The sequence below is a fragment of the Bacteroides sp. AM10-21B genome, assembly GCF_003472565.1.
GTDB lineage: Bacteria > Bacteroidota > Bacteroidia > Bacteroidales > Bacteroidaceae > Bacteroides > Bacteroides propionicigenes.
Window position 1 is genome coordinate 432,074 of the sequence record NZ_QRME01000001.1, and the last position, 57,671, is coordinate 489,744.

A 57,671-nucleotide genomic window follows, 5' to 3' on the forward strand; every position below is an offset into this window, starting at 1 on the left:
CTCCTTGTCGCTGATTCCGCAAATATCAATGTACTTGTTCCACATTGAAAGGTCATTCAGATTGTTCAGGTCACTGAACACGCTGACCTTGCCAAACTTGGTGACACCCGTCAGCAAGGCAAACTTGATACAACCGTCCATGGTCTTCAGTACTCCGTAGAAAGGTTTCAGCGCATTGCGGTATTCCTTCTGCAACTCCTGATTGCCGATGGCCTGCAACATAGGTTTGTCGTATTCATCCACAAGGATTACAACACGCTGCCCCGTCTGTTCGCAAGCACGCTTAATGATTCCGGCAAAACGCAAGGAAAACGTACGTTCAGAAATTTCAGCCCCATAAAGTTTCTCCCATTCGGCAAGGTTCTTCTCCAGTATATTACCTAAACTTTCAGGTGTATCATACCTTTCGATATTCAAATCCAGATGCAATATGGGATATTGTATCCAGTCTTTCTCCAGCTTCTCAATAGCCAAACCGGTAAACAGTTCCTTCTTCCCTTGGAAATAAGCCTCGAGGGTAGATATGAGCAAACTCTTGCCGAAGCGGCGCGGACGGCTGAGGAAGTAGTAACGTCCCGTCTTCACCAACTGATAAACCAATGCGGTTTTATCAATGTAGAAATATCCGTCTTTGCGAAGACTCTCAAAGTTCTGAATACCGATAGGATAGATTTTGTTGCCCATATTCTTATGATTTACTATAACCTTTACGCACATTATAAAGCAAAGGTACAAAAAAACTGCATCAACCACCCTAAACAGCTATTAAAATTTCAGCCGCACAGAACAACCCGCAAAGCTGCCGGCGCATTGAAATAAATCTTAATCTTACGCAAGTGAGACAAAAAAACAGCTTCATTTCAAGATAAATACGTATATTTGCCCGCTAACATGGAGAAAGAGTACTTTAGCGTACTTTCGCAGGAAGAGCTGAAATAAACGCCCCGGAGTTATTAACAAAACAGGCGACTTTTCAACCGTTTTTGCAATCTTTCTCTTTTTTAGTAGGTGCTATTCGGAATTATCACTTATTTCGCTGCCAATAAACATTGAAATTATGGGAAAAATAATTGCTTTGGCAAATCAAAAAGGTGGTGTAGGAAAAACAACAACGACCATTAATCTTGCAGCTTCTCTCGCCACACTTGAAAAGAAAGTTCTTGTTGTAGACGCAGACCCTCAGGCAAACGCCTCATCCGGGTTGGGCGTAGACATCAAGCAGGCAGAATGTACTATCTATGAATGCATTATAGACCGTGCCAATGTGCGCGACGCTATCCACGACACAGAGATTGATACATTGAAGGTTATTTCCTCCCACATCAATCTGGTAGGTGCCGAAATAGAAATGCTCAACCTCAAAAACCGGGAAAAGATACTGAAAGAAGTGCTTGCCCCGCTAAAAGAAGAGTTTGATTATATCTTGATAGATTGCTCTCCGTCATTAGGGCTGATTACAATCAATGCGCTTACGGCCGCCGACTCGGTCATCATCCCCGTGCAGGCCGAATACTTTGCACTGGAAGGCATCAGCAAGCTGCTGAACACCATCAAAATCATCAAGTCCAAGCTGAACCCCGCACTCGAAATCGAAGGATTCCTGCTGACCATGTACGATTCGCGCCTGCGACAAGCCAACCAGATATACGATGAAGTAAAACGCCACTTCCAAGAACTGGTGTTCAGCACCGTTATCCAACGCAATGTAAAACTGAGCGAAGCGCCCAGCTACGGATTGCCCACCATCCTGTACGATGCAGACTCCACCGGAGCCAAAAACCACATCGCACTGGCAAAAGAATTAATCAGCCACAACGAGAAGTAAAACGCCCGTATGGCAAGAAAGCAAATAGTAAATCGTAAAACAGTAATAAATAGATGGCACAGAAAAGAAATGCATTAGGACGTGGGCTGGACGCCTTGCTCTCTATGGATGAGGTGCAGACCGAAGGTTCTTCCTCTATCAATGAAATAGAATTGTCGAAGATTGCCGTCAACCCCAATCAGCCCCGCCGCGAGTTCGACCAAACAGCGCTGCAGGAGCTTGCCGATTCTATTGCAGAGATTGGCATCATCCAGCCTATCACCCTGCGCAAGCTATCCGATGACGAATATCAGATTATTGCCGGCGAACGCCGCTTCCGCGCTTCACAAATAGCCGGACTGACGAGCATCCCCGCCTACATCCGTACTGCCGATGACGAGAATGTCATGGAAATGGCGCTCATCGAGAACATACAGCGAGAAGACCTGAACTCTGTGGAAATTGCGCTTGCCTACCAACACCTGTTGGAGCAATACGGACTGACCCAAGAACGCCTGAGCGAACGCATAGGCAAGAAACGTACCACCATCGCCAACTACCTGCGCCTGCTCAAATTGCCGGCTCCCATCCAGATGGGACTGCAAAACAAGCAGATAGATATGGGACACGCCCGCGCACTGATAACACTGGGCGACCCCAAACTGCAAGTGAAGATTTTTGAGGAAATACTCGAACAGGGCTATTCCGTCCGCAAAGTAGAGGAAATCGTAAAATCATTGAACGAGGGCGAAGCCGTGAAAAGCGGCGGCCGGAAGATTGCCCCCAAACGCGCCAAACTGCCTGAGGAATTCAATATGCTGAAGAAACAGCTTTCCGGTTTCTTCAGTACCAAAGTACAGCTGACCTGCTCTGAAAAAGGAAAAGGCAAAATCAGTATCCCGTTCAGTAACGAAGAAGAATTGGAACGTATCATCGGCATTCTTGATACGCTGAAAAATAAATGACGAAAAGAAGAAGAATATATCAAATCAGTATCGCCCTGCTGCTCTGCTTCATACAGACGGCAGGGATTGCTATGTATGGCCAGAACCGTCCGCGTGCTGCCTCAAAAAGAATACACAGGCAGCAGACGGACTCCCTCAACTCCGTACGACAAACCGTTACTTCGGCAGACAGCATCGCCACCGTCGACAGCATTGCAGCCGAGAATAAAAAGAAACTGTTGGAAATGACCTCTTCCCCTACTTTGAAAGAGCAGGAAGTACCGACCGACAGCCTCAAAAGAGAAATAAACCGGAAAGTATGGGTTCCCAACCCAACAAAAGCAACTTGGCTGGCGCTTGTGATTCCCGGCGGCGGACAAATCTATAACCGGAAATACTGGAAACTGCCTATATTTTACGGTGGTTTTGCCGGATGCGCTTATGCCCTGACGTGGAATGGCAAGATGTACAAAGACTACTCCAACGCATACAAGGACGCAATGAACGGCAATATGCAATCCAGCAGTATCACCGACTTGCTGCCACCCGGATATAGCATCTCCGAGACCCAGCTGAAGGAATTGTTGCGCAAACGAAAAGACACTTACCGCAGATACCGCGACTTAAGCATCTTTGCATTTATCGGGGTGTACCTGCTGTCCGTCATAGATGCTTACGTAGACGCCGAGTTGTCCAACTTCGACATCAGCCCCGACCTCAGCATGAAGGTAGAGCCGACCGTCATCAACAACCAAATGAGCAACTCGTCCAACCGCTCCGTTGGATTGCAGTGCAGCTTCCGCTTTTAAAAACAAATAAAACAGATTTATCCATGACAAATAAACCCACATACATGAAAAGAATAATCATAGGTTCCTCACTTCTGTTCAGCGTATTGCTTGCTGCTCCGCAGGCGTATGCCCAAGAGAGCGTAGACGTAATTATTCATGAAAACGGAACGGAACGCCGGGAAGTCATAGACCTGCCCAAGAGCATGACTTACCCCGTAGACAGCCTGCTAAATGACTGGAAGGCAAAAAACTACATCGATTTAGGAAAAGATTGCAGCACCTCTACCGTAAATCCGGAATTCAGCGACTCGATATACATCGATCGGCTCTCACGTATGCCGACCATCATGGAGATGCCGTACAATGAAATCGTACGCAAATTCATCGATATGTACACAGGACGCCTCCGCAACCAAGTAGCCTTCATGCTAAGCGCCTGTAATTTCTATATGCCTATCTTCGAAGAAGCGCTCGACACATACGGCCTGCCGCTGGAACTGAAATACCTGCCGATTATTGAATCGGCCCTCAATCCCTCAGCTATCTCCCGTGCAGGAGCTTCCGGTTTATGGCAGTTCATGCTGAACACAGGCAAGATATACGGTTTGGAGAGCAACAGCCTTGTAGACGAGCGCCGCGACCCGATAAAAGCAACGTGGGCCGCCGCACGCTACCTAAAAGATATGTACGCCATTTACCAAGACTGGAATTTGGTAATCGCCGCTTACAACTGCGGTCCCGGCACAATCAACAAAGCCATTCGTCGCGCAGGCGGCAAGACAGATTATTGGGAAATATACAATTATCTGCCCAAAGAAACACGGGGATATGTGCCCGCCTTTATAGCCGCCAACTACGTAATGACTTATTATTGCAAACACAACATCTGCCCGATGGAAACCAATATTCCGGATGCTACGGACACCATACAGGTGAACCGCAATTTGCACTTCGAGCAAATCACGGATATTTGCGGCATCAACATAGATGAAGTCAAGAGCCTGAATCCCCAATATAAAAAAAGTATTATTCCGGGAGACAGCAAACCTCAAACGCTCCGCCTGCCGATAAACTACATCAGTACTTTTATTGACAGCCAAGATACTATTTACGCCCACCGCAGCGCAGAACTGTTTAAGAACCGCAGAACGGTTTCCGTTGCAGACAATCGCAGCAAGGTACGCAGCAGCAAAGGAAAAAGCTCTTCACAAGGCAACGCAACCTACCACAAGATACGTAGCGGCGAAACTTTGTCGACCATCGCCCGCAAATATGGCGTCACCGTCAATCAGATAAAAAGCTGGAATGGATTGAGCAGCACAAAAATCAATGCAGGAAAGAGACTGAAGATTTACAAATAAATACATAAATGCTTGCCCGGTGTTGAAAATTGCTTATTTTTGCAAAAAGTGAAGAAGAAAGGAGAAACAGTATATGGAAGAGAGCGTAAGCCAGAAGGAGAAAGAGAAAGCCGAAGAAGAAATGATTGAACAGGCATTCCAAGAACTGTTGAACGACTATTTGGCAACCAAACACCGCAAGCGTATAGAAATTATAACCAAGGCATTCAATTTTGCCAACCAAGCGCATAAGGGAATCAAGCGTCGTTCGGGTGAACCTTACATCATGCACCCCATCGCCGTTGCAAAGATTGTCTGCAACGAGATAGGGCTTGGTTCCACTTCCATCTGTTCCGCCCTGCTGCATGACGTAGTGGAAGATACCGACTATACCGTTGAGGATATAGAAAACATCTTCGGCCCCAAGATTGCCCAGATTGTTGACGGGCTTACCAAAATATCAGGAGGTATCTTCGGCGACCGCGCCTCGGCACAGGCAGAAAACTTCAAGAAGTTGCTGCTTACCATGTCCGATGATATTCGCGTTATTCTTATCAAGATAGCCGACCGACTGCACAATATGCGTACCCTCGGATCCATGCTGCCCAACAAGCAGTTCAAAATAGCCGGCGAAACACTGTATATCTATGCGCCGCTTGCCAACCGGTTGGGCTTATACAAGATAAAGACAGAGTTGGAAAACCTGAGTTTCCGATACGAACATCCGGAAGAATACCACGAAATAGAGGAAAAACTTGCGGCAACAGCAGTAGAACGTGACAAGGTTTTCAAAGAATTTACCGCCCCGATACGTGCCCAACTGGACAAAATGGGGCTGAAATACCGTATTCTTGCCCGCATCAAATCCATTTACTCCATCTGGAACAAGATGCAGACAAAGCACGTGCCGTTTGAGGAAATCTACGACCTGCTTGCCGTACGCATCATCTTCGAGCCCCGCAACATGGAGGAAGAACTGAATGACTGCTTTGACATCTATGTATCCATATCCAAAATATACAAACCGCATCCCGACCGCCTGCGCGACTGGGTGAGCCATCCGAAAGCAAATGGTTACCAAGCCTTGCACGTCACCCTTATGGGCAACAACGGACAATGGATTGAAGTCCAGATTCGCAGTGAACGCATGAACGACGTTGCCGAGCAAGGCTTTGCCGCCCATTGGAAATACAAAGAAGGTGGCGGCAGCGAAGACGAAGGTGAATTGGACAAATGGCTGCGTACCATCAAAGAGATACTCGATGACCCCCAACCGGATGCCATTGATTTTTTGGACACCATCAAACTAAACCTTTTTGCTTCGGAAATATTTGTGTTCACCCCAAAAGGCGAAATCAAGACAATGCCGCAAAACTCTACGGCGCTGGATTTTGCGTTCTCCCTGCACACAGACATCGGCAGCCACTGCATCGGCGCCAAGGTGAATCACAAGCTCGTCCCCCTCAGCCATAAACTGCAGAGCGGCGACCAGGTGGAAATCCTGACATCCAAGTCGCAACGTGTGCAACCGGAATGGGAAGTGTATGCCACTACCGCCCGCGCCCGCGCCAAGATTGCCTCTATCCTGCGCAAGGAAGCAAAGGCTCACCAGAAAGAAGGCGAGGTTATCCTTGCCGACTTCTTCAAGAATGAGGATATCCGCATGAATGATGAAGCATTGGACAAACTCACCCGCCTGCATAATTTCCACACCCGCGACGAATTGTTCGTTGCCGTAGGCAGCCGGAAACTCGTATTGGGAGATGCGGACAGGAATGCGTTCAAAGAGAAACAAAGTACCAACTGGAAGAAATTCCTGACTTTCTCTTTCGGCAACAAAGACAACAAAGAAGCCAAGGAACAACCCGAAGAGAAAGCTCCGCAAGAAAAAATCAATACGAAGCAGATATTAAAGCTGACGGAAGAAACTATCCAGAAAAACTATATCATGGCGGACTGCTGCCATCCCATTCCCGGTGACGACGTACTGGGATACATAGACGAACAGAACCGGATAATTATCCACAAACGCCAGTGTCCCGTGGCGGCACGCCTCAAGAGCAGCTACGGCAATCGTATCATCGCCACCGAATGGGACACGCACAAGGAGCTTTCATTCCTCGTCACCATCTACCTGAAAGGCATTGACTGCATGGGATTACTGAACGAAGTGACGCAAGTTATCTCTCGCCAGCTGAACGTCAATATCCGCAAGCTGACCATTGAAACAACCGACGGTATTTTCGAAGGCAAGATTCAACTTTATGTACATGACGTGGATGATGTACGCAGCATCTGTAACAACTTAAAACTGATACAGAACATCAAGCAAGTGACAAGAATAGAAGGATGATTCTCACAGGCGCTCTTTTGCAAGGTTCTCCTTCAACGCCTCTACATCTTCGTAGGTAAAGGCGTCGAGTGATTCTTTCATTCCGATAAGTTCTTCACGAATACCCTTCAGCCGCTCTACGATTTCAAAATTCCGGAGAGTGGCTTCTTTATTGTCTTTCATGCGCTGGCGCGCGCCGGGCAATGTCATTCCGCGCTCCTTCACTAAGTGATAAATCAGCTTCACTGTTTCAATATCCTCCTTACGGTATTGGCGTATCCCCCGCCCCCCTTTCTTGGGGTTGAGTTGCGGAAATTCTTTCTCCCAGAAACGAAGCAAGGATTCGTTGACATCAAACATCTTCGCAACCTCGCTAATGGAGTAATACAGTTTCAGTTCTTTATCGGTATTCAGCATGGCGGCACTATCAATTAGTCGTTATACAATCCATTAATCGAGCACTTTACCATGATTGGCCGCAATCTGTATCATACGGTCGTAATCTTCGGCGCTCAAATCCATAAAATAATAGTTTACAGGATTCACCACCTGTCCCTTTACATGTACCTCATAATGCAAATGAGGACCCGTACTTTTGCCGGTGCTGCCTACTTCGCCGATAACCTCACCCCGCACTACCCGCTTGCCAAGCTGCGTACGGAAACCCTGCAGATGGGCATACCAAGTCTGATAACCGAAACCGTGGTCTATGATAATGGTATTGCCGTAACCGGTTTCCCATCCCATCTTCACCACCTTACCATCGCCTGTGGCATATACTTCCGTTCCCGGATGGGCCGAGAAGTCCATTCCTGCATGAAACTTGGTAGTTCCGTAAATAGGGTCGATGCGTGTTCCGTAACCGGAAGCAGTCTTACGTAAATCCTTATTTGATATAGGCTGGATGGCAGGGATGCAACGCAACATTTCATCATGGTTCTTACACATCTCCACCACATCATCGAACGAACGGGATTGAATATAGAGCTGTTTCGTAAGCATATCCATCTTCTGCGTAGTGTTTACCACCAAGTCAGAATTAGCCATATCCATCAGATGTTCATAACGGTTTGTACCGCCATATCCCGCTTTACGGATAGCCGACGGAATCGGGTCGGCCTGAAATATTACGCGATACAGATTGTCGTCACGTTGCTGTACATCCTGCAATACCCCCATAGCCTCGTCCATTCTTCGCGAAAGGACATTATACTGCGCTTTAAGTTGGCTGTTTTCTTTCCGCAGTTCCTTCTCGGACGGTGAACCGAAAATCAGCAATAGCAGGATAAAACTGCCGGCTCCCAAGCCCATGCCGAAAAACAACCGACGCAAGATGCTCAACGCCCGTTGCCGAACGGTAGGATAAATCCGGTCATAAGTCTGTGTCCGTGGATTATAAATGTAGTAAACTTTGCGCATTGAGAGTAAATAATTCATTATCAATGCCACAAAAATACGAAAAACAAGCTATCTTTGCACAGTTTTTTCAAGAATTATAAGATTTACTATAAAATAAGAAGTATGTTGACTGCAAATGAAATCAGAGACTCATTCAAGAGTTTCTTCGAAAGTAAAGGTCACCAAATTGTGCCTTCGGCTCCGATGGTGATTAAAGATGACCCCACGTTGATGTTTACCAACGCAGGGATGAACCAGTTTAAAGATATCATTTTGGGTAACCACCCGGCGAAATATAAGAGAGTAGCGGACTCACAGAAGTGCCTTCGCGTCAGCGGAAAGCACAATGACTTGGAAGAAGTGGGTCACGATACCTATCATCACACTATGTTCGAGATGTTGGGCAACTGGTCGTTTGGCGACTACTTCAAGAAAGAAGCCATCTCTTGGGCATGGGAATACTTGGTAGACGTGCTGAAGCTTGACCCGAAAGACCTCTACGCAACCGTATTCGAAGGCAGCCCCGAAGAAGGTTTGGAACGTGATAATGAAGCCGCTTCCTACTGGGAACAATTCTTGCCGAAAGACCATATCCTCAACGGAAACAAGCATGATAACTTTTGGGAAATGGGCGATACAGGCCCTTGCGGCCCGTGTTCGGAAATCCACGTGGATTCACGCTCGGAAGAAGAAAAAGCCAAAGTGCCCGGTTCGCAATTGGTAAACAAAGACCACCCGCAAGTTATCGAAATCTGGAACCTCGTATTCATGCAGTTCAACCGCAAGGCGGACGGCAGCCTTGAAGGACTTCCCGCCAAGGTAATTGATACCGGCATGGGCTTTGAACGTCTGGTACGTACACTGCAAGGAAAGACTTCCAACTATGACACCGACGTTTTCCAACCGATATTGAAAGCTATCGGCAATATGGCAGGAACCACATACGGCAAAAACGAACAACAGGACATCGCCATGCGCGTAATTGCCGACCACATCCGTACGATTGCCTTCTCCATCACCGACGGCCAGCTGCCGAGTAATGCCAAGGCAGGTTACGTAATCCGCCGCATTCTTCGCCGCGCAGTGCGCTACGGTTATACATTCCTCGGACAGAAACAGGCTTTCATGTACAAGCTACTGCCTGTATTGATTGAGAATATGGGCGGTGCATATCCCGAACTGAATGCACAGAAAGAACTGATTGCCAAAGTGATTAAAGAAGAAGAGGATTCCTTCCTTCGCACATTGGAGACAGGCATACGTTTGCTGGATAAGACTATGGCAGATACCAAAGCCGCCGGTAAGACCGAAATCAGCGGTAAAGACGCCTTTACGCTTTATGATACTTTCGGTTTCCCCCTCGACCTTACGGAACTTATTCTCCGCGAGAACGGCATGACAGCCGACATCAAAGAATTCGATGCCGAAATGCAGCAGCAAAAACAGCGTGCACGTAATGCCGCCGCTGTAGAAACCGGAGACTGGATTACTCTGCAAGAAGGCGCTACCGAGTTCGTAGGTTACGACTATACAGAGTACGAAACATCCATTCTGCGCTACCGGCAGATAAAGCAGAAGAACCAGACCCTATACCAGATTGTTCTGGATAAGACTCCGTTCTACGCCGAAAGCGGTGGTCAGGTAGGTGATACCGGTGTGTTGGTTAACGAATTCGAGACAATTGAAGTTATTGATACAAAGAAAGAAAACAACCTTCCTATCCATATCACCAAAAAGTTGCCCGAACATCCGGAAGCTCCGCTTATGGCTTGTGTAGACACAGACAAACGCGCCGCCTGTGCCGCCAACCACTCTGCCACCCACTTGCTGGATGCCGCATTGCGCGAAGTATTGGGCGACCACGTTGAACAGAAAGGCTCTTTGGTTAGTCCGGAATCCTTACGTTTCGACTTCTCTCACTTCCAAAAAGTAACAGATGAAGAAATCCGTCAGGTAGAGCACATCGTAAATGCCAAGATACGCGCCAATATTCCTCTGAAGGAATACCGCAACATTCCTATCGAAGAAGCCAAAGAATTGGGCGCTATCGCCTTATTCGGCGAGAAGTACGGCGACCACGTACGTGTTATCCAGTTCGGTTCTTCCATTGAATTCTGCGGTGGTACACACGTAGCCGCCACCGGAAATATCGGAATGATAAAGATCGTATCCGAAAGTTCCGTTGCTGCCGGTGTCCGTCGCATCGAAGCCTATACCGGAGCCCGCGTAGAAGAAATGCTCGATACATTCCAAGATACAATGCGCGATTTGAAAGCGCTCTTCAACAATGCTCCCGACTTGTCCGGTGCAATCCGCAAATACATCGAAGAAAATGCAGGTTTGAAGAAACAGGTGGAAGACTTCATGAAAGAAAAAGAAGCACAGCTGAAAGAGAAACTTTTGCAGAACATCCAAGAAATAAACGGTGTGAAAGTTATCAAGTTCTGTGCAGCCATGATACCCGCCGACACGGTTAAGAACATCGCTTTCCAACTACGCGGAGAAATCACGGAAAATCTCTTCTTCGTTGCGGGAACCGTATTTGAAGGCAAACCGATGCTGACAGTAATGCTAAGCGACAATCTTGTAGCCGGCGGTCTGAAAGCCGGTAATCTCGTGAAAGAGGCCGCCAAACTGATACAAGGCGGTGGCGGTGGTCAACCTCACTTCGCAACTGCCGGCGGCAAGAACCCAGACGGGCTGAATGCTGCGGTGGATAAAGTGTTGGAACTGGCAAATATCTAAACAACCACTTCAACCACTATAATAAGAACTCCGTTTCGGCTTTGCTTGCTGAAACGGAGTTTCTTTATTCATTCAATCTGTTCTTTTGGATAATTCACCAAATACAACGTTCCCGTAGCACGGGTAAAGGCCGTATACAGCCATCGGAAATAATCGGGTGTCAGATACTCGTCCGTCATATATCCCTGGTCAAGGAAAACATTCTTCCACTGCCCGCCCTGCGCTTTATGGCAAGTCACGGCATAGGCATATTTCACTTGCAAGGCATTGTAGTACGGGTCTGCCTTCATCTTCTTCATCCGGTCACGCTTCACTGTTACATCCGCATAATCTTCAAGGACTGTATAAAACAACCGGTCATTATCCGCTTTCGGCAATGCGGGGGCATCGCTATGCAAAGTATCGAGCAAGAGATTCACTTCCAACTCAAAATCATTATAATCCGGAAATGACAAGGTTACATCAGCAAAACGGAAGCCATACAACTCGCGAGTACGGCGCACCCGACGCACTACGGCCGTTTCACCATTGGCAATAAAGTCCGGAACTTGCGCCACCGCTTCCTTCTTCTCCCCGTTTCGCAGCATATCCGCCTGAAGTTGTTCCGTCCAGAAATAATTATTTTTCGCAACCATCAGCAAGTCTCCCGTGTTCAGTTCATCCTCCCTCCAAAGAATTTGGGCACGGATGCCGTTATTGTAAATATTTGCCCGTTTGTTGGAACGGCATATCACAATTGTTTCGTCCTCCCCGTCATGGTCGTAGCACGTTTCAAGCATATCAATCAACTCATTGCCCGGCAGCACTTTAATATCCGCAAAGCCCGTCACCTTTATTTTCGGTAATGTCTCATACACAGCTTCGGCTATCAGTTGCCGCAAACGAGTAGCATTCCACAATATTCCCGACTGTTGCTCCTGACGGACAACTTGTGTCAGATCCACTTCCTGCACCTCCAGTCCGTACCCTTTCAACGCATCGGCAAAAAGAGCCGGACTTTGTTCTTCCCCCACCGGCGGAAGCTGTGCCGTATCACCCATCAGCAAAAGACGGCATCCCATACCGGAATAGACAAACTGCACCAAATCGTCCAACAAACGTCCCGTGCCGAATGATGCTCCCGATAATCCCTCATTGGAAATCATCGATGCTTCATCCACGATATACAAAGTATGAGTTGTCAAATTATCGTTCACAGAGAAGTTACTTGTCTCGTTAGAAAAAGATTGCTGTCTATAGATTTTTTTATGAATTGTAAACGCCGGATGTCCTGCGTAAGCGAAAAAAACTTTTGCCGCCCGCCCCGTTGGAGCCAACAATATCACCCTTTGTTGCAACTTGTCCAGTGTTTTAACCAAAGCGCCAACCAACGACGTCTTACCCGTTCCGGCATAACCACGAAGCAGAAAAGCCTCCTCGTTACGGGGCGACAGAAGGAACTCAGACAAAGATTTTATTGCAATTTCCTGCTCCGAAGTTGGTTGGTAAGGAAAATTTTCCTTAATTTGCCTTTCTAAATAGTTATTTATCATTTTTGTAATAGAAAAAAGTAACGGGAACTGTCGTTTTTAAATTTATTTCTTTTATTTTTGCGGTGCGAATATAACAACTAAAAAACATATTTATCATGAAAACAGTATTTAATATCGTTTTAGGCTTATGTGCTCTGGTCTTAGTTTATATCTGCTATGCCAGTATCATGGGTCCTATAAACTTTGAAAAAGCCAAGAAGCACAGAGACGCAGCAGTCATTGCACGTCTGATTGACATTCGTAAAGCACAGTTGGAATATCGCGGTTTGCACGACCAGCAATACACAGCCAGCTTCGATACGTTGATTGAGTTCGTAAAGAACCAAAAGCTTCCGTTCATCTTCAAACAAGGCGAATTGGATGACAAGCAGTTGGAAGACGGTTTGACAGAAAAGAAAGCTATCAACATCATCAATAAAGCCAAGAAAACCGGTAACTACTCAGAAGTTAAAAAATGGGGCTTGGAAAACTTCAAACGTGATACTATGTGGGTAGCTGTATTGGATACTATCTTCCCGAAAGGTTTCAATGCAGATTCTATGAGATACGTTCCTTTCGGAAATGGTGCACAATTTGAAATGGCAATCCGCAACGATACCGCTAAATCCGGCGCTCCTTTCTGTCTGCTCGAAGTTAAGACTCCGTACGATGTATATTTGAATGGTCTGGACAAGCAGGAAATTGCTAACTTGAAAGACCTTCAGACTAAGTTGGGCAAATACTCCGGCTTGATGATTGGTAGCTTGGAAACAGCTAACAACAACGCCGGTAACTGGGAATAATCCACCGACACACGTATGATAGAAACGACTGATTTTAGTAAATCGGAACAATATACCTTATCCATCCGTCTTAGTACGGATGGATTTTCTTTTTCTATATTCAATCCCCTCGGTGACGGTGAACTTGCTTTCTACGAACGCGAGGTAGACGCTTCCTTGTCTCTTACCGCCAACCTAAAACAGGCTTTCCGGGAAGTGGAGTGGCTGAACCGCTCATTCCGCCGTGTCAACATACTCATGGCAAACAAACGGTTTACGTTCATTCCTCTGGAGTTTTTCGAAGACGAGCAGATAGAAACTGTATTCTATCATAACCACCCCCAACAAGACAATGAACTGGTACAATACAATATATTGCATAAAAACAATATAGTTGTACTGTTCGGTATGGACAAAAGCGCCTGCTCCCTTTTACGCGAGCAATATCCAGACATCCGTTTCTACTCACAGGCAAGTCCGTTTATAGAGTTCTTTGCTACCAAAAGCCGTTTGGGCAACTGCCGAAAAATGTATGTACACCTGCGGAAAGAAGCTATAGACATCTATGCTTACGAACGAGGCCGGCTAACTTTTGCCAATGTCTTTGCCTGCAAGGAAACCGGCGACCGTATCTACTACATTCTCTATATCTGGAAACAACTTGGTATGGAGCAGGAACGCGACGAACTTCATCTCACCGGTGAATTGTCCGACAAGGAACAACTGCTGCCCGAACTGAGAAAATTCATCCGACAGGTATTCATCATGAACCCTGCCGCTAATCTTGACCTACAAGCCATTAACTTATGCGAGTAATCAGCGGAATATACAAAAGAAGACGCTTTGACGTGCCTCATACATTCAAGGCACGCCCCACTACAGATTTTGCCAAAGAAAACCTGTTTAATGTATTATCCAATTATATAGACTTTGAAGAAGGTGTACGTGCCCTCGACCTATTTGCCGGTACAGGCAGTATCAGTATTGAACTTGTATCCAGAGGTTGTGAACAGGTTGTCAGCATAGAGAAAGACCGCGACCATTACGCTTTTATCTGCAAAGTGATGCAAGAGCTGAAAACCGATAAATGTCTGCCTGTCCGCGGTGATGTATTCAAATATATACGGGGAGGCCGCGAACAGTTCGACTTCATCTTTGCCGATCCACCTTACGAACTAAAAGGACTTGAAACCCTGCCCGACCTGATTTTTGAGAATAACCTTTTAAAAGAAGACGGCCTGTTTGTTTTGGAACACGGAAAAACAAACAATTTTGAAGACCACCCTCATTTTGTAGAAAGAAGAGTATACGGCAGCGTAAACTTCTCACTGTTTAGTTGAAACTTTCAACTACAAAAGCGGTGCCAACAAGCGTACCACGCTTTCCGCAGCTTTACGATACCAAGGACGTTTCGCCCAATTCTTTGAGAATACTTGCACGCATTCCCTTTGATCCTGCAAGAATATTTCACGCATTTGAAGGGCTGTTTCCGTATCATATATAAATGCGTTCACCTCAAAATTATGCTCAAAACTGCGGAAATCCACATTGGTAGAGCCCACTGTAGACAACTCATCATCCGACACCATTAATTTGGAGTGCAGGAAACCTTTCTTATAAAAATAAACTTTCACTCCCGCCCTCAACGCTTCTGCCAAATATGAACAAGAACCTAAATGCGTCAATCTGTTATCTGCACGATAAGGGAGCATCAAGCGCACATCCACTCCTGCCAAAGCCGCCGTCTGCATAGCGACGGCAACGGCTTCCGTCGGCAGGAAATAAGGTGTCTGAATATAGAAATACTTCCGTGCTCCGGTTATTGCCATGACGAGCCCCTGCATAATTTCTTTCCAAGGCCCTATAGGTTCACTTGTTACAATCTGCGCCAATGAAGTGCCGCAGTTATCCACCTTCGGGAAGTAGCGGGCAGAAGTAATCAGCGTGCGGTCTACAAAATACCAATCGAGCAGAAAGGCTGTCTGCAAACCATGTACAGCCTTGCCTTCCAATAAAAGATGCGTATCACGCCAGATTCCCCAAGAAAAACCGCGCATATAACGCTCTGCCAAATTCATCCCGCCGACAAACCCGATACGACCGTCAATAATCACAATCTTGCGATGGTTACGATAGTTTACCTTGCTGGTAAACAAAGGAAAACGTACCTTCAAGAAGCTTCGCACGTCCACTCCTGCCTCACGCATCTGTTCATAAAACCGGTTGGGAACGTGCCAACACCCCACGTCATCATAAATAACGCGCACCTCCACCCCCTGCTTTGCCTTATCTATCAGCACATCACGCACCATACGCCCGATAGCATCATCCTCAAAGATATAGAATTCCATGTGGATGTGCTTCTCAGCCCTCTGCAACTCGCGCAGCAAAGCCTGAAGCATGGAAAGCCCACGCGTATAGACCTCCACACGATTCCCATCAAACGGAAAAGCCTGATTGGTATTTTGGAACAAGGAGATAAGACGGCTGTAATTCATCGGAAGCATACACGAATCCTGAGCGAGATATTCAGCCATCGGTTTTTTCAACAGACGGTTGTAACTCTTCTTCCCTATGACACGTACACGCCGCTGACTACGACCGAAAAAGAAGTAAAGCACAAGGCCCACTAACGGTAAAAACATCAGTATCAGTATCCACGCCATCGTCTTTACCGGGTTACGGTTATCAAGAATAATAACCGTAATTGTTCCGATAATCGCACCAAAATAGATTATATCGAATGCTACTGTGGCTATGAGGCCGGCTATAAAGTTCCAATCAAGCATACATTTGTCATAAAGGGTAAAACAAATGTATAAAAAACAAAAGAACTTTTACGACCTATTACATTGATTAACATTAGAATGGACGGTGTCCTCCACTAAAGCCGCCCCGATGCCCACCGGGGCCGGGACCGCCAAAGCCCCTTCTGCCTTGCATACTTTCGCGCGCAGACTTATTTCCGAATATATTCAGACGGTAAATAAAGTGTAGCATACAATAGCTGTTGACACCATTGTAAGAAGATACCGAACGGGCATCCGCCGTCAGCGAACGACTGATATTGCTCTGTTGTTTTAGAATATCATACATCTCAAAACTTACGGTAGCTGCACCTTTCAGAAAAGATTGCGAAAGTTGGGCATTCCAAATCAATTCGTTACGGTTCATGCTGCTATCCGTATAGCCGCGACGGCTTTGATTGGTGATATTGGTAGAAAGCGTCATCTTCCAAGGCATCGTTATATTAGTCAAAGCGCCGTAAGAAAAAGTATAAGGTTCCTGATTATTCTCCGGACGCAGTTTGCTACGTTCGGCAGTATAAGAGATAGAGCCGTTCAACCCGAATTCAAACCATTCATTACGATAAGCACCGTTCAACCGCTCACTCAGCGTAAGTCCGGTAGTAGTATTCTTGTCATCCACCTTGGTATCGTTATTATACAAGAAAGCTACATTATTATTATAACTGATATTGGAAAAGGAATTAATTGTAAACTTCTTATTCTTCAATGCCGTATTGAATCCGAACATACCGAAAGCATTCCAGTTACCGTTGATATTCTTTGGAATAGTAGTTCGTCCACCCGTCTGCTCATTATATATGGTGCTGTTGCTGATACTGTTCTGTGTAGTCGAGAAATTGACATGTGCCATCATGCCGCGCTGCAGCTCCGCATTATACGTATTATAGAAAAAACGCATATTATGTGTGAATGAAGGCTTCAAGCCCGGGTTCCCCACCCGGATATTCAATGGGTTTGAATTATCAACAATAGGTAGCAAATTCTCCATACTTGGCTGGCTGCTACGTCCGCGATACATAAAACGCAATTGGCTCACTTTGGAGAAGCGGTAGCGGAAGTCAATATTCGGAGCAAAGTTGAACACATTGCGCGTTGTATCAATCATGTAATCACCACGTTTATAAGACAGTATAGAATGCTGGGGTTGGAAAGACATTCCCGCACTCAACTGATACTTCTCACGAATGAAGCGTAACGATACAGAAGCATCGTGATTATAATACCGATACTCCGCATACTTACCTAAACTATCCACCGGATGTGCCTCATATCCGGAAGGCAAAGGCCCGTTGATGTCCCAGTCCGGAAAACTCAGCATATCGAAAGTAGTCTTGTCACTCTCGCTATATTTATGTTGGAATTGATAACTGAATTGCAAGAAAGTAGCTCTGGCAATCGGCTCACTGTAAGTCAGCTGAACACTGTAATTGTAATTATAAGTGGGAGTCGTAACATATTGATTGCGATACAAAACAGAATCTCCTCCCAATGCATTCAGAATCTGGTAATAACGGGTTTCCGACTGTGTATATTGGTCATTATCATTATCACCGTAACCAAAGCGCCCGCGGAAAGTGATGTTACGCCCTCTGTCGTTCAGCTTTCTGTTCAATTGCAAAGTGGCCGCCGTAGAAATGCTCTTGCTCTTACTCAAAGAAGCGCTGTTTGTAGCATTGACACGAATATCTTTCAAAGGATCATCCTCCAACTGGTCAAAATTAAGAAAGTCGTTCGGGTTGGCAACCAAGTTGTACGGGTCGGTATTGAATGTGCCCGACTCTGAAGCAGATGCATTATCAGTCTTACCATAAGAGAAATTCGGACGGAAAATAATATTCGTCATAGAATCCGGCTTCCACTCCAGACGGAAGTCCGCATTAAAGTTAACATTCTTGTTCTTATTGACAGAATTGGAGTTGGAATATGAATTCCCGTTTTGCAGGAAACGCTCAGACGAATTGGTACTGATAATGTCCGAACCTCTGTAATTATATCGTGCACTACCGCCAATCTCCAATTTGGATGACTCTGTGGCAAAGTTTGCACCTAATGTTTTTGTAGCCACCAAACCGTTGTTCCTGCGCCAGCGCGGACCGCCGCCACCACCGGAGAATCCTTGGTCGTTCACATTATTTGCCGAACCGATTAAAGAGAACTGTGTTTTATCCACAAAATGATTCACCATCATACGTGCCATGTAGCGGTCTTCCGTACCATAAGCCACGTCCGCATTGCCAAACCAACCCCTGTTCATACCTTTCTTCACTGTGAGGTCGAGTACTGTTTCTTCTTCACCATCGTCTATACCGGTGATACGGGCCAGGTCCGACTTTTTGTCGTAGGTTTTCAGTTTATCAATCATATCGACAGGCAGATTCTTCAAGCCGGTTTTCACATCACCGCCGAAAAACTCCTTTCCATCCACCATGATTTTCTTCAACTCCTTGCCGTTAATCTTCACATTACCGTCATCATCAATCTCCGCACCGGGAAGTTTTTTCACCAGTTCTTCCAGCATCGCACCTTCCGGCGTACGGTAAGCGGTGGAGTTGTACATTAATGTATCTTCCACCACCTGCACTTGCGGCGCTTCAGCGGTCACTACAGCCTCAGCGAGCATAATGGCATCCGTTTCGAGTGTCAGTGTACCGACATTCTTATTGAGCACGTTAGCATAAAGATGCAGAGGGATAAACTTATTCTTAAAACCAATGTAGGAAACTTTCAATACATACTTTCCGGCACTCACTTTCGGTAAGGTGAAATAGCCTTTGCCGGTAGTGGCAACACCGGCAGCATAGGCGCTGTCCGGCAATGACAACAATTGGATAGTAGCTTGTACCGCGGGTTCATTCGTATCCTCAACCACGCGGCCGGATACAGTAATATTTTTTGTTTGTGAGAAAGCGGACAATGCAGTTGCCAGCAACAACATCGTTCCGGTGATAAATCTTTTCATGCCCTGTCTTCTAAATGATCAACAATGTTTATTTGTAACTGCTTCATTTGACAAACTTACGGGCAAAAGGTTTAATGCCTTACAGATTGATTTTGTTTAATTATCGATTATTCCGCTTAAACAACCGATCAACGGTCGCTTTTTTTATACCAAATTCCAAACAAAGAACATTCATAATCAAGAATATCAGGAAAGAAGAGGAGTCTACAGATAAAATATCCCCTTGTGCCACGCGATAAAGCATACCTCCAAAAATGAAAAGCACCGTCAGGAATATAGCGTTACGTGTAGCTTTGTTGCGTATATCCTCCACCTCCTTGCATTCGCCTTTCGTCAAAGCAAATAGAATCATCAATGCTCCCAGCATCATCAAAAGTTTGGAACACTCTTTATAAAACAACAAGTTGGCATCCGTAACCCTGCCCATCATCATCATCAGGAACGGAAGAAACAGGGCGAGTGCTATTACAAAATATCCAAGCGGACGACAATATACGGGAAGTAAAGCTTTCATTTGAATTTCAGATTTATGATTTCAGATTTATTTTCATAAGACAAAGGTAGCATTTATTGCCGAAAGAATTATCTTTGTCCCGCAATAAATCACAAATCCGCAATTTTCTCATGAGTAAACAAGAAGTAATCCTTTGCGAAGAACTTGAAAGCTGCTTGACGCATGCCATTGAGAAGTGTCCGCACGATAAGCTTTTCATCCTGACCGACGAACATACCCACCGCCTTTGCCTGCCGCAACTGCAAAGTATTCCTGCACTGCAAGATGCCGCCGAAATCATTATCGGCGCAGAAGATATACATAAGAATCTGGAAACACTGGCCTCCGTATGGCAAACGTTGAGCGAACGGGGGGCTACCCGCCATTCATTATTGATAAATCTGGGCGGCGGCATGGTTACCGACCTCGGCGGTTTTGCGGCTTCCACCTTTAAGCGGGGAATAGCTTATATCAACATCCCCACCACTTTGCTTGCTATGGTAGACGCATCAGTAGGCGGAAAAACCGGAATCAACTTCAACGGGCTGAAGAACGAAATCGGAGTCTTTGCTCCTGCCGCCAGCGTATTGCTGGAAACAGAATTCCTCCGCAGTCTGGATGCCCATAATTTTTTTTCCGGGTATGCCGAAATGCTGAAACATGGCCTTATCAGCACTCCCGAACATTTGGCGGAGCTGCTCTCTTTCGATACGGAGAAAATAGACTATACCGCTCTCAAAGCCATGGTAGGTCGTTCTGTCCAAGTAAAAGAGGATATTGTGGAACAAGATCCTAAAGAGCATGGCATACGCAAAGCGCTCAACCTCGGACATACCGTAGGACACGCTTTCGAAAGCCTTGCTTTGGCAGAGAACCGTCCGGTGCTGCATGGTTATGCCGTAGCTTGGGGAATCGTATGCGAGCTCTATCTGTCGCACATAAAAACAGGCTTTCCAAAAGAAAAAATGCGCCAAACCATTCAGTTTATCAAGGAGAATTACGGAGCATTTACCTTCAACTGCAAGCAATACGACCGTCTTTACGAACTGATGCTGCATGACAAGAAAAATACCGCCGGCATCATTAACTTTACACTACTGAAAGAAGTGGGCGATATTTGCCTGAACCAAACGGCAGATAAGGAAACCATATTCGAAGTTTTCGACTTCTATCGGGAATGTATGGGGATATAAATCTATCCCCATACTACTTTATTTTATCCTCTGCAGTTCCTTTTTGCTATTCTCTTTCATCTGATATGAACTTTTCGATTTTCCAAATTTAAACATAATGGAGAGACTTATAAAAGAAGAGTCGAAATCAAGTTCTTGCGAAAATCCAATATCATGCATTTGTGTCCATACCTTTTGCTTCCGACTATTAAGCATATCATCATATTTCAGTGACAGAACCATCTGTCCTTTCATTAACGACTTACTTAGCGCGCAATTCATAACATGATTGCCGGAGTGATAAAAAATGCCGTTTACCCCCGCTGAATTGTACTGATACGTCAGAAACAAATTAAAATCAGCAGGAAACCTGAATCCTTGAGAAGTATAAAGATAAACCATTGTCCGCTTCCTCTTCATCGGTATGTTTTCACTCCGAAACGTTACACTATTGAAGGTTACTCCAACAGAATTCTGCATTGTCCAATTCTTATACTGAAAAGGAACAGAAGCCGATGCAGTCCAGATATGTTGCGAATCCAGGTTTTCCGCCATAGCCAAGCATACAGGTGAATCCGGTTCAAGCCGTTTGACAAAGAATGATGTAAGCGGGTTTTGAATCTTATTGTAAGCCAGTGAAACATTGACGAACTTATTATATACGAAATCCAATCCTATATTATAAGAATATTCGGGTCGCAGGTTCATATTTCCCACGTAGTATGTAAACGGGTCAACATAGTGCATAGACGGGTCAAGATCCTGAAACGCAGGATACAAGACTTTTCTCGAAAAAGAAAGATTGGTTTGCAACCGCTCATTTACTTTATAGCCAACTTCCAACGAAGGAAAGAAATCATTGTAAGTTTTGGTATAGTTTTCCCCTTGCTTATTCCTATTCTCATAATTTACATATTCATATCGCACTCCGGCTGTAATATGTATGTCGCTCCATTGTCTACGCAAAGAAACATATCCGGAAAATTTATCCTCATTAATATCAACCCCATTATATGATTCTATTGCTGCTTTTCCGGAATCATAGCTTTCTGTTCCATCCTGCATATTATAGTAACTATTATTCTTATTACGTGAAAAACAGACACCCGCTTTTCCGGTAATCCCCTGTTTCGTCTTATGTGTATAGTCGGCATTCACTGTATATAGTGTAATATCAGCTTCCGAACAAGAACTCTTATCCGTATTCCGGCTATCGTGCAACACTGTTATGGTGTTATTTTCATAAGACGAATAATCAACATATCCCATATTGACAGACAGTTTTTTACCGATAGAGTCAACCTGAAAAGTATAACTCAGATCATAAATATTTCTGAAGTTTTTAAAATCACCGTCTATATTTGTTCCAACGGTTTCCGTTATGGAGTTTGTCCGGAGATTATTTACATTCGTAGTTCTCCTTGTAGGATGCGTATTAAAATTCTGATATTGTACTCCGATAATATGCCGAAAATGTGGAATATAGTCAAAGCCCAGCACCGCATTATGGTTTTTAGCGGTATTCCTTTTCTGAATTATGGTATTATACATCTGACTGCCGTCTGGAAAATCACGACCATATTTTTCAATAAAGTTCCGTTTATTGGGATTATAGTTCGCACTTCCATAAATATTGAACTTATCGGTGGCATATCCTAATTGCAGCGAATTCTCCAAGCGCCAAAAATCTCCCTTTGATACAGTTGAAGTTATCTGTCCGTTAAAGCCTCTGATAAATGCCTGCCGCGTAATGATGTTGACTACCGCCATTCCGCTTGCATTATATTCTGCCGAAGGATTGGTTATTACTTCTATTTCCTTGATATTGTCAGAAGAAAGCAACTCCCAGTTTGTATTCTTGGGCGGAAGTCCATTAACAAGTATTATCGTATTCTTTCTGCCAAACACATCAATCTTGTTTTCAGAAATAGAAAGAAACGGGATTCTCCGGAGCACATCATCCAGTGACGTGAGATGTTTAAAATCCGTATTATTCTGGATATTATAAACCATCTTACCTTCAGTGAACTTCAATTTAGGCGGTGTTGCAACGATTGTAACTTCATCCAGACTCATCACATCCGGTTCCAACTGAATCAGCCCCACATCAACGGTAGCTACACTATCGCAACTTACCGTTTGTGAGTAGGGTTTATAAAGAAGCGGAGACGATATCCGAAGAATAAAGTTCTTCTGTTTGATACCCTCCATGATAAAGTCAGGCGCATCAAAATATCTATAATCAATGATTACAGAATCTTTTTTTGCTTGGACAGAGACATAGTAAAAATCACCTGCATTGATAGATACTCTACCTTTCACAGTAACGTTTTGAGAGCACAGTTCGTACAAAGGATACATCACCATCGTAAATACCAGAACCAATTTTGTAAAATTTTCTTTTGTCATAGCAGCACTATTTTCAGTTTTATTGGCTGCAAACATAAAATGAAAAAAATCAGTATCACAAAAGCTGGGACAGACAGAAAAAATTGGTGGCAAAATGCAGAAAAAGTAGCCTCTCCCCTGCTTTTTGTGGCAAATGACACAGAAAAAAGGTTACATGATTCTTTCTTTTAATACTTGTATATAGGTTCTTGACACAGGTATCTCCTTAGACACATTTAGAAGTTGCAGCTTATATCCTTTTGCATTACCTTCAATGCTGTCAATATGGTTCATGTTTATGATATAAGCTCTGTGACAACGTACAAAAAAGCCATAATTTTTCAGTTGTTCTTCAATTTGCTTTATAGTCGAACGCAACAACTTATGCTTAACTTCCCCTTCTTCCAAATAGTAAATATCCATATAATTATCAGCCGCTTCAATATAAAGGATGTTATCCGGATTTGTTTTTAATTGTTCTTTGGTACTTCCGGTCAATGTGACAGTCTGCTCATCCTCCCTTATCTCTGATTTTATTCTGTCCGATAAAACATTGTTTAATACTAAAGCATCCTGAAGATTCTGATTTAGCACAGCTATCCGCGTTAGTACAAATGTGAAGCCAATCGGTGCAACAGCAATGGCAAACGCAACCAATAAGTCCGTAAGTATAATACGCGTATATCCTTCACCTAAGAATGAAATACTTGTGTGCTCTATATTTAATCCGGGTAATAGAATCTGCTCATACACAATAATCTCTATACTCAACAACAGTACAAACAATAGATTATTCGCTATATGCTTACCTATCGTCCATTTATCAGGTGCATAGAATCCTTTAAACACTTTTGGAAACAGTATAAGAGGAACAGCTGTTCCAAACACCGTTATAAGTACAAAATGAATTAAAATCCAAAACTGGAATATGGAATCCAAACGATAATGAAACGGTTCAAAAACTATTAACACCAAAACAACAAATACAACGGAAGATGCTATTATCTGCCACGGTTTTCCATATTGTGGATAGGGATGACTCAAGTATTTATATATCATACTCATTGACTGGTAATTTTCATGTATTTTGAACACAAAATAAATATAAATCTCCAATGAAACCAAATTAAAAGGATAGTTTTCGTACCTATTCGGATTCAGATTTTAATCCAAAACAGTTCCATTTGTATCATCATAATACACTAATAAACAATAGCATACAACAAATATACAACAAAAAGTTAAGGAATTATTTGCTATTTCAAAATAAAGCCGTACTTTTGCATCCGCAATTCGGGGTGTAGCTCAGCCCGGTTAGAGTACGCGTCTGGGGGAACCAAAGAGCTAATTTTCAAGAACTTAATATTACTTTCAGATATACAAGGAGTTAGAACAATCAGTTCAACTCCTTTTTCTTTTTTCAGTACAACTCTCCTAAAACAATCTCTACAATTTAACTCAAACTGATACAAATCAACATCTAAAACATCCATAACTTTATAGCATTTAATTTCACTATAAAGGTCCGACATACTTTAACCACGGACAACAAAACAGACCATTATTTACAACACAGTTCTTTAATGTCAATCCCCATATATTCAGAACACACAATATTATCTTCCTTATAGTGGCAAAACATATATAAAAAGAATGCCATTCAACAAAATAGTCAAACGGCATTCTATTTTTCGTAATTAAATCCAATATCTACTGAGAAGCTATTTTCTTTTCCAATATAAACAGCCCCCTCTTCGTCTCAATTAGAGATTTAATATCTTCAATATCATTGGCAATCATTTCTGTGATTTCTTCTAAAATAGATTTTCTCATCTTTATATCTATCAAAGTAGGCAGAATTCTCTTTATATATTCAACTCTGTCTGCCACCTCATAATTTTCAAGCAAGTCAATCCCATAATCTCTAAACATATAGAACATATACTGTTCTACCATATCAAAATTACCTTCTTCTATATATTTATCCAAGACACTAATTATATGTTGCTCTGCCAAAGACAACTCTATTTCATGCCCAATTTCCATATATTCTTTTGACAATTTCTCTCTGTACTTTTTCATCCCAAGAGAAATTTTCCGTTGAAGGTCCTTTTCTTCTTGCAAATAATCTTTCTGACAACTCTTCAAGTCTTTTATATTTTGCTTATTCTTGTCAGCATGAAATTTTTCTACATTATTAATTATAGTTTCAACCATCTTTTCTGTTAATTTCTTTCTCTCCTCTTCAGTAGCATGATGAATTATGCTTACACCTCTCGTATCATTCCAACGAGGGTGAACTGAATATTTTCCTTCTTTTTCCATTTTATTATTCTGAAATATAGTTTCTATTAGGGTTAACAAGTCGCAAACTTAGATAGGTTGTTCTTATTTTCTATATTTATGAAATGCCTTTTTATTAAATTATTTTATTCATTAGACCAAATTTATCAAAAAAGTATCAATCATAAAAATGCCAAAAACATTACTATCATTAACAAAACAATAAAAGCCACAAAAATCATTACTATTTTAGAGGTATCCACTTCCCCATTATCCTTCTCTTCTGAATTTACATCTTTTGTGTCAGCAAAAACTTCTTTTTCTTGAGGCAGACTGGATATAACATGTTGCAGTTCTTTCATATCATTACTTACAGACATTATCCATTTTCTTTCTTGAACAAGCCTTTCTTTACGATGTTCATCAGTTTCACCCTTAAGCCACAACGCAAGAGCACCTAACAAAGGAGAAAAAAGAAGAGAGAAAAACACCCATACACCACCATCTCGCCCTAATCTATTAGCATAAGTGTATATACACGATAACAAAATTAGATAAGCAACAACAAATCCAAAAATTAGAAATGTGTTCAAGGCAGACAATAGTCCTAAATACTCATTCGAATTGTACATAATCAATTTATCACTAAAGTTAAAATCATATTTATAGAAAATTCCGTATCAGCCTACTTTTATAATTTAGTTGTTAATTATTAGATCAACCACCCTATTTATAATTGATAACTATCACCCTTTTTTCAATAAATCCCAACGATTAATATAGTCCTTTATATCCTTTTTAAAGATATTATAAGTTTTCCCACCATCTTTTAAGTCATATTTTGTTCTATTCTCTACCACATATTTACTTGGAACAATATAAAATTCAGGTAGAGTAAGAACATCTTCGAACTTATTATTATATATCACAAAGACAACATAATGATTATCCTTAGCCACCACATTACCAACGGGAACAGAATCAAAGGCACGAACTGATTTTACATCTATAGAGATGTCTGATCCATCATCATTCTTTATCCAAATATCTACACTTTTCTTATTTCCCAATGTCATATAAGCATCAATACCAAGACGATACAACATAGAAAGTACCAAATACTCACTCGCAATCCCAGTATCAAAACCCTTATTCTTAGTCTCCATAATCATAATATTTGTCTGTTACAATAATCATACACCATATATAACTATCTATTATAGTGCTATTTACTTAATCACAAAACAAATATATTTAATTAATTTTGACTATCAAAATATTTATTACATAATTTTTTATAAAACAAGAAAAAGGACTTACTATACAGGAAATCAGTAATATAGGAATTATTATCCCACTAATTTAGTACTAATATAAACCTCGTTTTTCCATACTAATAGGGAAAATTTCACGGAATTTCTACGAGAAAATCAGTAATTTCGTCACTATTTTATTGCACAACATTCATATAATTTATATCTTTAGGCAGTGAAAAGGAAGGTGAAGAGTAAGCAACTAAAGGTGCATCCTTCTTCCTTTGGATAGACAAGGAATGACTGTCTATTACTTCCTTTTCATTTAAAGAGTTTTCAGAGCTAAAAACAGTTAACGGCTGATCCTTGTCTGTCTCAGAATTACCAGGAAGTGTGTAATCGAAACTCTTTTTAAATTTTTAGGCTACAGAGATAGTCTTGAATATCATTGTACTGCAAGGAATCGGGCCGTGCTGAGGACAATAATTCAAGACTATCTTTTTTATTTACCCACACTAAAGTATCATTTTCTACAATAGGAGAACCTTTCTTGGCTTTCTCTATAATTTCGTCCACAATCTGATTTAAAAGTTGTTCATCTTCTATTTTTCCCTTAATTATATTTAACTCGTTATCCTTTTCGTTGGTATTCTCAAATTTTCTTATGATATTTACAGCATCAAACAAAGCGCTGGTATTTTCTCTAACGTCTGCGGAATTGGACTGCAGTTTAGATGAAAATTTCAGCGCTTTCTTTTTATCTCTCCAAACTAACAAACCTTCGTTTACCCAATTTAATATAGGCATATATTTCTTAATCAGATACTACTCATCCTAATAGATGAAACATTATTTAAAACAAACAACCTCTTACTAAAATCAAGACAAAACAACCCTATTCTAATACAGATATAATACTTAGTTCAAATAAGTATTTTTTCGTGTTATATTTCATTTTTTAGAGCTTTCTTGATTAATTACACATCTACCATATCAAAAAACGAATAAAAACGATATTTACACGATATATTCACTATCAATAATTTTATTATAAATCTCCATACGAGCAGGAGCAACACTATATCGCCTTTTCAACATAACATAGGCACTCTCTATCTTACCCGTCAGCTCATCCACTAAAGACATTTTATCATAATCACAATAAGCAGCCTCTATTCTTCGTAACTCTTGTAAGACAGCAAACTTAATAGCACTGTTTATCTCTTTTTTTACAAAAGCCTCTTCAACTTTCTCGAACATATTTATTTCAGACATACATAAGGCAACACAAGATTCTTTCATACTCTTTATACCAGTAAACTTTATACCAACTTCCTCCACCTGCTTATCAATATCCATATAACACCTATACCATTTATTCAATAACAACAAACAAAAATCAGGATGATACAAATAGCTACCCCTTACTTCACCCAGCACTTTCGTCACCCTCTTAAACCTGAACTCATATCTCAGCACATTCAAATGTGCCAATTCTTCCAATTCTTCTACACCACAACTTTTTAATTCACTCATCTTGTCATAGAACACCAGTTGAACATCATACTTATCCAAATAGAGGGTCTCTTTTTCTATATTTGAACGATGATAACCATCAGAATAAAGCAACCTCTTCATGTACAACCAAGGCATATATGCCACACTAAAATTAAAAGCTATATCAAGCCTTACCACTTTAGCCATTTCCAATGGAACACCAAGAGCAGAACTTAAACTCTTTATCGCAACCCTAATATCCCATAAGGATAAACTTTTTTCATAATTATTACCTAAAAGCCATTTAGTAAGACTACCCTCAACAACTAAAGTGGTATCACGAACTTCCACCCTCATATTTCTAATATGACCTACCACCTTATTATTATAGTACTTCACATCAGTCAGTCTACAAGAGATTTCTTCCATAAAACTAATTTCATTATTTAGTTCTTCTTCTTTTAATATTAATTTTAAGGTATCATACATAATACTATATTCTTAAATTACTAATATTATATTACTTATTATTATACACACCATCTTGTTGCTCCAAGAATTCATCAACCGTCCCTATCCGATGTCTCAACATCCAAGTTCTAATCTCAGGACGGAGAAAACGCAAGGCACTACGTTTACTCAAAGTTGACTTATAAAAAGGTATTTCCTTGTTAGATGTCTTCTTATAAACAGTATACTTCGACAGACCAGTCATTTCACAGACTTCATCTATACCGATTATATCAGAAGGTGGTGTCTCACTTACGTGCATGTGCCCTTTTAACAAATCACATATATTTTTCAAAACTTCTTCTTTGTTATCCATTGTCCCCAACTCCTTTTTCTTCTTAGGAGTATCAGGGCATTTCTCTGACCACAACCTTAATTCACCAAGATAAATATTCAAATTATAGTTCTCTATTTCGTTCAAATCTCCTAACAGACAAGGCAGATTATTCCAATCTTTCTCTACCTCAGACCAAAAGGTTAAATCGTCAGCAAAGTTCTGTCTATATTTGTTAATCTCTTCACGAATATAAGCAAGAGACTGTTTGCCCCCCTCTATCAGCTCAAATCCGTTACCAGTTCTTAAACATTGAATATTATCTTCCATTGTTAGTATTCCATGCCTTTCATAGCGTGCTTCTATCACTTGTTCAACATCAGCAATTTCTTGTTCTGTCATTTCTTTCGAAACAAATATTTCACGTATATACCTACGAATCATATTATTATCAACTCTATAATTAGGATTGACAAGTTTTTGTTTAAAATCTATTTTTCTCATAATTTATAAGTTTCATTATATTATATATTATTATAAATTAACACTGTTTTTATACAAAGCACCTATTGTAACTCTCTCTATTTCAGCATCACCAAAGCTGTCCAAATAAGTATTAGTCGTTTCCAAATCCTTATGTCCCATTACTTGACTTATCATTTCACGGGAAACACCGTCAGCTTGTAAGGTCATAGCCATGGAATGCCTACTTACATAACTCGTCAACTTTTCTGTAAACCCAAGTTCTTCACCTATTTCTTTCAAACGGTCATTATAGCGTGCCAATCTTCTACGTAAGTGATCATATAACTGTTCACCTTTATAATCTTTCGATACCAAAGGAAGAAGATAATCACCAATAAGGGCAGTGTTCATCTCGAACCATAATAGCAGATTTCTTAATTCATCAGTCATGGGTATTCTAATAAATTTGGCATTCTTACTATGTTCTGTTTTGTGCCTCTTATATATAATATGTTCTTTTCCTCCCTCCACCTTGATATTTTCTTTTTTTAGGTTTGCCATATCAATGAAACTCATCCCGTAACAAAAATAGGAGAACAGAAACAAGCGCCTTGCCACTTCACGAGGCTTGTTTTCAAACTTACAATTCATCAAAGCTGACAAATACTGCTGTGGCAAATATCTTTTACGGGTTTCTTCTTCCAAAGCGGAAATACAGAAACCACCTTTTCCAAAAGGATAAGTTGTAGGTGAACATTCTTTCAGAGAAATAGCCTTGTTCAACATAGCCCGTAACGTCTTCAATTCATGCTTGCGAGTATTACCACACCAACCTCTTTTTTCCATAAACTGATTGTAGCCGTTTACATACTTCAAGTCTATTTCTTGAAAATAACGTGCAGGCAGTTTCTTATCAAATAAGCGCAGGTTATAGACCACTCGTTCCCATACCTTGGCATTCCCAATATGTCCCGTCTCTTTCATTTCATTAATACGCAGACATACAAAATCAAGAAATTTCCCTTGTTTACTTTTATAGAGGAAAGCGCTTTCAAACTGATTTAAAGTCCAGTCTATTTTATCATATTCAAAATCACGCTCGACAGTTTGTGCACGAGCCAATAGTTGCAATATTCGTGCATTATATTCCTTATAATTAGAACAGACACGTTTGTCACATCTGAAACGTCCACATTCACTATCCCACTCTTCCTTCCTTGCATAAAGTCCAAGTGAGATATACTTAGATTTCATATTCTTTATTATTCTCAAAGATACGGGATAAGTCCCGTCTTTTCTTCTATTAGAAGCGTGAAGGAGCACTTTAAAAGTTGCCATATAATATTTATTTTTAGGTTTGACTATTTTATCGTGCCACAAAAATATACGATTATTTTCCAAAAAAAGAACGAGTGATATATAAAAAAATCAACGATTTAACACCCGTTAAGAAAATATATATACCTCTTTTTGCGCACATCTTTTCCCTAAAACATTCCTAAAATATTAGAGATAACTCTGTACAAACAGATACAAATAAAATTAGCTCCAATAAACAGAAGAAATATTTAATAATCAACATATTACAACAACAAAGAGAAGAAATATCACCACTAAAGCAAAAAAAGAGGGGAGAAAATTTGCACAATCCCCGTAAATACGTACCTTTGCACACGCAAAACAAAAGTGCGGGGTGTAGCTCAGCCCGGTTAGAGTACGCGTCTGGGGGGCGTGTGGTCGCTGGTTCGAATCCAGTCACCCCGACTGGTGATTATCAAGGAGTTAAGTCAATGACTTGACTCCTTTTCATTTGTAGCGATTACTTTTTGATTACACTTTTCGGATAACTTAGTCCAACCCAATACAAATTGTGATACCAATAGGATTTGTATTTAGTTGACCGTTAATGTTTCCTAACTCCTAAAAGTTTTTCTCATACGCAACCACACTCCCTATTTGTGCATAGGCTCTTTTACTCTTCTAATAGAAGCAAACCCATTATAACAAACAGGGTAGGACAACTATTGCCCTACCCCTATCTTATACGCTCCGTTAGAAAGTTTATTCCAGCCCCTAATCAACTTCTATACATATCACCAATTAAGAGGATTAGCCTCTTCTTCTTTGATTCGTTTTTTCTCAGCTTCCTTTTTAATTTTCTCAACTTCTGTTTCACAGTTCCGTTTCCAAAGTTCTTCCTCAATGATTCTTTCTTTTCGGTGCTCTTTTGATTCACCATACAAGAATAACAAAAAAGTAGCAATAATAGGACTGAATACTATACCTATAAAGACCCAAAAAGTCTTTTCCCGTCCTTTTCTGTCTGCATAATTCATGACAGCATTAAGCATAAAGCAATAAACAACAATAAAAAGTAATACTATCCACCCCATAGGAATACCTCCAATCTCACTCATAAAGACTCCTCCTAAATTTATTTATTCTTAATAGGAACTACTGAAAACACTGTATAAGTAGCAGGAACGGTGACAACTATTCCCTTTGGACTTTCAACCTCAGTATGAGAGCTGACACCATTGTTATTCAGATACCAACTCAGTTTTTGTTTTGTTACGACAACGACCTTTCGTCCTGTTACCCTGTCCGTTCCTTCGTATGTATAAGATTCCGTTCCACTACTTTTGTATTTGACACCTAAATTGATAATATCCCCTCGGACATTGATGTAAATACCGTATGTCTTATCTGAACCGTCATAGGAGATTTCAAGTTTTTGCGTCCAATGCTTCATGTCGTTGTCTGTTATTAAACAGCCTCTTTCATAGTTGCATAAACGGACGTTTCCATGAACTAACACTCCTTTATCGGGAGTTACAGAATTTTGACCTTGAACATTTGTAAATGCTCCAATCAGCATAATAAATACTGATAAAACGAAATACTTTTTCATTGCTTCTGTGATTTGCTTTCCACAGCCTCAACAGGAAAGGTTTATATAAAAAGATAGCGTGAGGCTGTTAGAATTATCTGTCTTTAGAGGTTCTGGACAAACCCACCACACGAGATAAAACGACACCCCACGCCAAGCCATATATATCACTGATATATACAAGATTAGCATGAGCGTTCGTATCGTCTATCCCCGTGTGGTTCGAAATTTTCCAGATTTCTAAGTAACCCTATTTGATTTTATAACTCTTTCATAACTAACAGCTTGTTCAATTGAGAATTTAAGAACCGATATAAAAAATGCTTGGTAATTATTCTCGAATAGGATACGAATTTAAGAACCGATTAAATATCTTTGCAGTTATGAAAGTGAAATTCAATTTGAGACAGACATCAGACGAAAACAAAGACACGCTGATTTATCTTGTTTGTACAATCAATCACAAGCAAGAAAAAATCAGCACTGGGCAGAAAGTGCGTCCGAAGTACTGGGACAAGGAAAAGCAAGTCGCTATTGTGGCGAATACATTGCCAAAAGTAATTCAACAGCAAAACGCCAAAGTAAACAAGGAATTGAATATACTAAACATGCGTTTTGCCGAATGGCAGGACTATATGTTAGACCACCCCGAAGAAACCGAATTGGGAGCTGAAAAACTCCGAGTGTTTATAGCAGGGGAAAGGGAAAAATTAAAAGTCAATCCGCTTGACTGGTTTGAAAGTGCAATTCAAAGTAATTCCAACAATAGTACGGGAACAAAAGGTAAATACATGACAGACCTTAAAATGCTTAGAAAATTTGTCGAAGAATGTAAGGTTAGAGCAACGGATTTTAGTTGTTTGAACTATACTTTTATAAAGAAATTCGAGAAATATATGCTTGATAAAGGAATGTCAATGCACACCATTATAAACAGAATTACATCTTTTAAATCATGGCTAAATGATGCAGAAAAACAAGGTCTGATAAATCAGATAGAAACTGGAATTTCTAAATATGAGAAACCGAGAAACAAGGATGAGGGGAAACAGATTTACTTGACAGAAAATGAATTGAAGAAAATACAAAACATTGAATTGTCAGGTAATGAAGAAAAGGCGAGAGATATATTTGTTTTGCAATGTCAGTTAGGACAAAGATATGCCGATATTATGAACCTTGAAGAAGCTATAATATCAAATGATAATATAGAATTAGTTCAAATTAAAACTCACAAGAAAGTAATTATTCCGCTTAATAATACAGCAAAGAATATACTTGCTAAATACAATAATAAATTGCCAGTTATAAGAAATGAATACATGAACCAACTTATAAAAGAGGTTTGCAGAAAAGCAGGGATAGATAAAGAGGAATTAATCACTTATAGAAAAGGCGATAAACAATATGAAAAAAAAGTACAACGCTGGCAACTTGTAGGGACACATACTGCAAGAAGAACTTTTGTTACTGAGTGCAGAAAACAAGGTTTGGACGATGCTTCAATAATGCGCATAACTGGTCATACATCCACTAAAACAATGAGCGGATATGATAAGAGAACGGGTGCAGATGTAGCCAAAAGATATGCTGAAATTATGAGTACCGAAAGCGAGAAGAAAGAACGCAAAAAAAACGATAAAAAACAGCAGGCAATTAAAACAATAGAAAATCTTGCTTTATCAGGAGTTAGAGATGTTGAGGTCGCTGCATATTCTGTTCAAAAAGCACTGGATTTAAGCGATGATGATATTTCTCTCTCAATCGACAACGGTGTAGGAACTGGTCTAATTTATCAAAGAACAGCTGTAAAAAAGGAAATCTCATTAGATAATGAGGAAGAATAACTATATTTGCAATAAATTTAAAACATCTAATTTATGGGACGAGGAAGAATATCAAATGAAGAAAAACAAAAACGAGTGCAGCAAGAGTCAATCAATAAATTTGGCTGCGTTCTTCAATCAGAAACAGCAGCAGAAAAAGTTGAGGAATTGAATGAGCAAATCAAGCACTTAGAAAGTCTGATTGAAAATTGTAAAAATGAAATTCAAGAAATAGAAAAAGAAGCTTTGGAAGAAAGAAAAAGCAAAGCAATCACTTTATTGCAAGGCTTACCCAATGAAACACTCTGTGAAATAGTAAATCATTTTGAGGAGCGTTTAAAGACCGTGGGAAGCGAAAACGAAGAACAGTAAAACCGTTTATATCAGAACTAAAATAAGGCACTCTCAATCTTTGGGAGTGCCTATTTTTTTTCAAAATCGACTTCTCTTATGAGTTAAATGGAAGTGCGAAGGGCGCATTATTCGATTTTATCGGGTTAAAAATTTACATTGGAATGAAGTTTTTAATTTGTGGCATGTTCATTTTTTCACTACCTAAAAAGTCAGTAAATTTGCATATCAAAGAAAGAAAAACATAAGATATTAAATATATAAATGAAAAACGAAATTAAATGCTTTATAAAGGTGTTCGATATTCGACTTATGAAGAATTGCGTACTATCGCAGAGAAAAGATTGTCTAAAGGAGAAAAAAAGAATTTTAATAAGGCACAGATTGGTAAATATATAGCAGATATGGGTTATTTAAAAAGACGGATACAGATTAATGGATTGAGGAAGCTATATTATTTCAATGTGGTAAACAAACTGAATGTGTAAGAAAAATAATACATCAGATACGCTTTAATTCCAAATACACATTATTCCCAATTTTGGAACTTAAATAAGAAGTCCCGTTTTTGGAACTTGGAAAACTCCCGACAATGGAACTTATATAAGATACCTATTATAAAAAGATACCTATATAATAGAAAATTCAAGTCCTAAACGGACTTGGAATTTTACATCTAATAAAAGTAATATGATTTTGATATTATCAAAAAATATTCGATTTAAAGACAGAAAGCAAGCTAAAAAATATTTAGGATGTGCATACTATAATAGATTGTTAAAGCAAAAAGATATTCTCTTTATAAATACAGAAAATCACATTGCTAACAATGGAGCGACAAACAAAAATAACAAAGGAAATATCCATGCTTGAAAACAAAGATGCACTATTATATTCAGTTATAAAAATGAATAGCAATTATTATAATGGTTATTCGGAAATAGCCGAAACAAAATTATCGAAACTTTCAGGGATACCGATAAGCACGATAAAGAAGCACCGCCCCCAATTATTAAAGACTGGAATATTTTCATCATGGAATTATTTTAAAGATGAATTAGGGCATAATCGCATACGCTATCAAATGGAAATCAATCCCGAAAATTATTTCATACTTAAAAATACATTTTTTAGCGATAGTAAACTGAGCGAGGAAGAAAAAGGATTTATTCTGAAATTGAAAACAATAACTGTCAATAACACAAATATTATTCCGTACAATAAAACAAAAATAAAGTCTTTATTGAAAATCGGAAAAAATAATGAGCTTATAAAAACGTTAATTGAAAAGGGATATATCTTGAAATTTGAAATAGACAAATACTATTTGAATTGCAATGATATTTTATTCTCGTCTAATGAGGAAAGAGAAAAAGTTTATAGAATGATTGAAAAGATGTGCTTAAATAGAGAAATTATTCCACCACCATTTGAGAAAAACAAACTGGATAAAATCAAAAATAAATCTCCTTTATTAAAGTTGGAAGAACAGCTAAATAAAAGATGTTCCGAATTCAAAAATGGGGGCTTATACGAATATATTTTCAAATGCTTTAATATTACTCAAAAACAACCAGTTAAAAATACTTATGATGAAGCATATATCATTTTGTAAAAGCATGATAAATAAGCCGCCAAATAAAACGGAAAAAGCATGTTAATACCAGTTCTAAACCATTCTTGTGGCACACTTTTTTAGTCGGTGTAAGAGGTCTGCGAGGTACTTGTACCCATGTAAATGCCCCCTCGTTCTTTGGTTTGAAAATCTCTTTTACAAATTGGCGAGTACATAGGAAATCTCCTGATTATTTTGTAAATGGCTCGTTGAAATGTAGCCTGATTTATAACATCTATAATAATATGCACAAATGTTACCTGATTGCAATAAACAATTTTGAGGGGCATTTTTGCATTATTTCTTTTGTTCTTTTGAGATATAAACACTTTTGTCTATCTTTGTCGCAATCTCAGCAATGGGAGGACATATTTAACGAAAGGTGTTATTGAAATTATCTTCCGTGGTAAATTCTCGCAAAATTTAACGGTACGAAGATGATAGCAGTAGCACCACATCATGACTATATTTTACCCGTCTTGGGTTAAGATATATTGTCTTATGGTGTGGGCTATTGCTTTATCTGTACCGAGGCAATGCGAGAAGCCCACCACGAGATAAGGCAGTATGTTTCCACACCATTCTTTTTATCTTTATAAGTGGAATTTCATTCTTAAAATAACATTTATCGGGAGGAAAATATGTTTTGTTTGAGGAATTAATTAACAGATTAAATAACTTAAAAACAAGATTTATGAGAACGAAATTCAACTTACTTGCAACCTTATTAATGGTTGTTTTGTGTGTCAGTTTTACATCATGTAGCGATGATGAAAAGGACGAAATTCAGGACGATAAAACATTAGCTTTGTTAATAGGAAGTTGGGAATACGAACTTTCAAGTTTTACAGATGAAGAGGGCAATGTCGTTTCACGTCAAATGGAAATTGTAACTTTCAATTCTGATATGAGTTGGACGGGAGTAGATTATTATATCGAAGTTGGTTACCCCGATAAAGAAACTGAAAAATGGGGAGAGGGAACATATAGTTATAATAAAACAACAAAAGAACTGACTTTAAATAACAACATATTTGAGTCGGGGATTATGAAGATTTTGAAAATCACAGAAAATGAATTGTCGTGGTTTGACGGAGAAGATATAATGAATTATACACGAAAGAAATAACACTTTTTTATTACTAAAAAGGCATCATTAGAAATTTATTTTTTCTTTTGGTGTCTTTTTTTTATTTCATAAAATAACCGAGTAAAAAAAGAGCTATTAGACGGATAAAAAAATCTTCGGAGCATAGAAAGCTACTTAGAATTTTGTCTATATTTGTGAGCAGTTACGAGAGAGTTAAAAAAGTAACAAATAAGGTCTATTTTTAAGAACGAATGATATTTCGCATATCTAAATGTACAAATATCAGCAGTTTACAAAATAACTTATAAATTGTCCAGATTTCTAAATACGGGATAAAGCTAAACGCTTCCTTTAATTAATATGTCACCAACAAGTCTTTAACCTGTTAGCGGGACAAATATAACTAAAATCCAGCGTTCTACAAACGTTTTTAGGGATGTCGTGGAACAAATTTACTCATTTATTGATAGTTCACAAGATTTTAGGGAGGGAACTCTGATGAGGCTTTTATACGTCAGAACATCTAATCTTTTGCAAATACCTCTAAACAGCCTCATCATCATACATGTAAATCCAAGCATACCTAACATTCGATTTTATTCCACTCTTTTTAGGTGATGCACGATTATTTCCACTCCTATATCATAAGACCTCTATAGCATTGTACCCTGTCATCACAAGACTCATCACTATATAACGAAGATTTCTTAACCCTTACTCTTCTTTGATGGCAACTTGCATTGTTTCTATCGACTGTACACTAACAGTCTTATCACTTTTTATACTCCTCTTACAACTCTCTATTGATATTTTACTACCTAATTGGGCACAAGGTTCCGCGTCTGTATTTAGAATCTCGTATTGCTTCCTACAGACGCTCTATTTTAGTGACGACCTTTGGGCTATTATTTTAGTTCTTGTCATAAGCATCGGGAGATTCCGTAAATTTCCACGTCAAATAATCTTCTATCTTTTTATTTAACTCTATCACCAAATCAGACTGCCCCATTTGTCCCTCAAAATGTTGGAGAGCTTTCTTCATTCTGTCCTGTATCCTTTTATGATACTGAGCGTCTGTATCCTGCGGATTCTCCCTATTCTTAAATAGCTGTTCCTTTATGAAATTAGGAAGATTCATAACAGTATTAGCCACACATATACACCAATCTTCCATGTCTTTTGTAGACTTTATCTGTTCAAAGGATATGTCAAAGAGTTTGTCTGAAATTTTACCTATATCCTCATAAGACCCAAACCACTCTGCAATGAATTGCCAAAAGACCTGTTTGTCATATAGGTCACATGCTTTTAACTTTCGACCAAACACTTGCCTAATCATTGCCCCTTTAAACAACATCTCATATCTCAATAAATTTTTCTCTTTCCCCTCTGGCAGAGGGCAGCTTTCTCGCTTATGGCGATGCTTGCCCCTCTGCCGAAATTCCCTGCCCTTATCATAAAACCGAAGTAAGCTACCCTTTTTCATAGGAAAATAAGTTGTACCACTTCCCCACTTATTAGGATGGGAAGTACCTAATGATTTCATTTTCGATATATAGAGTTCCGGAGGATTATCCATCTCAAAATTTTCAGCAATCTCCACTTTCATGACATCAGCCTTATCTATCGGCAGATTGAGCTCCTTACCCAACCGCTTTATAGCCTCTTTTGTATGTGCTAAAGTTAAGGTCATAATGTTATTTCCATAAAGATATTTAGAAAGACTTCCTCTTATATTGACTGTATTTTTCGTAACAGAAACACGGAGTCCGTCAACATAACCAAACCCACCTGCAAATCTTTTGAAATCACAAACTTGGTAAATCCTTTGGAATACAGCCTCCCATTTATACTTATCTCCTATATCCTCTTTTTTCAACCGTAATTCAACTGTGTCATACATAGCCTAACAATTTTGATATATACAAAATACCCAATAATTCGGGTGTTATTATTTCTTGTTACGAGCTAACAGACGTCTGTCCATGAACTCAATATACTCTTGAGTGGATTCTTGTTTTCGTTTTGTCATCCACTGATATATTTCCTCACGTCGAAACATAACTTTTCTACCATTATCACCTGGACGGAAACACGGTATTTGATTTTCATGTATCAACTTATAGACGGTATTCTTTTTATAGCCCGTTATTTCACAACACACATCAATCCCAAATACTTCAGGAGGGTCTATCGGTTGTTTTTCGGGTCTATTGGTCTTCTGTCTTTCTGCTTTAGGCTCTATCGAAACTGTACTCAGCATTTGTTTTACAATTCCCTCTAACGACTTTATTTGGGCTAAAGCCAAATCTTCCCATTGAGCTTTTAAGAAGTCTATATCATTATTCAGACGCGCCATATCCATTGCATCACGACAATGTTCATTTATAAAGCCAATCTTCTCAATTTCATTATAGAGGACATCAGCAGTCAAAGCTATTTTTCCCTCTTTACGCAAGTTCTCTTCCTCCACAAACAAATCATCCAAATCTTGTGGAGTCCATTGGGTAATACCCGTCCGATAAGCACTCACTCTTTCATCATATACTGAAATGAAGTAGGAACGCTTCCAATTGTCTATAGCATCCTCTATTTCGTTTAAAGCCTGTTGAAGTACCTCATGGTTATTTCCCAACTTACTATTCACATAGGTACGAAAATCCTCGTCATGGATTTCTGCTGCTTCCCCTCTAAGCAACTTTTCTATTAAGCTGCTTAGAGGCATATCCGTTTCTATTCTCATTATTTTTTAAAGGAGTTTTGCAGCCTCGTCTACTACACTTGTTTCGAAGCTGTCAAGATATACATTTGTTGTTTCAAGGTTACTGTGTCCCATTACTTGACTGATTACTTCACGGGGAACTTTGTTGCTCTGTAATGTCATAGCCATTGTATGTCTACTCACATAGGTGGTCAATTTCTGACGTTCAATCCCCAATGCTACTCCTAATTTCTTTAAGTTCTTGTTATAGCGTCCATAGCGAGAACGAATGTGATTGTACAGTTGTTCTCCACTGTAATCCCTTGTTATGATAGGTGTTAAATAATCTCCAACAAGAGGTGTTTTTTGCTTAAACCATTCTATCAGTTCTTTTATCGTATCAGTCAGAGGTATTTTAATCGATTTTACTCCCCGTTGATTCTTTATCTTCTGCCTCTTGTAAACGATATGTTCACCTGTTTCAAGTTTTTCTATATGGTGCGTTGTCAAGGTAGCCATATCCACATAACTGATACCAAAACAGTAGTAGGAAAATAAAAACAACCTCCGTGTATATTCCATTGTAAAATTCTCTTGTGGAGAGTTTTTAATCAAGTCCAAATCCTCAGCCAGCAGATACCTTTTACGTGTTTCCTCTTCTAATTTGCTAATTTCAAAGCCGCCATTTCCAAACGGATAGGTACTGACAGAAGCCTCTTTCTCTTTTATAGCCTTATTCAACACAGCACGCAAGGTCTTCATATAATACTTTCGTGTATTACCACAACAACCGTCTTTCTCCAAGGCTACATTAAACGCATTCACATATTTGATATCTATTTCGGGAAACAAACGTTCCTCAATCTTGTCGTCATATTTACCCATTACATGGAGGGTACGTTCATAGGCTTTAGCATTCCCATGATGATTCGTTGCCTTTAAATTTTCAATTTGGGTAAGGAAGAAGTCATAAACCTTCCCCTGTTTTGACATACCTAAGAATTGTTCTTTGAATAGGTTTAAGGTCCAATCCACCCTTTCCTCCGCAAACTTTCTTAAGATACTACTTATACGTTCCTCGTAGTGGGTTAACAGGTTGTTATCTTTTATATAATTAGGATTCAATCTCTTATCTCTTTTGAAGCGTTCCGAACTTTTATCCCATTGATTTAGTTGAGTAGTTACCCCTAAATCTATATATATCCTTTTACCGTCTTTTGTGACTCTTAGATATATAGGATAGCTCCCGTCTTTCTTTTGGTTACTCTTGTAAGCGACAATATTGAATTTTGCCATAACTAAATTATTTAATTGTTTTTCCTATTGCTTTAAGTACCTTAGGATGATACAAATATACTCATTTAGTTGCACAAATCATAGACTGAAAACCAAGTAGTTCGACTACTTTTCCATTTGTATATGCAAGACGTTTTTTACCTCTCGATTACATTTTTATTACACTTTTCATCTCACTTAATCTCAATAGATATAACACATCATCCCATTCACAGGGTATTGTATCACTGATTTCTAACCCAATACCAATGAATACAAATATTCTTTCAACAGCTGGGGGGCGTGTGGTCGCTGGTTCGAATCCAGTCACCCCGACTGAAAAAAAGCATTGATAATCTGATGATTATTGATGCTTTTTGCTTTTATACAGTTCTTATGGTTGTACCGGTTGACGCTGTGGTTGACTTTTTGGTGGAACACGCATGAACTCGATTAATGTCCATTCCGCCTAAATCTATTCGTCCGACAGCTGTCGGACGATAATTCAACAGCTGTCGGACGATTAAATTTTAGTATCCTAAAAATTTCACCTTTTCTTTTTATTTAGGTAAGAATAGTTACTTTTGCAAAATAAAGGACATAATTATGGGAGCAGGAAAATGGATTGGCGGTATCATCGGCTTTATGGCAGGCGGACCGCTCGGAGCATTGGCAGGATATGCACTCGGTTCATTAATTGAATTCGGCGGCAGCTCTGCAAGCTACACAACAACCTATGGTAATGGGCAAGCAGAAGAAGATATGTTTCGCGGACAGCGGAACAGTTTTCTATTCTCAATGCTGGTAATGGCATCGTACATTGTACGGGCAGACGGACGCATTATGCACAGCGAAATGGAGTACGTCCGCAATTTCTTACGGGCAAACTTCGGTACCGCGGCAGTCAGTGAAGGCGAACGGATATTGCTCAACCTCTTTGAACAACGCAAACGCATGGATATGCAGAATCCTCTTGCATTCAAGAATACAATCCGCGACTGCGGTATGCAGATTGCAGCCAACCTGACATACGAAGAACGCCTGCAGCTACTGGGATTTCTCGCAAATATAGCCCGAAGCGACAATAACGTCTGTCGTGAGGAAATAGAGGCGTTGAAAGAGGTGGCGGCTTATATGGGATTATCCGAAAAAGAAGTGGAATCCATGCTCAATCTGGGAGGAAACTCACTGGATGCAGCCTATAAAGTGCTGGAAATAGCCCCCACAGCCACTGACGAAGAAGTACGTGCCGCATATCGCAAACTGGTGCTGAAGCACCACCCTGACCGGGTGGCTACATTGGGAGAAGACATCAAGCGCGCTGCTGAAGAAAAATTGCAAAGCATCAACAATGCCAAAGAGATTATCTATAAAGCAAGAGGAATCAAATAATAATCCAATATTTTTTTGAGACAAGACTTTAATATAAAATTCCTAATTCAATAGAAATACATCTGTTATGAAGAAAATATTTGCCTACCTCGCACTCGGTTTCACCACTCTTACCGGTTATGCGGCAACTCCGCTCTGGATGCGCGACATACAAATCTCACCCGATGGAACAGAGATTGTTTTCTGTTATAAAGGAGACATCTACAAAGTTCCGGCAAAAGGCGGTGCAGCTACGCAACTCACCACACAGGACTCCTATGAATCCACCCCGATTTGGTCGCCCGACAGCAAGCAAATAGCATTTGCCAGCGACAGATACGGCAACTTCGACGTATTCGTGATGTCCGCCAACGGCGGAACAGCCCGGCGGTTGACTACCAATTCGGCAGGAGAAATCCCGTCGGCATTTACCCCCGACGGCAAATACGTTCTCTTCTCAGCAGCCATTCAAGACCCTGCCGAGAGCGCGCTCTTCCCCCGCTCTGCCATGACCGAACTCTACAAGGTTCCCACAAGCGGCGGACGCACCGAGCAAGTACTGGGTACACCTGCCGAAGCTGTCTGTTTCGACAAATCGGGTGAACATTTCTTTTATCAAGACCGGAAAGGCTTTGAAGACCAATGGCGAAAGCACCACACTTCATCCATAACTCGCGATATTTGGATGTACGACATCCGCACAGGCAAACATACCAACCTCACCGAGCATGCCGGTGAAGACCGCAATCCCATCCTTACACCGGACGGGCAAACCTTGTATTTCCTGAGCGAACGTAACGGCAGCTCATTCAATGTATACGCCTTTCCACTCACCCGTCCGGAATCCGTAAAAGCGGTGACTACTTTTAAAACCCACCCCGTCCGATTCCTTTCCATGAGCAGTAACGGCACATTGTGTTACGGCTACGATGGTGAAATATACACGCAGCAAGACGGTTCGACCCCGCAAAAAGTTCAAATAAAAATCACCCGTGATGACCGACCTCAGACAGTCCACCTGAATTATACCAACGGAGCAACTTCGGCTACTGTATCACCGGACGGCAAACAGATAGCCTTCATTGCACGTGGCGAAGTCTTTGTAACCTCGGCAGACTATGCCACAACCAAACAAATCACCCACACCCCCGCCAATGAAAGCAACCTGTCCTTTGCCCCCGACAACCGTACACTGGCCTATGCCAGCGAACGCAACGGCAACTGGCAGATTTATCTTGCCAAGATAGCCCGTAAGGAAGACCCCAACTTCCCCAACGCTACCATTATAAACGAAGAAGTATTACTGCCTTCCGCTACCATTGAACGTTCTTGCCCGCAATTCTCACCAAACGGTAAAGAATTGGCATTCATAGAAGACCGTATCCGTCTAATGGTACTGAACCTCGAAACAAACAAAGTGCGCCAAGTCACCGACGGTTCCACTTGGTACAGTACAGACGGCGAGTTCAGCTATGCCTGGTCGCCGGACAGCAAATGGTTCACCCTCGAATTTATCGGCAACAAACACGATCCGTACTCTGACATAGGACTGGTCAGCGCACAAGGCGACAGCCCCATAATCAACCTGACTAATAGCGGCTACATGAGCGGTTATCCCCGCTTTGCGCTCGATGGCAATGCAATCCTGTTCAAAACAGAACGTTATGGTATGCGCGCCCACGCTTCATGGGGGGCGCAGGACGATGCCATGCTCATCTTCCTCAACCAAGATGCATACGACAAGTACTGCCTGAGCAAAGAAGACTATGAACTGCGTAAGGAATTAGAGGTCGAGCAAAAGAAAACACAAGACAAAGATACCGCCAAAGAAAAGAAGAGCAGCAAAAAAGGAAAAGAAAAAGACAAAGACAACGATGAATCCCAAGTGAAAGACATCGTTGTTGAGTTGAAAAACATTGAAGACCGTATCGTACGTCTCACCCCTAACTCCTCGGATTTAGGTAGCGTCATCATCTCCAAAGACGGAGAAAGCCTTTATTACTTCGCTGCCTTTGAAGACGGCTACGACCTCTGGAAAATGGATATCCGCAAAAAAGACACCCGACTGCTCCATAAAATGGATGCCGGCTGGGCTTCTATGGAGATGGACAAGGACGGCAAAAACCTCTTCTTGCTGGGAGGAAAAACCATGCAGAAAATGAATTTGGCATCCGACGAGCTAAAACCAGTCACCTATCAGGCACAAACCAAAATGGATTTGGCGGCAGAACGCGAATATATGTTTGACCACGTGTACAAACAGCAACAGAAATGTTTCTACAACACCAATATGCACGGTGTAGACTGGGACGCCATGACTACCGCTTACCGCAAGTTCCTACCTCATATCAACAATAACTACGACTTTGCCGAGTTGCTGAGTGAATGGTTGGGCGAGCTGAATGTGTCGCACACCGGCGGTCGTTATTATCCGTCCGGACAAAGTGAACCGACAGCCAGCCTCGGACTGCTCTTCGCCTGGAACTACCCAAACAAAGGTGTGCTTATAGCCGAAGTCATAGAGAAAGGTCCGTTCGACAACGCCAATACTAAAGTAAAAGCGGGCATAGTTATCGAAAAGATTGACGGCACGGAGATTACACCCGAAACTGATTACTATACCTTACTGAACGGCAAAGCCAAAAAGAAGACCCTTGTCTCGCTATACAACCCGCAGAACAAAGAACGCTGGGAAGAGGTTGTAATCCCGATAAGCAATAGTACGCTTGATGATTTGCTCTACACTCGCTGGGTAAAACAACGTGCAGCCGACGTAGATAAATGGTCCGGCGGCCGTCTCGGCTACGTCCACATTGAGTCAATGGGCGATGACAGCTTCCGTTCTGTGTACTCGGATATTCTGGGCAAATACAACAACCGTGAAGGCATCATCATCGATACCCGCTTTAATGGCGGAGGCCGTCTGCACGAGGATATAGAAATATTGTTCAGCGGCAAGAAATACTTTACACAGGTAATCCGCGGCCGCGAAGCCTGTGATATGCCCAGCCGTCGCTGGAACAAGCCGTCTATCATGCTGACCTGCGAAGCCAATTACTCCAATGCGCACGGTACGCCATGGGTATATCGCCACCGGAATATCGGCAAGTTGGTGGGTATGCCCGTTCCGGGAACAATGACCAGCGTATCATGGGAACGTTTGCAAGATCCTTCTCTCATTTTCGGTATCCCTGTTGTAGGCTACCGCTTGCCCGACGGCAGTTATCTGGAAAACTCCCAGTTAGAACCCGACATCAAAGTTGCCAACTCACCCGAAGCCATCGTGAAAGGTGAGGATACCCAGCTGAAAGTTGCTGTGCAAGAATTACTGAAAGAACTGGACTCTGCCCAGTAAAGAGATAAATATTCGTCTTACAGGCATAAAGCGTTTCCGCTAATCGTCCATATCATTCAGATGTATCTCCAGAGCCTTCACGGAGATATAAATTTCGTACACGGAAATAGTGAGCGAAATAATCAGAAGCACCAGCGCAAAACCGAAGATATAAACTGAGGCAAGATGAAGCCGGATATAAATAAAGAACATGCTGACTACACATAGCAACAGGCTTGCTATGCCTGTCACCTGCATGGCGCGCGTCAGGTACAACCTTTTGCGCAGGTTGGCAATCTGCGCCGCGGTCACAGAGGAGTGACTCTTTTGGTGTTGCTCCTTCAAAGCACGCACAAGGCCTGCATACGACAGAAAACGGTTGGTGTACGCCAACATAATCAGGGATATTGCCGAAAACAGCAAAGCGGGGGTAGTCAAATCTATTTCCATAAGAGGGATTCCTTTAAATCTTTAGCAACTGCAAAGATAAATAATACTTTCTCTATCTAACTTTTTTCCATTACCTTTGTTCCCTCGAAAAGACTAATTCATCAAGCCTATGTTCACAGACCTGCTCAATTCCTCTTATTTCGCCCTTTTCCTCATCGTAGCTTTAGGCTTCATGTTGGGAAGAATCAAAATCAAAGGATTGTCTCTCGATGTTTCCGCAGTAATCTTCATCGCCCTGCTTTTCGGGCATTTCGGTGTGATTATCCCCAAAGAGTTGGGAAACTTCGGACTTGTATTGTTCATTTTCACTATCGGCATACAAGCCGGTCCCGGTTTCTTCGACTCTTTCCGAAGCAAAGGGAAGACACTCATCATCATCACCTTGCTGATTATTTGTTCTGCCGCCTTGACGGCAGTAGGACTGAAATACGCTTTCGACATTGACACGCCGAGTGTGGTAGGCCTGATAGCCGGAGCACTTACCAGTACGCCGGGACTTGCAGTTGCCATCGACAGCACTCATTCACCGCTGGCCTCCATCGCCTATGGTATCGCTTATCCATTCGGAGTTATCGGGGTTATCCTATTCGTAAAACTGCTGCCCCGTATCATGCACATCGACCTCGACCGGGAAGCCCGCCGTCTGGAGAAAGAACGCCGCGGACAATTTCCCGAACTGATAACGTGCATCTATCGTATTACAAATCCTGTCGTATTCGGACGTACCCTGATGCAAATCAATGCCCGCGCCATGACCGGAGCAGTAATCTCCCGCCATAAGCATGACGAGCAAATCGCCATTCCGACCGCCCACACCGTACTTCACGAAAACGACTACATACAAGCCGTCGGCAGCGACGAAGCGCTGAACCAACTCGCCACTCTGGTAGGTGAACGCGAAGAAGGCGAGCTCCCCCTAAGCCATACCCAGGACATAGAGTCCCTGCTGCTGACAAAGAAGGATATGATAAACAAACAGCTGGGTGACTTGAATCTGATGAGGAACTTCGGCTGCACCGTGACACGGATTCGCCGAAGCGGTATCGACCTTTCTCCCTCACCCGATCTTGCGCTAAAATTCGGTGACAAGTTGATGGTAGTCGGCGAAAAAGAAGGACTGAAAGGCTTGGCACGCTTACTGGGAAACAATGCCAAAAAACTGTCCGATACGGATTTCTTCCCAATTGCAATGGGCATCGTACTCGGAGTACTGTTCGGCAAGCTGAACATATCCTTCCCCGGCGGTTTGTCATTCTCACCCGGATTGACAGGCGGCATTCTGATAGTTGCCTTGTTCCTTAGCGCTGTTGGCAAGACAGGACCTATTATCTGGTCCATGTCGGGTCCTGCCAACCAACTGTTACGGCAACTGGGACTTTTGCTGTTCCTTGCCGAAGTAGGTACATCGGCTGGAAAGAATCTGGTAGCGACCTTTCAGGAAAGTGGCTGGTTGTTGTTCGGAGTAGGTGCTGCCATTACTTTAATTCCCATGCTGATAGCTGTAATCGTAGGCAGACTCGTATTCAAAATCAGCATCCTCGATTTATTGGGAACCATTACAGGCGGTATGACAAGTACCCCCGGTTTGGCAGCTGCCGACTCGATGACGGACAGCAATATTCCGAGTGTGGCCTATGCTACGGTTTATCCTATTGCAATGGTATTTCTCATACTGTCCATTCAAATCATTGCAACATTGATTTAGGACAATGAGAACATTGGACAAAGAAACAGCTATCGCCCGGATGAACACATTCGGGCGTCAGGACATTCCTTTCCTGTTTATCATCGATTACAAGCAAGAACACTCATTCGTTGAAGCCCTCGCCAAGATAGATACATCCGCCTGCCTCTACCAATTCGGAAAGACGGGCAATGCTCCCGATACGGATACCCGATATACCGGAAGAATAGATTGGGAATTCACTCCCCCGCTTCCCGCCGACTACCACCGTTCTTTCGACATCGTAAAGCGTAACCTGCTGGGCGGCAACAGTTACCTGACCAATCTGACGTGCAAGGTTCCGCTTCGCACTAACCTGACGCTAAAAGATATATTTCTGCATTCCCACGCTCTATACAAACTTTGGCTGAAGGATTCTTTTGTTTGCTTCTCTCCCGAAATCTTTGTACGTATGGAAAAGGGTTTTATAAAATCTTTTCCCATGAAAGGAACAATTGACGCGACCCTTCCCCATGCCGAATCAATATTGTTGGATGACGCCAAGGAAGCCGCGGAACACGCCACCATTGTCGATTTGATACGCAATGACCTCAGTATGGTTTCCGACCACGTTACCGTAACATCCTATCGCTACATAGACCGCCTGCAAACCAACAAAGGGCCTATTCTGCAAACAAGTTCCGAGATATGCGGCATTCTGCCCGATGACTACACCGAACGGCTCGGTGACATCCTTTTCAAACTATTGCCTGCCGGCTCCATTACCGGTGCCCCCAAACCCCGCACCATGCAAATCATTGCCGAAGCGGAAGGCTACGAACGAGGATTCTATACCGGAATCATGGGCTGCTACGCCAACGGCCGACTGGACAGCGCGGTCATGATACGCTTCATTGAACAAGAGAACGAGCAACTCTACTTCAAAGCCGGCGGCGGCATCACCGCCCAAAGCCGATGGGAAAGTGAATACAACGAGGTAAAACAGAAAATATATGTGCCGATTTATTGAAACCATACGTGTTGACGGCGGAGTGGTTCGCAACTTAGCCTACCATGAACGGAGACTGAACGATACCCGAACACACTTCTGGCCGGAAAGTACCGCCCTGCAACTGACAGCATACCTGCCCGCCATTTCTGCAAACGGCATACACAAGTTACGTATAGCCTACGGGCAGAAAGGAATCGAAGATATATCTTGCACTCCCTATGCCCTACGCTCCGTCCGTTCACTGGCTTTGGTACGAGCGGACAACATTGACTACACCTATAAAAGCACCGACCGCGAAGAGCTCAACCAATTGTTTGCACAGCGCGGCTCCTGCGATGATGTGCTTATTGTCCGCCAAGGTCTACTCACCGATACCAGTATCGCTAACATAGCTCTCTTTGACGGCAAACAATGGTACACTCCCCGGCATCCCTTATTGAAAGGGACTAAGCGTGCCGAACTATTGGAAAAAGGCATCCTCACTGAGAAAGATATACACACGGAAGACCTTGTGTTTTACTCCATTGCACGCCTTTTCAATGCGATGATAGATTGGGGTGAACTGGAACTTCCCGTCAATTGTCTAAAGCCAATATTCTGAAAAAGAACGGGGTTGCATAACCATCTAAGAATAAATTCATTATATTTGTAATGAGCAACTAAACCTAAAACCCAATGACAACAAGAATCACCCCAAACAGAATTACCGAACTGAAGTCCAATGAGATATTCGTATTCGGCAGCAATCTTGAAGGAGCACATGGCGGCGGAGCCGCCCTACTGGCATGGCGTGAATGGGGTGCCATCTGGGGACAGGGTAGCGGGTTACAAGGACAGACCTACGGCATTCCAACCATGCATGGTGGTCCTGAAGCTATCCGGCCCTATGTGAATGAATTCATTCGTTTTGCCCGCCAACACTCCGACACCGTATTCCTCGTTACTGAAATAGGTTGCGGCATCGCAGGTTTCAAACCCGTCCAGATAGCCCCGCTATTCAAAGAAGCGGCGGAGGTTCCTAATATTTACCTGCCTCAACGGTTCTGGGACGTATTGAATGCAAATGTATGACAAGCAGACTTCCATTTCCCAAAGATTTATTTTACTTTTGCATCGGAATATAAAGTTTTCTACCACCGTCACTAAACAAGTACAACTATGCGTTATACCGTTTCCGCCCCCGACACCCCGATACATGCCGCTATTCAATTGCCGGCATCCAAGAGTATCAGCAACCGTGCACTTATCCTGCATGCCCTTGCTCATGGTAAGCAAACGCCCTGCAATCTGAGCGATTGCGATGATACCCGTGTCATGGTGCGCGCACTGCAAGGCAATCCCGAACATATAGACATTATGGCAGCGGGGACGGCCATGCGTTTCCTCACCGCCTATTTCAGCGTGACACCCGGCAGCCGTATCATCACCGGAACGCAACGTATGCAGCAACGTCCCATCCGTATCCTCGTAGATTCTCTACGTTTACTCGGAGCAAAAATCGATTACGTCGGGCAAGAGGGATTCCCACCTCTACGCATCACAGGGGCGGAATTGCAAGGCGATGAAATATCTCTTGCCGGAAACGTCAGCTCGCAATATATTTCCGCCCTGCTGATGATGGGAGCTGTGCTCCCCAAAGGACTACACCTACACCTTACAGGCAGTATCATCTCCCGTCCCTACATCAACCTCACGCTTCAGCTTATACACGACTTCGGCGGACGTGCCAGTTGGAATTCCGAAAACAGCATCACCGTATATCCCGGCGGTTATCGGGATGTCCCGTTCACCGTGGAGAGCGACTGGAGCGCGGCATCCTACTGGTATCAAATATTGGCACTGAGGGGAAATGAAGAACGAAGAATAAAGAATGAAGAATCTCTGAAGGGTTATGAACATGAAACGGTGGAGCTGTTCGGGCTGTTTCCTCACAGTTATCAAGGGGATAGTCGCGGAGCGGAGATTTTCTCCCGTCTGGGCGTACATACCGAATATACCGATCTGGGCGTACGACTGACATTGGCGGGTACACCCGTCTCGTGCTTGGAGGAAGATATGGTAGACATTCCAGACCTGGCACAAACCTTTGTCGTAACTTGCTGCCTGATGAACATACCTTTCCGCTTTACCGGTTTACAAAGTCTCAAAATTAAGGAAACCGACCGTATCGCCGCCCTTATCACCGAGCTGCAAAAGTTAGGTTATTTGGTACGTTCCGAACAGGACAGCATTCTGTTATGGGACGGGGAACGTTGTCCTACTGAAAACGCCCCGATTATTTCCACTTACGAAGACCATCGTATGGCAATGGCATTTGCTCCTGCCTGCATCGTATTACCGCAGATAGTGATTGATGAACCTCAAGTAGTTTCCAAATCCTATCCGGCTTATTGGGAAGATTTAAAGAAAACAGGTTTCACAATCTCCAAAGGACAAGGATAAAAGCAATGTTTCTCTTTGTCATTCGTCAGTTTCTCCGAAGAGAATCAACCTTTTTGCCCATTCAAAAGAAGTCAGATACGAAAACAATGTGTATCTTTGTCCGTTCTATTTTATAAGGACACTTTTTTTCAAGGAAAGAGAACGTATGTGGATACTGATTATTAGCCTGATTGCCCTCGCCATCGTAGCTGCCATAGCGGGAATAGTACGCAACCGCAGACTTCAAAAGAAAATTGATAACGGCGAATTGGATGCCATGCCCGAAGTGCAGGAAGTAGATATGGAATGCTGCGGCCAGCATGAAGTATGCGAAAAAGAAAGCCTGCTCGCCGCCGTCAGCAAAAAAATAGAATATTATGACGATGAGGAACTGGACAAATACATCGGGACTGCTTCCGACCGATATACTCCCGAACAAGAAGAAGAATTTCGTGACGTATTCTATACCATGCAATCGGAAGATGTGGCCGGGTGGGTGCGCAGCTTACAACTGCGCGGCATTGCGCTGCCGGACAATATAAAAGATGAAGTGTTCCTGATAGTAGGAGAAAGGAGAATTAATCACTAATCACCGCCACATGGAACTGTTACAATATACTTTTTTTCAACATGCCCTTATCGGCAGCCTGCTGGCAAGTATTGTTTGCGGAATTATCGGTACATACATCGTTACCCGGAGACTGGTATTCATCAGTGGCGGACTGACGCATGCTTCTTTTGGAGGTATAGGAATGGGGTTGTACACGGGAATCTCGCCGATTCTTTCGGCAGCTATCTTTTCAGTACTGTCAGCATTCGGTGTGGAATGGCTTAGCAAACGGAAAGATATGCGTGAAGACTCTGCTATTGCAGTATTTTGGACGTTAGGAATGGCATTGGGCATCATCTTTACATTCCTGTCTCCCGGGTTCGCTCCCGACCTGTCCGCTTACCTGTTCGGAAACATCCTGACAATAACGTTTGGTGACATCGCCTTGCTGGGCGGGCTGGCAATATTGCTTATCTTGTTTTTTTCGTGTTTCCTGCATCCGATAATCTATGTAGCATTCGACCGCGAGTTTGCCCGTTCACAAGGTATTCCGGTACAAGCTTTTGAATATGTACTGATGATGTTCATCGCATTGACTATCGTGGCCTGCCTCCGTATGGTGGGCATCGTGTTGGTTATCTCATTACTGACAATTCCACAAATGACAGCCAATCTCTTTTCGCACAGGTTTCACCGTATTATATGGTTATCCATCGGTATCGGCTATCTTAGCTGCCTGGGCGGCTTGCTCATCTCATATTATCTCAATGTTCCTTCGGGAGCAGCCATAATCTTCTTCTCCATTATTATTTATGCAATCTGTAAAGGAGGAAAAAGTTTTTGGCTATCTTTGCAGAAAAATACAAGATAATGGAAATCAAGATTCAGTCCTTAGACCAGATTCATGAAGCCGCCCGCCAATTTATAGAGGCAATGGGTGACAATACAGTATTTGCTCTTTATGGCAAAATGGGAGCCGGTAAAACAACCTTTATCAAGGCTGTCTGCGAAGAGCTCGGTGTATCCGACGTTATTACTTCTCCTACATTTGCCATCGTAAACGAATATCGTTCCGATATTGCCGGAGAGTTAATCTATCATTTCGACTTCTACCGTATCAAAAAGCTGGAAGAAGTGTACGATATGGGATATGAGGACTATCTGTACAGCGGTGCGCTCTGTTTCATTGAATGGCCGGAACTGATTGAAGAACTTTTACCCGGAAATACCGTGAAAGTCACTATTGAAGAGGTGGAAAACAGTGAACGGAAAGTTACATTGGAACAACTGGATTAATACACGTTACTAATCATACAACCACCAACGCCCCACATGAGCCAATACATCGTTCAAGGCATCTTTGTCGTAGCGGGAGTTATCTCCCTATTAGCCGCAATTCTGGATTGGAATTGGTTCTTTACCGCCCAAAACACCCAGTTTGTAGTACGAAACGTAGGTCGCCGACAAGCACGCTGGTTTTATGGCGTATTAGGAGTGATACTCATCGGAATGTCAGTATTCTTCTTTCTGAATACTCCACCGATAGCATAAAAAGGAAAAACAATAAACAAACATTTATAAAGAAAAAAGGCGCGGATTTAAATCCGCGCCTTTTTTCTTTTTGTCTAAGCTGTGACTTACTCATCGTCCAAAGATTCAGTATATTCCATTTCACCTTGTACAATGAACAGAATTTCATCCGGATCGTAATCGCCCATCTCATCTTTATGAGCTTCCTTGATGATGTAGTCTACGATTTTTCCCAGATCAACTTCGATATATCCATCACCGTCGGGCTGCACATCAAGGATGCCGCTCTCGGAATAATACTCGTCAATCAAATCGAGGAAATAATAAAACTCGTCGTCAGAGAACTTCTCTTTCAACTCCTGCGGCAAATAGTTTTTGATGTACTCAATGGTCTTTTCATCATCGAGATCATTCTTCAAAAAATCGTCTTCCAGTCCCATAGCTTTATATTTTAAAAGGATTATAACAATGCCTCAATTTTTGTTACATAAGTAGGTTTGGGGGCAGAACCTACTTGTTTATCCACCAACTCTCCGTTCTTAAAGAACAATACGGTAGGAATGTTACGGATACCGTATTCGGCAGCCACATCACCGTTGTCGTCTACATCACATTTACCGATAAGGACTTTGCCTTCATATTCACCTGCCAGTTCTTCAATGATAGGACCTACCATTTTACAAGGTCCGCACCACGGTGCCCAAAAGTCAATTACTACAGGTTTACCCTCTGCCAAGATTTCCTTGAAATTGTTGTCTGTAATTTCTAATGCCATTTTTCTAATTATTAAGTTTAAATATTAATTCAATACTCCTGTATCAAGCATCATCCGCTCATTATTATCAGTGAAGCAAAGATAATTAATTTATCCGAAACTCAAGCTCCGGACGCTCTTTTAAATAAGAGATAAGTTCACGACCTACGGAAAGCTTCACCGGACGGGACACTAAGTCAACAGTCATCTTACTATCCGGATCAGTCACTCTGAAATAGAGTTCCGTAGTGCCGGGACGGTCTTTCGTCAGTTCCGCCAACTCCGTCACCAAAGCCTTGTTCAATACACTGAGCGGAATAAGAATCGTTATCTTCTCTATCAGCTTCTCTTTTACGTCAGGCAGCAACTCCATAGAAGTAATCTTCAATTCCAATTCATCTTGCCGCCACTGTTTAGGTTGACAACGCGCCTTTATATAAAGGAAAGTACGCTCACCTAAATAACCCTGATAAGTCACCCAGTCATTTCCGAAGAAAGGCAACTCCGCCGAACCTGAATAATCCTCTATCTTGGCAATACCATAAGGGTTGCCGTTTTTGCTGATACCCCGGCGAACAGAAGTAACGATACCTCCCATAGTAATTTCACGTCCCACAAGGGCTGTTTTATCTTCCAACTCCGCCATATGAGTATTACAAACGTGTTCCAATACTACGGAATATTCATCCAGCGGGTGAGCGGAAAGGTAAATACCAACTAAATCACGTTCTTTATTCAAACGGTCAAGGTCACTCCAATGCTCTGCAGGAAGAATCTCCGGAGTAGCAATATCCACTACATTCTCACCACCGAACAAAGAATTGACCGCCGCCGCTTTATCCGCTTGATAACGGTTGCCGTAGCGTACCAATGTCTCAATAAAGGCTTCATTCTTGGCATTGACGGCAAAGTACTGTTCACGCTTCAACTCCGGGAAACTGTCAAAACCACCGGCAAGAGCGAGGCACTCCAAGTTCTTCTTGTTACAAGCGTTCAAGTTGACACGCTGTACAAAATCGAAGATACCCGTATACAGACCGTTTTTCTGACGTTCTTCCATAATGCTTTGCACAGCTCCTTCACCCACTCCTTTCACAGCTCCCAATCCGAAACGGATGTTACCCTCAGGGTTGACGGTGAACTTCAAGTTCGATTCATTTACGTCCGGGCCAAGTACTTTAATACCCATTGACTTACATTCGTCCATGAGTTTGGTTATGGTTGTTATATCAGACAAACTTCGGCTCATTACGGCAGCCATGTATTCTGCCGGGTAATTGGCTTTCAGGAAAGCTGTTTGATAGGCTACCCATGAATAGCAGGTGGCATGAGATTTATTGAAAGCATAAGATGCAAACTTTTCCCAGTCCGTCCAAATTTTTTCGAGCACCTTTGGGTCATGACCGTTTTTCTGCCCACCGGCAATAAACTTCGGCTTCATATGGTCCAGTTTATCACGCAGCTTCTTACCCATTGCCTTACGCAAGGCATCGGACTCACCGCGGGTAAAGTCCGCCAACAAACGGGACAGAAGCATGACCTGTTCCTGATAGACAGTAATACCGTACGTGTCCTTCAGATATTTCTCCATTATGGGAATATCATACTCGATAGGCTTGCGTCCCCACTTACGGTCGATGAAGTCAGGGATATAATCCATAGGTCCCGGACGGTAGAGGGCATTCATGGCAATCAAATCCTCGAAGGTGCCTGGCTGCAACTCACGCAAGTATTTCTGCATACCGGCAGATTCAAACTGGAACGTACCGATAGTCCGTCCGTCACAATATAATTTATAGGCGGCAGGGTCGGTAATGGAAATCTTGTCAATATCCAACGCCATTCCCCGATGCAAACGTATATTTTCAACAGCTTCTTTAATGATTGAGAGAGTCTTCAATCCCAAGAAGTCCATTTTAATCAAACCTGTATCCTCGATAACAGAGCCTTCATACTGAGTAACGAGCATCTTCTCACCGGTTTCCTTATCATCCGCCGTGCTAACCGGAACCCAGTCGGTGATGTCGTCACGACAGATAATTGTACCGCAAGCGTGTACACCTGTACCACGAACATTCCCTTCCAGCATCTTGGCATACTTCAGCGTATCACGAACCAATGGGTCGGGTGACGCTTCGGCTGCCTGCAACTCCGGTACATAAGCTATGGCATTGGGAAGATTCAGCTTCTTATCAGGGATTTTATCGGGAACTAGTTTCGCCAAGCGGTCGGATTCCGATAAGGGCAGCTTTTGTACACGGGCAACATCCTTAATAGCCAATTTGGTTGCCATAGTACCATACGTAATGATATGCGCTACCTTTTCTTGTCCGTATTTTTCCGTTACCCAACGCAGCACTTCACCACGTCCGTCATCATCGAAGTCAACATCGATATCGGGTAAGGAGATACGGTCCGGATTAAGGAAACGCTCGAACAGCAAGTCATACTGAATAGGGTCTATCTTGGTGATGCCCAAACAATAGGCTACTGCCGAACCGGCTGCCGAGCCGCGTCCCGGCCCCACCGAAACTCCTAATTGTGTACGAGCTGCATTGATAAAGTCCTGTACAATCAAGAAGTAACCGGGAAAACCCATTGTCTTCATGATATACAACTCAAATACCAAACGTTCTTTTACCTCATCCGACAGCGGATCTCCATAAATCCGTTTGGCACCGTCAAACGCCAGTTTGGCAAGATAGTCGGCCTCCAGTTTGATACGATAAAGTTTCTCATAACCGCCCAAACGCTTAATTTTGGCTTTGGCGGCTTCTTCATCCAAAACTACTTTGCCGTTTTCATCTTGCGTAAACTCATCAAACAAATCCTTTTCCGTATATTTCTTCCGATATCCTTCTTCCGTTCCAAAATCCTCGGGAATGGCAAAAGTGGGCATGATAGGCGCATGGTCGATTGAGTAATACTCCACTTTATCCAAAATCTCCAACGTATTGGAAAGAGCTTCGGGAACATCAGCAAAAAGCGCATTCATTTCCACTTTTGTTTTCATCCACTCTTGCTTGGTATAAAGCATGCGGCTCGGGTCGTCCAAATCCTTACCGGTACTCAAACAGATAAGACGAT

The 57,671-nt window shown here is 42.0% G+C and carries 50 protein-coding genes and 1 tRNA gene (1 of these 51 cut by a window edge); 26 read left to right on the forward strand and 25 right to left on the reverse strand.

Features of this window, described 5'->3' with window-relative positions:
* Window positions 1-684: AAA family ATPase (locus DW121_RS15785; protein ID WP_233555759.1), on the reverse strand; the 684-nt coding region annotated here is incomplete at its 3' end.
* A gap of 373 nt (window positions 685-1,057) precedes the next feature.
* Here DW121_RS15785 and DW121_RS01625 point away from each other — a divergent pair.
* The 5 genes from DW121_RS01625 to DW121_RS01645 all read left to right on the forward strand — a co-directional run bounded on the left by DW121_RS01625 (window position 1,058) and on the right by DW121_RS01645 (window position 7,232).
* Window positions 1,058-1,825: a ParA family protein gene (locus DW121_RS01625; RefSeq protein ID WP_004289088.1), complete on the forward strand. Its 768-nt coding sequence runs from the start codon at window positions 1,058-1,060 to the stop codon at window positions 1,823-1,825.
* A gap of 53 nt (window positions 1,826-1,878) precedes the next feature.
* Window positions 1,879-2,769 (forward strand): ParB/RepB/Spo0J family partition protein, encoded by an 891-nt coding sequence (locus DW121_RS01630; RefSeq protein WP_117711036.1) that lies wholly within the window; start codon window positions 1,879-1,881, stop codon window positions 2,767-2,769.
* Window positions 2,766-3,557: a DUF5683 domain-containing protein gene (locus tag DW121_RS01635; protein ID WP_117711035.1), complete on the forward strand. Its 792-nt coding sequence runs from the start codon at window positions 2,766-2,768 to the stop codon at window positions 3,555-3,557. The genes DW121_RS01630 and DW121_RS01635 overlap by 4 nt, the downstream gene beginning before the upstream one ends.
* Window positions 3,558-3,601: 44 nt before the next feature.
* Complete coding sequence (locus DW121_RS01640) at window positions 3,602-4,900, forward strand: lytic transglycosylase domain-containing protein (RefSeq protein WP_187119992.1); 1,299 nt, start codon at window positions 3,602-3,604, stop codon at window positions 4,898-4,900.
* A gap of 73 nt (window positions 4,901-4,973) precedes the next feature.
* Window positions 4,974-7,232: a RelA/SpoT family protein gene (locus tag DW121_RS01645; protein ID WP_117711033.1), complete on the forward strand. Its 2,259-nt coding sequence runs from the start codon at window positions 4,974-4,976 to the stop codon at window positions 7,230-7,232.
* 3 nt (window positions 7,233-7,235) lie between these two features.
* On the opposite strand, the gene DW121_RS01650 is transcribed toward DW121_RS01645, so the two are convergent.
* Together DW121_RS01650 and DW121_RS01655 are read right to left on the reverse strand one after the other, a co-directional pair.
* Window positions 7,236-7,628 (reverse strand): MerR family transcriptional regulator, encoded by a 393-nt coding sequence (locus DW121_RS01650; protein WP_117711032.1) that lies wholly within the window; start codon window positions 7,626-7,628, stop codon window positions 7,236-7,238.
* 33 nt (window positions 7,629-7,661) lie between these two features.
* Entirely contained in the window at window positions 7,662-8,630 is a 969-nt protein-coding gene (locus DW121_RS01655) for a M23 family metallopeptidase (protein WP_117711031.1), read from the reverse strand.
* A 102-nt stretch (window positions 8,631-8,732) separates the two neighbouring features.
* Between DW121_RS01655 and alaS the strand changes: the two genes are divergently transcribed.
* On the forward strand, window positions 8,733-11,354 hold the full coding sequence (alaS, locus tag DW121_RS01660; protein WP_117711030.1) for an alanine--tRNA ligase: 2,622 nt from the start codon (window positions 8,733-8,735) through the stop codon (window positions 11,352-11,354).
* A gap of 68 nt (window positions 11,355-11,422) precedes the next feature.
* Here alaS and DW121_RS01665 read toward each other — a convergent pair whose 3' ends face one another.
* Window positions 11,423-12,886: an ATP-dependent RecD-like DNA helicase gene (locus DW121_RS01665; RefSeq protein ID WP_118322895.1), complete on the reverse strand. Its 1,464-nt coding sequence runs from the start codon at window positions 12,884-12,886 to the stop codon at window positions 11,423-11,425.
* Between the two features lie 95 nt (window positions 12,887-12,981).
* Between DW121_RS01665 and DW121_RS01670 the strand changes: the two genes are divergently transcribed.
* Genes DW121_RS01670 through rsmD form a run of 3 tightly spaced genes read left to right on the forward strand, consistent with a single transcriptional unit; the run spans window position 12,982 to window position 14,987 of the window.
* Complete coding sequence (locus DW121_RS01670) at window positions 12,982-13,668, forward strand: hypothetical protein (RefSeq protein WP_117711028.1); 687 nt, start codon at window positions 12,982-12,984, stop codon at window positions 13,666-13,668.
* Between the two features lie 15 nt (window positions 13,669-13,683).
* Window positions 13,684-14,463: a DUF3822 family protein gene (locus DW121_RS01675; RefSeq protein ID WP_118322896.1), complete on the forward strand. Its 780-nt coding sequence runs from the start codon at window positions 13,684-13,686 to the stop codon at window positions 14,461-14,463.
* Window positions 14,454-14,987, forward strand: coding sequence for a 16S rRNA (guanine(966)-N(2))-methyltransferase RsmD (gene rsmD / locus DW121_RS01680; RefSeq protein WP_117711026.1), 534 nt, complete (start codon window positions 14,454-14,456; stop codon window positions 14,985-14,987). Before DW121_RS01675 ends, rsmD begins: the two co-directional genes overlap by 10 nt.
* Window positions 14,988-14,996: 9 nt before the next feature.
* Here rsmD and cls read toward each other — a convergent pair whose 3' ends face one another.
* The 3 genes from cls to DW121_RS01695 form a co-directional block, all read right to left on the reverse strand.
* Complete coding sequence (gene cls / locus DW121_RS01685; protein ID WP_117711025.1) at window positions 14,997-16,436, reverse strand: cardiolipin synthase; 1,440 nt, start codon at window positions 16,434-16,436, stop codon at window positions 14,997-14,999.
* A 73-nt stretch (window positions 16,437-16,509) separates the two neighbouring features.
* Complete coding sequence (locus DW121_RS01690; protein ID WP_118322897.1) at window positions 16,510-19,416, reverse strand: TonB-dependent receptor; 2,907 nt, start codon at window positions 19,414-19,416, stop codon at window positions 16,510-16,512.
* 100 nt (window positions 19,417-19,516) lie between these two features.
* Window positions 19,517-19,930: a hypothetical protein gene (locus DW121_RS01695; protein ID WP_117711023.1), complete on the reverse strand. Its 414-nt coding sequence runs from the start codon at window positions 19,928-19,930 to the stop codon at window positions 19,517-19,519.
* A 110-nt stretch (window positions 19,931-20,040) separates the two neighbouring features.
* Here DW121_RS01695 and aroB point away from each other — a divergent pair, with 110 nt between their 5' ends.
* Entirely contained in the window at window positions 20,041-21,102 is a 1,062-nt protein-coding gene (gene aroB / locus DW121_RS01700; RefSeq protein WP_117711022.1) for a 3-dehydroquinate synthase, read from the forward strand.
* Between the two features lie 18 nt (window positions 21,103-21,120).
* Here the strand turns inward: aroB and DW121_RS01705 are convergent, their stop codons facing one another.
* From DW121_RS01705 to DW121_RS01750, 9 genes are all read right to left on the reverse strand, one after another.
* Complete coding sequence (locus DW121_RS01705; protein ID WP_158560989.1) at window positions 21,121-23,490, reverse strand: outer membrane beta-barrel protein; 2,370 nt, start codon at window positions 23,488-23,490, stop codon at window positions 21,121-21,123.
* A 150-nt stretch (window positions 23,491-23,640) separates the two neighbouring features.
* Window positions 23,641-24,534 carry a LytR/AlgR family response regulator transcription factor gene (locus tag DW121_RS01710; protein WP_117711020.1) on the reverse strand — a complete coding sequence of 298 codons (894 nt, stop codon included), beginning with the start codon at window positions 24,532-24,534 and terminating at the stop codon, window positions 23,641-23,643.
* A gap of 645 nt (window positions 24,535-25,179) precedes the next feature.
* Window positions 25,180-25,794, reverse strand: coding sequence for a hypothetical protein (locus tag DW121_RS01720; protein ID WP_147331360.1), 615 nt, complete (start codon window positions 25,792-25,794; stop codon window positions 25,180-25,182).
* 140 nt (window positions 25,795-25,934) lie between these two features.
* Window positions 25,935-26,384 (reverse strand): hypothetical protein, encoded by a 450-nt coding sequence (locus tag DW121_RS15670; RefSeq protein WP_187119993.1) that lies wholly within the window; start codon window positions 26,382-26,384, stop codon window positions 25,935-25,937.
* A 114-nt stretch (window positions 26,385-26,498) separates the two neighbouring features.
* Complete coding sequence (locus tag DW121_RS01730) at window positions 26,499-26,918, reverse strand: hypothetical protein (protein ID WP_117711237.1); 420 nt, start codon at window positions 26,916-26,918, stop codon at window positions 26,499-26,501.
* A 498-nt stretch (window positions 26,919-27,416) separates the two neighbouring features.
* Complete coding sequence (locus DW121_RS01735; RefSeq protein ID WP_118322898.1) at window positions 27,417-27,812, reverse strand: hypothetical protein; 396 nt, start codon at window positions 27,810-27,812, stop codon at window positions 27,417-27,419.
* Between the two features lie 210 nt (window positions 27,813-28,022).
* Complete coding sequence (locus tag DW121_RS01740) at window positions 28,023-28,991, reverse strand: phage/plasmid replication protein (protein WP_118322899.1); 969 nt, start codon at window positions 28,989-28,991, stop codon at window positions 28,023-28,025.
* Window positions 28,992-29,022: 31 nt separating this feature from the next.
* On the reverse strand, window positions 29,023-29,790 hold the full coding sequence (locus DW121_RS15790; protein WP_233555760.1) for a helix-turn-helix transcriptional regulator: 768 nt from the start codon (window positions 29,788-29,790) through the stop codon (window positions 29,023-29,025).
* 30 nt (window positions 29,791-29,820) lie between these two features.
* Entirely contained in the window at window positions 29,821-31,089 is a 1,269-nt protein-coding gene (locus tag DW121_RS01750) for a site-specific integrase (RefSeq protein WP_117711015.1), read from the reverse strand.
* Window positions 31,090-31,440: 351 nt separating this feature from the next.
* On the opposite strand from DW121_RS01750, the gene DW121_RS01755 reads away from it, so the two are divergent.
* A tRNA-Pro gene (locus DW121_RS01755) sits at window positions 31,441-31,515 on the forward strand.
* 329 nt (window positions 31,516-31,844) lie between these two features.
* Here DW121_RS01755 and DW121_RS01760 read toward each other — a convergent pair.
* Window positions 31,845-32,168: a hypothetical protein gene (locus DW121_RS01760; protein ID WP_117682160.1), complete on the reverse strand. Its 324-nt coding sequence runs from the start codon at window positions 32,166-32,168 to the stop codon at window positions 31,845-31,847.
* A gap of 17 nt (window positions 32,169-32,185) precedes the next feature.
* Complete coding sequence (locus tag DW121_RS01765) at window positions 32,186-32,662, reverse strand: hypothetical protein (protein ID WP_117475133.1); 477 nt, start codon at window positions 32,660-32,662, stop codon at window positions 32,186-32,188.
* Window positions 32,663-33,024: 362 nt separating this feature from the next.
* Between DW121_RS01765 and DW121_RS01770 the strand changes: the two genes are divergently transcribed.
* The 4 genes from DW121_RS01770 to DW121_RS01795 all read left to right on the forward strand — a co-directional run bounded on the left by DW121_RS01770 (window position 33,025) and on the right by DW121_RS01795 (window position 37,562).
* A complete protein-coding gene (locus tag DW121_RS01770; protein WP_233555761.1) occupies window positions 33,025-34,488 on the forward strand; it encodes a tyrosine-type recombinase/integrase in 1,464 nt (487 codons plus the stop codon).
* Between the two features lie 33 nt (window positions 34,489-34,521).
* A complete protein-coding gene (locus DW121_RS01775) occupies window positions 34,522-34,839 on the forward strand; it encodes a hypothetical protein (protein ID WP_118322902.1) in 318 nt (105 codons plus the stop codon).
* Window positions 34,840-35,647: 808 nt separating this feature from the next.
* A complete protein-coding gene (locus tag DW121_RS01790; protein WP_233555762.1) occupies window positions 35,648-36,433 on the forward strand; it encodes a hypothetical protein in 786 nt (261 codons plus the stop codon).
* A gap of 694 nt (window positions 36,434-37,127) precedes the next feature.
* Window positions 37,128-37,562, forward strand: a complete 435-nt coding sequence (locus tag DW121_RS01795; RefSeq protein ID WP_118322906.1) for a hypothetical protein — start codon at window positions 37,128-37,130, stop codon at window positions 37,560-37,562.
* Between the two features lie 871 nt (window positions 37,563-38,433).
* On the opposite strand, the gene DW121_RS01800 is transcribed toward DW121_RS01795, so the two are convergent.
* Genes DW121_RS01800 through DW121_RS01810 form a run of 3 tightly spaced genes read right to left on the reverse strand, consistent with a single transcriptional unit; the run spans window position 38,434 to window position 41,520 of the window.
* A complete protein-coding gene (locus tag DW121_RS01800; RefSeq protein WP_118322907.1) occupies window positions 38,434-39,426 on the reverse strand; it encodes a phage/plasmid replication protein in 993 nt (330 codons plus the stop codon).
* Window positions 39,427-39,474: 48 nt separating this feature from the next.
* A complete protein-coding gene (locus tag DW121_RS01805; protein ID WP_118322908.1) occupies window positions 39,475-40,266 on the reverse strand; it encodes a helix-turn-helix transcriptional regulator in 792 nt (263 codons plus the stop codon).
* Window positions 40,267-40,272: 6 nt separating this feature from the next.
* Window positions 40,273-41,520, reverse strand: a complete 1,248-nt coding sequence (locus DW121_RS01810) for a site-specific integrase (RefSeq protein ID WP_118322909.1) — start codon at window positions 41,518-41,520, stop codon at window positions 40,273-40,275.
* Window positions 41,521-42,105: 585 nt separating this feature from the next.
* Here DW121_RS01810 and DW121_RS01815 point away from each other — a divergent pair.
* Together DW121_RS01815 and DW121_RS01820 are read left to right on the forward strand one after the other, a co-directional pair.
* Window positions 42,106-42,891, forward strand: coding sequence for a DnaJ domain-containing protein (locus DW121_RS01815; protein ID WP_117711014.1), 786 nt, complete (start codon window positions 42,106-42,108; stop codon window positions 42,889-42,891).
* Window positions 42,892-42,958: 67 nt separating this feature from the next.
* Entirely contained in the window at window positions 42,959-46,225 is a 3,267-nt protein-coding gene (locus DW121_RS01820) for a S41 family peptidase (protein WP_118322910.1), read from the forward strand.
* A 39-nt stretch (window positions 46,226-46,264) separates the two neighbouring features.
* Here the strand turns inward: DW121_RS01820 and DW121_RS01825 are convergent, their stop codons facing one another.
* Window positions 46,265-46,654 carry a DUF2721 domain-containing protein gene (locus DW121_RS01825; RefSeq protein ID WP_117711012.1) on the reverse strand — a complete coding sequence of 130 codons (390 nt, stop codon included), beginning with the start codon at window positions 46,652-46,654 and terminating at the stop codon, window positions 46,265-46,267.
* 109 nt (window positions 46,655-46,763) lie between these two features.
* Here DW121_RS01825 and DW121_RS01830 point away from each other — a divergent pair, with 109 nt between their 5' ends.
* The 9 genes from DW121_RS01830 to DW121_RS01870 all read left to right on the forward strand — a co-directional run bounded on the left by DW121_RS01830 (window position 46,764) and on the right by DW121_RS01870 (window position 53,851).
* Window positions 46,764-48,359, forward strand: coding sequence for an aspartate:alanine exchanger family transporter (locus DW121_RS01830; protein ID WP_117711011.1), 1,596 nt, complete (start codon window positions 46,764-46,766; stop codon window positions 48,357-48,359).
* A gap of 4 nt (window positions 48,360-48,363) precedes the next feature.
* Complete coding sequence (locus tag DW121_RS01835) at window positions 48,364-49,347, forward strand: aminodeoxychorismate synthase component I (RefSeq protein WP_117711010.1); 984 nt, start codon at window positions 48,364-48,366, stop codon at window positions 49,345-49,347.
* On the forward strand, window positions 49,331-49,930 hold the full coding sequence (locus tag DW121_RS01840; RefSeq protein ID WP_117711009.1) for an aminotransferase class IV family protein: 600 nt from the start codon (window positions 49,331-49,333) through the stop codon (window positions 49,928-49,930). Before DW121_RS01835 ends, DW121_RS01840 begins: the two co-directional genes overlap by 17 nt.
* Before the next feature lie 74 nt (window positions 49,931-50,004).
* Window positions 50,005-50,400, forward strand: a complete 396-nt coding sequence (locus tag DW121_RS01845; protein ID WP_117711008.1) for a hypothetical protein — start codon at window positions 50,005-50,007, stop codon at window positions 50,398-50,400.
* A gap of 87 nt (window positions 50,401-50,487) precedes the next feature.
* Window positions 50,488-51,771 carry a 3-phosphoshikimate 1-carboxyvinyltransferase gene (locus DW121_RS01850; RefSeq protein ID WP_118322911.1) on the forward strand — a complete coding sequence of 428 codons (1,284 nt, stop codon included), beginning with the start codon at window positions 50,488-50,490 and terminating at the stop codon, window positions 51,769-51,771.
* Window positions 51,772-51,916: 145 nt separating this feature from the next.
* Window positions 51,917-52,339, forward strand: coding sequence for a phospholipase (locus DW121_RS01855; protein WP_117711006.1), 423 nt, complete (start codon window positions 51,917-51,919; stop codon window positions 52,337-52,339).
* 10 nt (window positions 52,340-52,349) lie between these two features.
* Entirely contained in the window at window positions 52,350-53,171 is an 822-nt protein-coding gene (locus DW121_RS01860) for a metal ABC transporter permease (RefSeq protein WP_117711005.1), read from the forward strand.
* On the forward strand, window positions 53,171-53,596 hold the full coding sequence (gene tsaE / locus DW121_RS01865) for a tRNA (adenosine(37)-N6)-threonylcarbamoyltransferase complex ATPase subunit type 1 TsaE (RefSeq protein WP_117711004.1): 426 nt from the start codon (window positions 53,171-53,173) through the stop codon (window positions 53,594-53,596). The genes DW121_RS01860 and tsaE overlap by 1 nt, the downstream gene beginning before the upstream one ends.
* A gap of 36 nt (window positions 53,597-53,632) precedes the next feature.
* The gene (locus DW121_RS01870) at window positions 53,633-53,851 is read left to right on the forward strand and encodes an immunity 17 family protein (RefSeq protein WP_117711003.1); all 219 of its coding nucleotides are present in this window, start codon (window positions 53,633-53,635) and stop codon (window positions 53,849-53,851) included.
* Window positions 53,852-53,937: 86 nt separating this feature from the next.
* On the opposite strand, the gene DW121_RS01875 is transcribed toward DW121_RS01870, so the two are convergent.
* From DW121_RS01875 to dnaE, 3 genes are all read right to left on the reverse strand, one after another.
* Entirely contained in the window at window positions 53,938-54,270 is a 333-nt protein-coding gene (locus DW121_RS01875; protein WP_117711002.1) for a hypothetical protein, read from the reverse strand.
* A gap of 20 nt (window positions 54,271-54,290) precedes the next feature.
* Window positions 54,291-54,605: a thioredoxin gene (gene trxA / locus DW121_RS01880; RefSeq protein WP_117711001.1), complete on the reverse strand. Its 315-nt coding sequence runs from the start codon at window positions 54,603-54,605 to the stop codon at window positions 54,291-54,293.
* 85 nt (window positions 54,606-54,690) lie between these two features.
* A protein-coding gene (dnaE, locus tag DW121_RS01885; protein WP_118322912.1) for a DNA polymerase III subunit alpha crosses the window boundary here: on the reverse strand, window positions 54,691-57,671 show its 3' portion. 817 nt of this gene lie beyond the right edge of the window; the window shows 2,981 of its 3,798 coding nt (coding positions 818-3,798); the start codon falls outside the window, past its right edge; it ends in the stop codon at window positions 54,691-54,693.

Coding starts and splice junctions, on each gene's coding strand:
- DW121_RS01775 (WP_118322902.1), top strand. CDS start 34,522: ATGGGACGAGGAAGAATATCAAATGAAGAAAAACAAAAACGAGTGCAG.
- DW121_RS01840 (WP_117711009.1), top strand. CDS start 49,331: ATGTGCCGATTTATTGAAACCATACGTGTTGACGGCGGAGTGGTTCGC.
- DW121_RS01740 (WP_118322899.1), bottom strand. CDS start 28,991: ATGTATGATACCTTAAAATTAATATTAAAAGAAGAAGAACTAAATAAT.
- DW121_RS01695 (WP_117711023.1), bottom strand. CDS start 19,930: ATGAAAGCTTTACTTCCCGTATATTGTCGTCCGCTTGGATATTTTGTA.
- DW121_RS01855 (WP_117711006.1), top strand. CDS start 51,917: ATGTGGATACTGATTATTAGCCTGATTGCCCTCGCCATCGTAGCTGCC.
- DW121_RS01765 (WP_117475133.1), bottom strand. CDS start 32,662: ATGAAAAAGTATTTCGTTTTATCAGTATTTATTATGCTGATTGGAGCA.
- DW121_RS01675 (WP_118322896.1), top strand. CDS start 13,684: ATGATAGAAACGACTGATTTTAGTAAATCGGAACAATATACCTTATCC.
- DW121_RS01845 (WP_117711008.1), top strand. CDS start 50,005: ATGACAACAAGAATCACCCCAAACAGAATTACCGAACTGAAGTCCAAT.
- DW121_RS01795 (WP_118322906.1), top strand. CDS start 37,128: ATGAGAACGAAATTCAACTTACTTGCAACCTTATTAATGGTTGTTTTG.
- DW121_RS01650 (WP_117711032.1), bottom strand. CDS start 7,628: ATGCTGAATACCGATAAAGAACTGAAACTGTATTACTCCATTAGCGAG.
- DW121_RS01640 (WP_187119992.1), top strand. CDS start 3,602: ATGAAAAGAATAATCATAGGTTCCTCACTTCTGTTCAGCGTATTGCTT.
- DW121_RS01770 (WP_233555761.1), top strand. CDS start 33,025: ATGAAAGTGAAATTCAATTTGAGACAGACATCAGACGAAAACAAAGAC.
- DW121_RS01815 (WP_117711014.1), top strand. CDS start 42,106: ATGGGAGCAGGAAAATGGATTGGCGGTATCATCGGCTTTATGGCAGGC.
- DW121_RS01750 (WP_117711015.1), bottom strand. CDS start 31,089: ATGGCAACTTTTAAAGTGCTCCTTCACGCTTCTAATAGAAGAAAAGAC.
- DW121_RS01690 (WP_118322897.1), bottom strand. CDS start 19,416: ATGAAAAGATTTATCACCGGAACGATGTTGTTGCTGGCAACTGCATTG.
- alaS (WP_117711030.1), top strand. CDS start 8,733: ATGTTGACTGCAAATGAAATCAGAGACTCATTCAAGAGTTTCTTCGAA.
- DW121_RS01875 (WP_117711002.1), bottom strand. CDS start 54,270: ATGGGACTGGAAGACGATTTTTTGAAGAATGATCTCGATGATGAAAAG.
- DW121_RS01710 (WP_117711020.1), bottom strand. CDS start 24,534: ATGAGTATGATATATAAATACTTGAGTCATCCCTATCCACAATATGGA.
- DW121_RS01735 (WP_118322898.1), bottom strand. CDS start 27,812: ATGCCTATATTAAATTGGGTAAACGAAGGTTTGTTAGTTTGGAGAGAT.
- cls (WP_117711025.1), bottom strand. CDS start 16,436: ATGCTTGATTGGAACTTTATAGCCGGCCTCATAGCCACAGTAGCATTC.
- DW121_RS01645 (WP_117711033.1), top strand. CDS start 4,974: ATGGAAGAGAGCGTAAGCCAGAAGGAGAAAGAGAAAGCCGAAGAAGAA.
- DW121_RS01730 (WP_117711237.1), bottom strand. CDS start 26,918: ATGGAGACTAAGAATAAGGGTTTTGATACTGGGATTGCGAGTGAGTAT.
- DW121_RS01720 (WP_147331360.1), bottom strand. CDS start 25,794: ATGGAAAAAGAAGGAAAATATTCAGTTCACCCTCGTTGGAATGATACG.
- DW121_RS01655 (WP_117711031.1), bottom strand. CDS start 8,630: ATGCGCAAAGTTTACTACATTTATAATCCACGGACACAGACTTATGAC.
- DW121_RS01860 (WP_117711005.1), top strand. CDS start 52,350: ATGGAACTGTTACAATATACTTTTTTTCAACATGCCCTTATCGGCAGC.
- DW121_RS01670 (WP_117711028.1), top strand. CDS start 12,982: ATGAAAACAGTATTTAATATCGTTTTAGGCTTATGTGCTCTGGTCTTA.
- trxA (WP_117711001.1), bottom strand. CDS start 54,605: ATGGCATTAGAAATTACAGACAACAATTTCAAGGAAATCTTGGCAGAG.
- DW121_RS01850 (WP_118322911.1), top strand. CDS start 50,488: ATGCGTTATACCGTTTCCGCCCCCGACACCCCGATACATGCCGCTATT.
- DW121_RS01800 (WP_118322907.1), bottom strand. CDS start 39,426: ATGTATGACACAGTTGAATTACGGTTGAAAAAAGAGGATATAGGAGAT.
- DW121_RS01790 (WP_233555762.1), top strand. CDS start 35,648: ATGGAGCGACAAACAAAAATAACAAAGGAAATATCCATGCTTGAAAAC.
- DW121_RS01820 (WP_118322910.1), top strand. CDS start 42,959: ATGAAGAAAATATTTGCCTACCTCGCACTCGGTTTCACCACTCTTACC.
- DW121_RS01635 (WP_117711035.1), top strand. CDS start 2,766: ATGACGAAAAGAAGAAGAATATATCAAATCAGTATCGCCCTGCTGCTC.
- DW121_RS01805 (WP_118322908.1), bottom strand. CDS start 40,266: ATGAGAATAGAAACGGATATGCCTCTAAGCAGCTTAATAGAAAAGTTG.
- aroB (WP_117711022.1), top strand. CDS start 20,041: ATGAGTAAACAAGAAGTAATCCTTTGCGAAGAACTTGAAAGCTGCTTG.
- tsaE (WP_117711004.1), top strand. CDS start 53,171: ATGGAAATCAAGATTCAGTCCTTAGACCAGATTCATGAAGCCGCCCGC.
- DW121_RS01665 (WP_118322895.1), bottom strand. CDS start 12,886: ATGATAAATAACTATTTAGAAAGGCAAATTAAGGAAAATTTTCCTTAC.
- rsmD (WP_117711026.1), top strand. CDS start 14,454: ATGCGAGTAATCAGCGGAATATACAAAAGAAGACGCTTTGACGTGCCT.
- DW121_RS01835 (WP_117711010.1), top strand. CDS start 48,364: ATGAGAACATTGGACAAAGAAACAGCTATCGCCCGGATGAACACATTC.
- DW121_RS01810 (WP_118322909.1), bottom strand. CDS start 41,520: ATGGCAAAATTCAATATTGTCGCTTACAAGAGTAACCAAAAGAAAGAC.
- DW121_RS01630 (WP_117711036.1), top strand. CDS start 1,879: ATGGCACAGAAAAGAAATGCATTAGGACGTGGGCTGGACGCCTTGCTC.
- DW121_RS01705 (WP_158560989.1), bottom strand. CDS start 23,490: ATGACAAAAGAAAATTTTACAAAATTGGTTCTGGTATTTACGATGGTG.
- DW121_RS01830 (WP_117711011.1), top strand. CDS start 46,764: ATGTTCACAGACCTGCTCAATTCCTCTTATTTCGCCCTTTTCCTCATC.
- DW121_RS15790 (WP_233555760.1), bottom strand. CDS start 29,790: ATGAGAAAAATAGATTTTAAACAAAAACTTGTCAATCCTAATTATAGA.
- DW121_RS01825 (WP_117711012.1), bottom strand. CDS start 46,654: ATGGAAATAGATTTGACTACCCCCGCTTTGCTGTTTTCGGCAATATCC.
- DW121_RS01760 (WP_117682160.1), bottom strand. CDS start 32,168: ATGAGTGAGATTGGAGGTATTCCTATGGGGTGGATAGTATTACTTTTT.
- DW121_RS15670 (WP_187119993.1), bottom strand. CDS start 26,384: ATGTACAATTCGAATGAGTATTTAGGACTATTGTCTGCCTTGAACACA.
- DW121_RS01870 (WP_117711003.1), top strand. CDS start 53,633: ATGAGCCAATACATCGTTCAAGGCATCTTTGTCGTAGCGGGAGTTATC.
- DW121_RS01625 (WP_004289088.1), top strand. CDS start 1,058: ATGGGAAAAATAATTGCTTTGGCAAATCAAAAAGGTGGTGTAGGAAAA.